This is a genomic window from Porphyrobacter sp. TH134 (assembly GCF_002855495.1).
Taxonomy (GTDB): Bacteria; Pseudomonadota; Alphaproteobacteria; order Sphingomonadales; family Sphingomonadaceae; genus Erythrobacter.
On record NZ_PKRO01000004.1, the window covers coordinates 55,617 to 112,296 of the forward strand.

Consider the following 56,680-nt stretch of genomic DNA (forward strand, 5'->3'; position numbering starts at 1 on the left):
CATGAACGCGGCGCGCGTCGTCGCGGCCACCGGCGGATCGACCAACGCGGCGCTCCACCTGCCCGCCATGGCCAGCGAGGCGGGGATTGCCTTCGATCTGTTCGATGTCGCTGAAATCTTCAAATCAACGCCTTACATCGCAGACTTGAAGCCCGGCGGTAAGTACGTCGCCAAGGATATGCACGAAGCGGGCGGGGTCTACATGGCGATGAAGACCCTGCTCGACGGCGGGTTCATCGACCCCAACCCGATCACCGTCACCGGCAAGACCATCGGCGAGAATCTCGAAGAGATCACCTGGAACCCTGACCAGAAGGTGTTCTACGATGTGAAGACTCCGATCACGCCGACCGGCGGGGTCGTCGGCCTCAAGGGCAGCCTTGCCCCCGATGGCGCGATCGTGAAGGTCGCCGGGATGGCGCGCCTGCAATTCTCCGGCCCCGCCCGCGTCTTCGATTGCGAGGAAGATGCCTTTGCCGCCGTCGAGAAGCGCGACATTGCCGAAGGCTGCGTGATCGTGATCCGCTACGAAGGGCCCAAGGGCGGCCCCGGCATGCGTGAGATGCTCTCCACCACCGCTGCGCTCTACGGGCAGGGCATGGGCGAGAAGGTCGCGCTGATTACAGACGGGCGCTTTTCGGGCGCGACGCGCGGCTTCTGTATCGGCCATGTTTGCCCGGAGGCGGCCGATGGCGGGCCGATCGCGCTGGTGGAAGATGGCGACATCATCAGCATCGACGCGGAAACCGGGACCATCGAACTGGATGTCGCGGCCGATGTGCTGGCCGCGCGCCGTGCCGCCTGGCAACCGCGCACCAATGATTACCAGTCGGGCGCCTTGTGGCGTTACCAACAGGTCGTCGGGCTCGCCCGCTACGGCGCCATCACTCACCCCGGCGCCAAGGCTGAAACCCATGTCTTTGCGGATATCTAGTCTCTCCGCGCTGGCTTTGCTGGCGGGGTGCAGCGGTGCGGGCGATAGCGGCGACATCCCGCCGCCGCCGCCCGGACGGGAGGTCGATTGCGCCATTGGCGCAGGCGCGGCGCTGTCGCCGGTCTGTTCGCTGGAGCAGGCTGGCAATGATGTGATCATCCACCACCCCGATGGCGGTTTCCGCCGTTTGGCGCGTGATCCTGCCACCGGCACGCTCACCCCGCGCGACGGGGCTGACCCGCTGGTGAGCGAGGGAGGCGGCGAGGGTGCCGTGGCCTTTGCCATCGGTGCCGATCGCTACAGCATTCCCCTCCGGTTGCTGGCGCCCGCACCGAAGTGACGTCCGGGCAGGTTCTCACCGCTGCGCAGATGCGGGCCGCTGAACAGGCACTGTTCGATGCAGGGGTGAGCGTGACCGAGCTGATGGAGGTTGCCGCAGGCGGCGCGGCAGACTGGGTGCGCCGCGTGGCCGCAGGCCGGCCGGTCACGGTGCTGTGCGGGCCCGGGAACAATGGCGGTGATGGCTATGTTATCGCTCGGCTTTTGCGCGCTGCGGGAAACGCGGTGAAGGTGATTGCGCCGTTCGAACCGGTAACCGATGCGGCTCAGGCAGCGCGGCGCCGGTGGGACGGGCCCGTCAGCACCGCTGGAACGGCCGAGGGCGAGGTGTTTGTCGATTGCCTGTTCGGCTCTGGCCTTACCCGTCCGCTGGTGGCCGAACATGTCCTGCTGCTGCGCGGGCTGGCGGCGCAGCACCGTTACAAGGTGGCCGTCGATCTGCCATCCGGCACGGCGAGCGATAGCGGCGCGGTGCTCAATGACCGGCTGCCCTCCTATGATCTGACACTGGCGCTCGGCGCGTGGAAGTTTGCGCATTGGAGCCTGCCGGGCCGGGCGATGATGGGGCAGATGCGGCTCGTGAATATCGGAATTGCAGCGGTGGAGGGGGCGGCGGGGCTGGCCGGGCGTCCCCGGCTGAGCGGGCCGGCTGCCGACAGTCACAAGTATCGCCGGGGACTGCTGGGCATTGTCACGGGCGCGATGCCGGGCGCCAGTCTGCTGGCCGCCGCCGCCGCTCAGCGCAGCGGCGCGGGTTATGTGAAATTGCTCGCCGCCACCGCCGATCCCCGCACGCCGGTCGATGTCGTCACGGCCCCGCTATCTGATGCGCTGGCCGATCCGCGGATCTGCACCGTGCTGATCGGACCCGGGTTGGGGCGGGATGAGGCCGCGCGCGTCATGCTGGCCGAGGTGCTGGAGCGCGCCCCTGCACTGGTGCTCGATGCCGATGCGCTGGTGCTGCTGCGTCCCGGCATGCTGATGCGCGGCGTCCCGGTGCTGGCCACGCCGCACGATGGCGAGCTTGACACCTTGTGCCGCCAGTTCGGCGTCATCGCGGAAAACCGGCGTGAACGTGCGCTCGCCCTGGCACGGGTGAGCGGGATGGTGGTGCTGGCCAAGGGGCCTGACAGCGTCGTTGCTGCGCCTGATGGCCGGTTGGCGCTCGGGCTGCCCGCGCCAAGCTGGCTGTCGGTCGCAGGCACCGGCGATGTGCTCGCCGGTATTGCGGCAAGCCGGATGGCCGCAGGATCGGATCCCTTTGGTGCCGCGTGCGAAGCGCTGTGGCTGCACGGTGAGGCAGCGCGCCTTGCCGGGCCGGCTTTCACGCCGACGCAGCTTGCCGAACGGGTGTCCGAGGCGCTAGCGGCCTGCCTGTGAACACAGATACAGACCTTGGGGAACCCATCATCCGCCTCGCCGCCAAGGGCGACGGTGTGACCGTCTCTGGCCGCCATATCGCGGGCGGTGTGCCCGGCGATCGGGTCGATGATAGCGGCGTGATCACGCCGGGGCCGCATCACATCTCGCCAGCCTGCCGCCATTTCGGCGTATGCGGCGGATGCCTGTTGCAGCACGCCGATGACGCTGCGCTCACCGAGTTCGTCGAGGGCCGGGTCGTGAACGCCGCGCGGGGCCAAGGGCTGGAACCGGCTGAATTGCTTCCCGTCCACCTCTCTCCGCCCGCGACCCGCCGCCGCGCGGGGCTGCATGGGCTGCGCACCGGCAAGGGCGCGGTGGTGGGTTACCGCGAGGGTGGATCGCACCGTGTGGTCGATCTGGCCGAATGCCCGGTGCTCCATCCTGCGCTCGCCACCCTCATCGCGCCATTGCGGCGGTTTGTGGCGGCGCATGGGCCCAAGGCGATGGTCGGGATCGATCTGACCGTTGCGGATCAGGGCGTTGAAGCGGGCCTGACCCACTTCCCGCTCGAAGGTCTCGGCCCGACCGAGGCGGCGCTTGATTTCGCGCGTGATCAGGGGCTTGCAAGGCTTACCATAGACCAAGGCTATGGCCCTGAGACGCTTTGGGAGCCTGAACCGGCGACAGTGACCTTGTCGGGCGTGCCGGTGAGCTTGCCCCCCGGCGCGTTCCTTCAGGCGACCGCAGATGCGGAGCGCGTGATGGCCGCCGATGCTGCCGAATGGTTGGCGGGTGCAGGCGTGGTTGCGGATTTGTTTGCAGGGCTTGGCACCTTCGCTTTTGCCCTGAGGCAGGGACGAAAGGTGCTGGCCGTCGAAGCGGAGCGCGCGGCGCATCTCGCTTGCAAGGCGGCCGGGGCGATGAGTGGGGGCCGCGTACTGGCGCTCCACCGCGATCTGTTCCGTTCCCCGCTCCAGCCCGACGAGCTGAACCGTTTCGATGCCATCTTGCTCGATCCGCCGCGCGCCGGCGCCCGTGCCCAGGTCGCGGAAATTGCCGCGAGCACGGTGTCGCGGGTGGTCTATGTCAGTTGCAATCCATCCAGTTGGGCGCGCGATGCGGCGGTGCTGGCAGAGGCTGGCTTCCGCCTTGAAAAGCTGCGGCCCGTTGGCCAGTTCCGGTGGTCAACCCATGTGGAACTTGTAAGTTATTTCGCGCGTTAGGCGCGTAAGCTGGCGAGGATTTGCGCTTCCAGCCAATCGCGGTGCGCAGGGTCGACATAGGCGTGACCAGCGCCTTGGCAGCGGCAGATGCGCGGATCGCTTGCGCCCCAAGCCGCTTCAAACACCTGCGCGGTGCGATCCCTCGTCGCGATCAGAATGCGAACCGGACGGTCAAAATCGGCCAGCCCGGTGCGCATCTCCTGCGCCAGGCTTGACGGCGGCGGGGGCGGGCGGACAGCGTGGGCAAGCCCGCGCGCGAGTTTACCCAGATTGACACCTCCGCCCAGCAATCGCATGACTTCGCGCGGGTTTTTCAACTTTTCAAGATAGCGCGCGCGGATCGCCGCAGGGGGTGGCGTATCGCCTGCTGCGCTGTCGTTGTCATCGTGTTCGATGGTCCACGGATTGGACAGCACCAAACCGTCGCATCCCGCGCCGCCTGCCAGCATCAGGGCCGATGCCGCGTCGCAATTGCCGAAAGCGATTACCCGCGACAATTGGGGAACCATCGCCCGGAACGCGTCGATGGCGCTGCTGATGTCCTTGGCGGAATGACGAAAGCCGCGGTTCTCGCCCTCACTGTCGCCAATCCCGCGGCGGTCGAACCGGAACACCGGAAACCCGGCGCGGGCGATGCGGGCGGCCATATCGGCTTGCCCGCCAAAGGCACCGGAGCGGATTTCGTTGCCGCCGCTGACGATCAGCAGGCCCACGCTCCCCGGCGCAGTGTCGAGGGTTGCCACAAGGGTGCTGCCGCCGCAGGCAAAGGTATGAGAAAGGCGGGTCATCCCTCTGAAACCCCGACATCTTCGGCGATGATCGCGGCCAGACGATCGGCCTGCGCCGCGCTTTCGTCCGGTTCGGCGCGCAGCCACAAGCCCGGTCCGCCAAGCGCGCTTTGGGCAATGTCGGATTGCCCGGGGGCGAGCCCGGGTTCGGCCGTTTCCAGTTCCCCGATCATCGCTGCGCCAAGGGGCCAGCCACCAAGGACCAGCCCCTGCTCGCGGCCCTGCGCCATCAGCGCTTCGGAGGTCTCGGCCATGCCCGCCTCCCGCGCGGCAATGGTGCGGGCGCGGATCATGCCGCGCAGCAGTTTGGGCCCGGACTGCGCCGCATAGTGCCAGCCCGGCAGAGTTGCCGGCGCTATCAAAGCGCCTGCGCGGATCGCCAGCACATGGGTCGCGCCCACCGCTGCGGCCGCTGCCACCATGTCTGCGCGCCAGCCTGCAAGGGTTTGGTTTTCCAGCGGAGCAAGGCTTTCATTGCACCCTGGCAAATCAGGCAGGAAGCCATCGATCCCGGACGCATCAAGCCGCCGCATTACTTCAATTGTGAAGCGTCGCAGCCGGTTGGCTTCATCAAACCATGCCGGGCAGATCAACACCCGCACCGCGCGGCCGCGATCAAACGCGACGAGCAATTCTTCGCTCGCCAAGCGGCCGTCTGCGGCCGGAATATTCCAAGTGAAAATCACCCGAGAGCCGCGCTGGCAGGGGGCAAGACCGGCCTAGCGGGGGTCTAGTTTTGCACGGGCAAACGCCAGCAGACCGCCAAAGGTTTCCAGCATCTCGCCATCCACATCGTCATCCTCGATCACGATACCGAAGCGGTCTTCCATTTCGGTGAGCAAGCCTGCGACCGCCATCGAATCCAGTTCGGGCAGGTGCCCAAACAGCCCGCTTTCCGGACCAAAGGCCGAAGCCTGCGCCGGATCGAGCCCCAGCACATCGGCAAGCAAGGCCTTGAGTTCGGTATCGAGCGCGGCGTCACCTGCTGCGCTGTCGATGTTCGGCAATGTGGTCATGTTAGCCCAATTCCCTGTATTCAGCCGTGGCGGCGGGGCTTAGCCATGCGCGGGGCCGGGTGCAAGCGCTGCAACTGCTAAGGCCGGGCTTGGGGCCTTGCGCGGCGGATCATCCGCTTGGCGAGCGCGGGCCAGCTTTTGGGCTGTGCCGGGTCGAGACAATCGATGCAGAACCGTGAACGCACCTCCTCCATCCAATCGGCCTTGTAGCTTTGATCGCCGGTGCCGAAATCGACGAGGTCAACGCGGTCGGTGTCGATCACATGGGCGAACAGGGCAGCGGTCAGCGTGGTTCCGGCTGACAGCGGCTTATGGCTTTCAAGATGGGCGAGCTTGTGGATGTAGGCGATTGAATTTTCGACGGTCCAGCATTGGGCGGCAACCGCCACACCTTCGGCGCGTGCGATCCCGAGCCGCAGGCGGCCTGCCTTGCCCTCGGCCTCGGCAAAGGCGCGCAGCATGGCGGGCTGATCCTCGGCCGGTTTCCAGCTGGCGGCATAGATCGCCTCGTAATCGGCCCAGACGCCCGCGTCGAAATGGGTCAGCACCTCGACGTCGACCTTCTTCGCCTTGCGTTTGAGCGTGGTGCGCAATTGGCCGGGGCGGCTTTCCCAATATTCGGCAAAGCTGCGGCCTTTGACCGGCAAGATGTGATTGATATCGCAGGGTTCCACGGCGACCGTCCAGCCTGCGGCCCTAAACGCGCGCGCCAGCCGATCCGCCGATCCATCCTCGCCGGGCACGGGTTCAAGCGTCACCCTGTGGCCGCGGCTCCTTAGCTGCCGCGCGATGGCTTCGAGCAGGCGGTCTCCCGCCGCGCCTTCAGGGGCAAGCTCGCGCCAGGTGAAGCTGTACCAGTTGCGCAAGGGCGCGATTCGCCCACCCGTTTCGGTCAGGGCGAGAGCGGCGGCATTATCGGCGTCGCTGGCGATTGCGATCAGCGGGACCAGTCCCGTGGCAGCGAGCAGCGCAAACCATTCCGCGCGGTCGAAGGGCGCAGTCGAGCGGGACGCAGTCAGCGCTTGCAAGACGTTAACGCTATCGTGATACCGCGCTTCGATCACTTGAAAGAATGCTCCCGTTCATGCCGGACCACCCCGATCCCGCCCTGCGCCCGCTTGACCACCTTGCCGAATTGGCAGGGGCGGCGGGGCGCGGTGACAGACCGGCGCTGGTGCTGCGCGAGATGACGCTTAACCACAATCAGTTAAGACAGCGTGTCGCGTGGCTGGCCGGATGGCTGGCGCAGATGCTGCCGGAGCGCGGCGCGCGGGTGGCAAGCTGGGCGGCCAAGGGCGAGATCACCTGCCTGCTGCCGCTCGCTGCCGCGCGGGCAGGACTGGTGCACGTGCCGATCAACCCGCTGCTGAAACGCGCGCAGGCCGCGCATATCCTCGCCGATAGCGGCGCGCAGCTCTTGATCGGGACAGGTTCGCGGCTTGCATCGCTGGAACAGGGCGATCTGCCGCCGGGCTGCGCGGCGCTGGGGGAAGCCGAGGCATTGGCCGCGGCTGAGGCGGCCGGGCGCGAACTTGGCCCCTCCGAGGCTGACCCGGCGGAGCTTGCCGCGATCCTCTATACCTCCGGCTCGACCGGGCGGCCCAAGGGCGTGATGCTGAGCCATGCAAACATGTGGCTGGGTGCGGTCAGTGTGGCGCATTATCTCGGGCTGGCCGATGATGACGTGACGCTGGCGGTGTTGCCGCTGTCGTTTGATTACGGGCAGAACCAGCTTTTCAGCACGTGGTTTGCAGGCGGGTGCGTGGTGCCGCTTGATTTCCTGTTCCCCAAGGATGTGGTCAAGGCGTGCGCGAAGCATGGGGTGACGACGCTCGCTGCCGTTCCGCCGCTGTGGGTGCAATTGACCGAGGCTGATTGGCCCGCCGAAGCGCGCATGCCCTTGCGGCGGCTGACCAATAGCGGCGGGGCGCTGACGGTGGATCTGGTGCGCGCCTTGCGCGGCCTGTTCCCTGACGCGCGATTGTTCCCGATGTATGGCCTGACCGAAGCCTTCCGTTCAACCTTCCTAGACCCTGCGCTTACAGATTCGCATCCGACATCAATGGGTAAGGCGATCCCCTTTGCAGAGATTCTCGTTGTCAATGATGCGGGCGAGGTCGCTGCGGATGATGAGGAAGGCGAACTCGTCCATTGCGGGCCGCTGGTGGCGCAGGGCTATTGGCAGGATCCGGAACGTACGGCGGAGCGGTTCAAGCCCGCGCCTGCCGCCTCCACCTATGGCGGCACCGCCGTGTGGTCGGGCGACCGGGTGCGACGGGCGGCCGATGGCTTGCTCTATTTCGCCGGGCGCCGCGATGCGATGATCAAGAGCGCGGGCAACCGCATCAGCCCGCAGGAGATCGAGGAAGCGGCGCTCGCCAGCGGATTGGTGGCAGAAGCGGTTGCGCTCGGCGTGGCGCATCCGCGATTGGGGCAAGCGGTGCATCTGGTGGTGCGCGGCGATCCGGCGAGGGCGGAGGAACTGCCCAAGCGGCTCCAGCGCGATCTGCCCAATTTCATGCAGCCGCAAGCCATCCATTGGCGCGATGCCATGCCGCTCAATCCCAATGGCAAGATCGATCGCACGGCCTTGCAGGCCCAGCTCAATCAGGAATTTGCCCAATGAAGCCCGTCGGCCCGATCCCCGCTGGTTACGAGACCATCGCAGGCGAACTCGCCATCGGCGGCCAGCGCGCGAGCGATTTGGTGGCCGAGGCGGGGCGCACGCCGCTGTTCGTCTATTCGCGTGAGCGGCTTGATGCCCGCGCGGCGGAATTGCGCGCGGCGCTGCCGAAGCGGGTGGGGCTGAACTACGCGGTCAAGGCCAACCCGCACCCCTTGGTGATCCGCCATATGGCGCCGCTGGTGGACGGGTTCGACATTGCCTCGTCAGGCGAACTGGCGCTGTGCGTCGAGGCGGGGATCGATCCGCGCCGGATCAGTTTTGCCGGGCCGGGCAAGCGCGATGACGAGCTTGAGGCCGCGATTGCTGTGGGCGTCACGCTCAATTGCGAAAGCGAGGGCGAGGGCGACCGCGCGCTTGCCATCGGCCAGCGTCTGGGCATTGCGCCGCGCATCGCGGTGCGGGTCAACCCCAGCTTTGTGATGACCGGATCGGGAATGAAGATGGGCGGCGGGCCCAAGCAGTTCGGGGTCGATGCCGAGCGCGTGCCCGATCTTGCCCGTCACCTGATTGCGCAAGGGGCGGAATGGCAGGGCCTGCATATCTTCACCGGCAGCCAGACGTTGAGCGCCGATGCGATCATCGAGGCGCAAGGCAATGTCCTCGATCTGGCGGCGGAATTGACCGAAGCCATCGGCCACGGCTGCCCCAAGCTCAACATGGGCGGCGGGCTGGGAATACCCTATTTCCCGGGCGATACGCCCGTTGATCTGGCCCGCGTGGGCGCGGCTTTGGCGCAGCGGGTTGCAGGCCTCCCGCCAGCGCTGGCCGAGACCGAGCTGTGCATTGAACTCGGGCGCTATCTGGTGGGCGAGGCGGGGGTGTACCTCACCCGCATCATTGATCGCAAGGTCAGCCACGGCGTCACCTATCTCGTCACCGATGGCGGGTTGCATCACCAGCTGGCCGCGTCAGGCAATTTCGGCACGGTGGTCCGGCGCAATTATCCTTCTGCGATTGCAACACGCTACGGCGAGGAGGCGACAGAGGCTGTGAACATTGTCGGCTGCTTGTGCACGCCGCTTGACCGGCTTGCCGACAATGCGGCCATGCCCCGCGCCGAAGTGGGCGATCTGGTCGCGGTGTTCTGCGCCGGGGCTTACGGCGCGACGGCATCGCCGAGCGCTTTCCTTGGTCACGGCCCGGCAGCGGAATTGCTGGTCTGACGCGTCACAACAACCTGCGTTAATCCCCGCAAATCCGCTGTCCCATTGCGGGATAGGGCCGGATTTGGCGCTGTATAACTAACCAGATGTTCACCATTTCCAGCGACAAGGGCGGTTCAATCCGGGCGGTTCGTGTTGCAGGTCGCTCCTGCGCGGATACGGGTCGCCCGCTCAAGATTTGGCCAAGGATCCTCGACCCATGTTGCATCGTCTGCCTTTGAAGCACCTCGCCGCACTCGGCCTTGGCGCTGCCATGCTGGCGGCCTGCGCGGGCGGCGGCAAGGAGCTTCCCCCGGCCAGCTATGGTGATGGCAGCGTCGCCCCGTCCGAAGAATACACCATCGGCCCGCTCGACGAGATCACCATCCACGTCTGGCGCAACCCCGAACTCAGCGCCGACAAGGTGCGCGTGCGCCCCGATGGCCGGCTGACGATCCCGCTGGTGCAGGACATCCCGGCGGTCGGCAAAACCGCCACGCAGCTGCAGGATTACATCGCGGGCGAATTGGCCAAGTATATCGAACAGCCGATCGTGTCGGTCATCGTCAACACGCCCGAGGGCAATTTCACCCAGCAGGTGCGGATCATCGGTGCAACGCCGCAGCCCGCGTCGCTGCCGTTCCGCGCCAACATGACTGCGCTCGATGCGATGATCGCGGTGGGCGGGCTGAACGAATTTGCCGCTGGCAACCGGGCCAAGCTGATCCGTCTCAATCGCGAAACGGGCACGCAGGTGGAATATCGCGTCCGTCTGGCAGATTTGATCCGCAAGGGCGATTCGTCGGCGAATGTGATGCTGATGCCGGGTGATACCATCATCATCCCCGAGAGCCGGTTTTAAAGGCGGGCACGGGGGATGAGCGAGATTTTTGACGAACTGCGCGCCGCGCTGTGGTCGGTCTGGCACCGCCGCTGGCTTGCGATTGCGGTGGCGTGGGGCGTGTGCATGATGGGCTGGCTGGTCGTCAGCCTGATCCCCAACACCTACGAATCCAAGGCGCGCGTCTATGTCGATGTGCAGGACGTGCTGTCCAAGCAGCTCGGCATTGCGGGTGACGGTAAGGAAGAAATCACCCGCGTGCGCCAGACCCTGTCGAGCGCCAAGAACCTCGAAAAGGTCGTCACCTCGACCCGGCTTGGCGAAGGGATCACCGAGCGCGGGTCGCTGGACGCCGCGATTGCCGAGCTGGAAAAGAAGGTCAAGGTGACGAGCGAGCAGGACAACCTGTTCGAAATCACCGCCGAAATTAGCAGGGGCGATCTGTCCGATGCCGAAAACGCCGTGCTGGCGCGCGATGTGGTGCAGAAGCTGCTCGATATCTTGCGCGAAGAACACGTGATCGGCAGTCGCACAGGGATCAGCACCGCGATCGGCGATCTCGACCGGCAGCTTGACGAACGCAAGCTGGAACTGGAGCAGGCCGAACAGCGCCGCTTGGCCTTTGAATCGCAATATCCCGATCTGATCGGCGGGTCTGACAGCCTGTCGAACAAGGTGCAGCAGGCCCGCACCGAAGTGCGCAATGTGGATGCCGATCTGGCCGCGGCTGAAAGCGGGCTTGCCGCGATTGCCAGCCAGTTGGCCAATACCCCGCGCACCCTGGCCGGCGGTCCGCAGGCCACCGGCCCGCGCGCCGCGCTGCAACAGGCGCAGACGCAGCTGGCTGAACTGCGGTCACGCGGGCTCACCGATAGCCACCCCGATGTGGTGGCGACGACGAAGCAGGTGGCGATCCTTGCGCGGCAAGCGGCTGCGGCCGGTGATGATGCCGGCGGCACGCCCAATCCGGCCTATGCCTCGCTGATCGCGATCCGCAGCGAACGCCAGGCCACGGTCGAAGCCCTGCAAGCCCGGCGCGCCGCGCTTCAGAGCAATTCTGCCGCGCTGATGGCCAGTCAGGCCAGCGAACCGGCTGTCGCTGCCGAAGCCAACCGCATCAGCCGCGATTACGACGTGCTGCGCCAGAATTACGAAAAGCTGCTGCAAGACCGCGAGGCGCTGCGCACGCGCGGTCAGGTGGAAAACAAGGCCAGCCAGTTCCGGTTTGACATCATCCAGCAGCCCGGCGTGCCGCGCAATGCGGCAGCGCCCAATCGTCCGCTGCTGCTGCTCGGCGTGTTGATTGCCGGGATCGGCGCCGGGATCGCTTCGGCCTATGCGCTGAGCCAGCTCAAATCCAGCTTTGCCACGCCGCAAAAGCTGGAGCGCGCGTTCGATCTGCCGGTGATTGGTTCGATCTCGCTGACAATTTCGGATGCTGCCCGGACGCTGGAACGCCAGCGGCTGAAACAATTTGCCGGGGCCTGCGGAGGGCTGGTGGCGATGCTGGTGATCTTGCTGGCGATCGAGTTCGTCTCGGTCGGAACGATGGCGTGAGGACGGGAAAAGCGCGATGACCGAACAGGGCAAGATCAACCGCGAAGGCGCACGGCCCGCATCGCTGTTCGAGCGGGCGGATGTGACCTTTGGCCTCGATCCGCGCGCGCCTGCGCCCAAGCTGCCGGCGGCACCGCAGGTGCCGCAGAACCTGCGCCAACCGGCACGGCCTGCGGCGGCGCCGGCCTCAGCCGCGGCGCCGGTCGCGGTCGACCGCGCTGCCCCACAACCTGCGCCGACTTTTGCGCCCGCCCCTCAGCAAGCCCCCGCAGCACCGCAACCCGTGGTGTTTTGCGGCCCCTATGCCGCGATTGACCGCGATCATCTGCGCAGCGGCGGGTTGATCGTGCCCGAAGATCCGGTGACAGGGTTGCTGGAAGAATTCCGCATCGTGAAGCGCGAATTGCTGGCCGATGCGCGCGCAGGCGATACCCCGTTGGCCCGGCGCATTCTGGTGTGTTCGCCTCATCCGGGCGAGGGCAAGACGTATTGCGCCACCAATCTTGCGATCGCGCTGGCGGCAGAGCAAGGCCTGGAAGTGCTGCTGGTTGATGCCGACGTGGTCAAGCCGAGCGTTGCGCAGCGGTTGGGAATTGCAGCCGACCGCGGATTGATGGATGCGCTGGCCGATCCGGCTGTTCCGGCTGAAAGCCTCGTGATCCGCACCGACATCGACGGGCTGTTCGTGCTGCCTGCGGGCACCGCCAATTCGCGCGACGCCGAATATCTGGCAAGCGCTCGCACGGGCGAAGTGCTTGACCGGCTGACACAGGGCGCGCCCGACCGGATCGTGATTTTCGATACGCCGCCCGCGCTGGCCGCATCGCCCGCTGCCGAACTGGCCCAGCATGTTGGCCAAGCATTGCTGGTGGTGCGGGCTGACGAAACCAGCCGCGCCGCGCTGGAGGATGCGCAGCAGCTGCTGTCGGCCTGCGGCGATATCAAACTGCTTCTCAATGCCGCGCGCTACAGCCCTTCGGGCAGGCGCTTTGGCAGTTACGGCACGAAGGGGAAATGACGATGCGTGCCCGCTCATTCGGATCACTCTTGCTGGCCGCCGGGCTGATCGCCGCTGCAGCCGCGCCTGCCCATGCGCAGGTTCAGAGCCAGAGCCAAGGCCAAGGCCAAGGTGGCAATGTGCAGGGCCAGCGCGCCAACCGCGTGGTGCAGCCCTATATCGAGGTCGGGCAGGTCGTCTCGGCCGAGCTGAGCCCGGGTGATGATGTGCTCACCTTCACGCAGATTGCCGCCGGGGTCGATCTCAACGTGCAGGGCCGCAACAGCGGGGCGGCTGTTTCGCTGCGCTATGAACGCAATATCGGCTACGGTGACGACACCGTCGATGCCAACACCGTCAGCGGCATCGCGCGCGGCACGCTGGCGCTGGTGCCGAACACGCTGAGCCTTGAGGCTGGCGGTCTGGCATCACGCACCCGAATCGATGCGGGCGGCGGCACCACCGCCAACCCCCTGGTGCGCGAGAATGCCGAAAGCCGCATCTACAGCGCCTATGCCGGGCCCAGCCTCAACACCCGCGTCGGCGTTGTCGATGTCCAGGGCGTGACGCGCGTTGGGTATAACCGGTTCGAGGCTGACGATGCGCTGGTGACCCAGCAGGGCGCGCTGGTCGATGTGTTCGATGACAGCGTGACCTATCTGGGCCAGCTGCGCGCAGGCGTGCGGCCGGGCGAATTGCTGCCCGTGGGCCTCGCGGTGACCGCAGGCGGCTTTCAGGAAGATATCGGCAACCTCGATCAGCGGGTGCGCGACCTGTATGTGCGCGGCGATGTGACAGTGCCGCTGACCCGCAGTCTCGCGCTGGTTGGCGGGGCGGGGTACGAGGATGTCGAGATTTCCAGCCGCGATGCGGTGCGCGATGCCAATGGCGTGCCGGTGCGCGGGCCGGATGGCCGGTTTGTTACCGATGCGTCTGCGCCGCGCCAGATCGCCTTTGATGTCGATGGATTGCTGTGGGATGTCGGGGTGCTGTGGCGGCCCAGTTCGCGCACCAATTTGCAGGCAGCGGTCGGGCGGCGATACGATTCGACCACGTACTACGGCAACTTCACGTACGTCCCCAGCCAGCGCAGCGCCTTTGCGGTGTCGGCCTATGACGGGGTGAGCGGGTTTGGCGGGGCGCTGGGCAATTCGCTCGCCGCCCTGTCGAGCGATTTCGAGGCGATCCGCAATCCGGTGACCGGCGATTTCGGCGGGCTGGTGAGCGGCACCGAAGGCCAGGCGCTGATCGGCGGCTTGGGCTCGGCCCGCTCGGCTGCGTTCCGCGGGCGCGGGGTGCGCGCTTCCTATCAGCGCACGATGGGCCGCACGGTGGCCGCGATTGGCGCAGGCTATGACCGCCGCACCTTTATCGCCGCAACAGGCACGGTGCTGGCGCCGCTCAACGGTGTGACGGACGAAAGCTATTACGTCACCGGCGGGCTGACGCGCGAGATTGGCCGCAGCGCCAACATCACCACCAATGCCTACGTCAACTGGTTCGATGCGGCGGGCGATACCAACACCGTGACCGCGGTGGGCGCGTCGGCGGCCTATAACCAGTCGATCACCCAGCGTCTGGTCGGCCGGGCGGCGATTGCGGTTGATTATTTCGACAGCGAATTCACCGCGCAGGATTTCGCTTTCGCCACCGCGCTGGTCGGCCTGCGCTACAATTTCTGAGGGGAGTGCAAGACCTCATGTACGAACAGTTCTACGGTTTCAGCGGGCGCCCCTTTCAGCTGACCCCCGATCCGCAATTCTACTTTGAAAGCACCGGCCACAAGAAGGCGATGAGCTATCTGGGCTATGGCCTCAGCCAAGGCGAAGGCTTCATCGTCATCACCGGCGAGGTCGGCGCGGGCAAATCGACGCTGGTGGCGCATTTGATGGAGCGCATTGATCCGTCGGCGCTCACGGCTGCGCAGGTGGTGACCACCGCGCTCGACAGCGATCAGGTCGTCCATGTTGTCGCGCAGGCGTTCGGACTGGCGGTTGAGGGGCATGACAAGGCCGGCGCGCTGGGCGCGCTCGAACGCTTTTTCCAGGACGAGGCCCGCGCGGGCCGGCGCTGCCTGCTGGTGGTGGACGAATGCCAGAACCTTGGCCTTGATGCGCTGGAAGAACTGCGCATGCTGTCGAACTTCCAGCTTGGCTCGCACCCCTTGCTGCAAAGCCTGCTGCTGGGTCAGCCCGAATTCCGCCGCACCGTCGCGCACCATCCGGGGCTGGAGCAATTGCGCCAGCGGATCATCGCGTCCCATCACCTTGATGCGCTGGATGCCGAAGAGGTCGAACATTATGTCCGCCACCGGCTTGGCCATGTCGGGTGGGACGGTCAGCCTGGCTTTGAACCCGGGCTGATCGATGCCCTGTATCGCCAGACAGGCGGGATCCCGCGGCGGGTCAATCAGGTGATGAACCGCCTGTTGCTGCTGGGGGCGATTGAGGAGCGCGACCTGCTTTCGCTGGCCATGCTGGGTGATGTCATCAGCGAAATGGCGGCCGATCAGACCCGCGGTGCGCGCGGCAGCGATCTGCATTCCGCGCCCGCCGGGCCCACCGCCCCTGCGCCCGCAGCCCCCGGCACTCTGCCTGCCACCGAAGTTGCCGCCCTGCTGGCCGAACGTGATGCGCGCACCGCCGAACTGGAAGCGGCGATCACCGCCTTGCAAGGCGCTCGCCTTGGCCGCGAAGGGGCCGATGGCGAGGCGCTCTCGCCTGAGGATGCCCGCATCAACGAAGCCCGCCTGGCCGCTGAACTCGAACGGCTCGAAGCGCGGCTTGAAGAGCAGGAACAATCCTTCCGCCACGTGCTGACGATGCTGATCGAATGGCTTGAGGATGACCGGTCGCGCGAGGCGGCCTAGGATCATGAACGCGCCTTTTTCCGCGTCGCCGGTGCCCGGCATCGTCAACGGCCTTTCGGTTGATGTCGAAGACTGGTTTCAGGTTGGCGCCTTTGAAAACGTCATCGCCCGCGGCGAATGGGACAGCATCAAGACCCGCGTGGAGGACAACGTCTACCGCGTGATCGACCTGTTCGCCGAGGCCGATGTGAAGGCGACGTTCTTCACGCTGGGCTGGGTGGCCGAGCGGCACCCGGAGATGATCCGCCGGATCGTCGATGCGGGGCACGAAATCGCCAGCCACGGCTATGATCATGCGCGGGTGTTCACCTTCACACGCGCCGAGTTTGCCGAGGATATCCGCAAGGCGCGCGCGATTTTGGAAGATGCGAGCGGGGTGAAGGTCACCGGCTACCGCGCGCCAAGCTTTTCGATCGATCAGCGCACCCCTTGGGCTTTTGCCGAGCTGGCCGAACAAGGCTATGCCTATTCCAGCAGCGTCGCGCCGGTGGTGCACGACCATTATGGCTGGCCCGAAGCGCCGCGCTTTGCCTTCAGGCCGTTGCCGTGGTCCTCGATGATCGAACTGCCGGTGACCACCGCGATCCTTGGCGGGCGGCGTGTGGCAGCGGGCGGGGGCGGGTTTTTCCGCGTGCTGCCTTATGGCTTTTCGCGCTGGGCGATCCGGCAGGTGAACCGCACTGATGGGCGCCCGGCAGTGTTCTATTTCCACCCGTGGGAGGTCGATCCCGATCAACCGCGCGTGGGCCATGCGCCGCTGCGTTCGCGGTTTCGGCATTACACGGGCCTTGCAAAGATGGCGGACAAGCTGCGCGGGCTGGTCCATGATTTCCGCTGGGGGCGGATGGACATGGTCGCTCACCGCGAAGCGGCGCGGGCAGGCGATCTGGTGCTGGCCGGCCCGGCTGAAGGCCTTGCCGCATGAACGCGCCGGTGAAAGCCGGCGAAGTGGTGCGCGTCGTTGATCTGCGTGACGGGCACGAATTGCGCCGGATCGAAGGCTTTGTGGCAGAAAGCGGCGCAAGCCTGTTTCACCGCCCGGCATGGTTGCTGGCGGTAGAAGCCGGCACCGGCCAACGCGCCGCCGGGATTGTGGCCGAACGGCTTGGCACGGTGACAGGCTGGTTGCCGATGACGCAGGTGCGATCGGCGCTGTTTGGCAAGGCACTGGTGTCGAGCGGGTTTGGCGTCGGCGGCGGGATCATCGCGGGCATGCCTGCAACTGCCGACGCGCTGGCCGATGCGGCCCAGGCAATGGCCATACAAGGCGGCTTTGCCGGGATCGAATTGCGCGGCGGCAAGGTGCCCGAAGGCTGGGAGTGCTGGTCAGACAAGCATTGCGGCTTTGAACGCGCGCTTGCCGCTGACGACGAAGCGGAATTGCTCGCGATCCCGCGCAAGGCCCGTGCCGAAGTGCGCAAAGGCCTTGGTTTTGGGCACCGCATGACCATCGGGCGGAGCGCGCAAGATCTGGCGGCCCATTACGCCTGCTATAGCGAGAGTGTGCGCAATCTTGGCACGCCGGTGTTCCCAAAGCGGTTGTTTGCCGCGATGCTGGACGCCTTTGCCGAGGCCAGCGACATCCTCACCGTCTGGCAGGGCGATACCCCGCTGGCGAGCGTGCTCAGCTTCTATCACGGCGGCGCGGTGCTGCCCTTCTGGGGCGGCGGCGTGTTTGCCGCGCGGGCCGCTCGCGCCAACGAAGTGATGTATTACGAGCTGATGCTCCATGCCCGCCGGCAGGGCATCGCCCGCTTCGATTTCGGGCGCTCCAAAACCGGTAGCGGGCCGTTCGCCTTCAAGAAGAACTGGGGCTTTGATCCGGTGCCACTAACCTATGGCGCATGGACTGCGCCCGGCCAGCCGCCGCGCAACATTGATCCGACCGATGCCAGCTACAGCCGCAAGATCGCGCTGTGGAAGAAGCTGCCGCTGCCGGTCGCCAACACGCTGGGGCCGTGGATCGCGCGCGGGCTGGCTTAGGGGGGGCGTGATGGGCGCAATTTTGTTCCTCGCGCACCGGGTGCCCTTCCCGCCGGACCGGGGTGATCGCATCCGGTCGCACAATCTGCTGAAAGCGTTGGCACGGCTCGCGCCGGTGCATGTCGGTTGCTTTGGCGAAGGGCAGGGCACGGGCGCGGGCGAGGCCGCCCTGGACGACATAGCGGCGTCCTGCTGCATTGCGCCGCGCACCAAGCCGCTGCCGCTCGCCGGGGTTGAGGCGGTGCTGACAGGCAAGCCGGTCAGCCTCACCGCGTTCCGTTCCCGCAAGCTAGCCGCTTGGGTGCGCGAGACCATTGCCCGCCATGATATTGCCGCCATCGTCGTGTTTTCGGGCCAGATGGGGCAATATGTTCCGGCTGATTTCACGGGCCGCGTGGTGATAGACCTGTGCGATGTCGATAGCGCGAAGTTCGCCAGCTACGCCGAAAATGGCGAGCGCGTGTGGCTCAACACCCGCGAGGCGCGGTTGCTGGCGGTGGAGGAAGAACGGCTTGGTGCTCGCGCCGATGCGACGATCCTGATTTCGCAAGCGGAGGCCGCGCTTTATCGCAGCCGCTTGACCGCGCCCGGGCGGATCAAAGTCGAGGTCATCGGCAACGGGATCGATGCGGGTTTCTTCGATCCTGCCGCCACTATCCCGCATCCGGCGCTGGCCAGCGTTCCAGGGCCGCATTTCACGTTCACCGGCCAGATGGATTACCGGCCCAACGAACAGGCCGCCTTGTGGGTGATCGAGGCGTTGATGCCCAAACTGCGCGCCCGTTATCCGCAAGCGGTGTTCCATGTCGTCGGCCGCAACCCGACGGGCAAGCTGATGGCCTATCATGGCACCCCCGGCGTGCAGGTGTGGGGCGAGGTTCCCGATGTGCGCCCCTTCATCGCCGCTGCCGACGCCGTGCTCGCCCCGCTGCTGATCGCCCGCGGGGTGCAGAACAAGGTGCTGGAGGCGATGGCGATGGCCAAGCCGGTGGTGCTGACGCCCGACGCCGCGACCGGAATTGCCGCGCGCGATGGCACCGATTGGCTGGTCTGCCCGCCCGATCCCGCCGCCATGTGCACCGCGATTGAAGCCCTGCTTTCAAATCCTGACGCACCCGCCCGGATCGGCGCAGCGGCAAGGGCTTTCGTGATCGGTCATCACGGTTGGGAGGCGATGATGGCCCCGCTTGCAGGGCTGGTCGGCATCGCCGCGGAGGGCCAGCGCCATGCCGCCTGAAAGCACGGCTTTGCCAGCACCTCCCGTTTCGGCCAGCCTACCCGCGCCATGGCGCACACCGCTCGCATCATTGGGGGCGGCGGTGTTTGTGCTGATAGCGGTCACAGCCCATAGCTGGGGCGCGATGCTGCACCAGTGGTGGAATATCGACACCTATAACCACCTGCTGTTTGTCCCCTTCATCGCGGCCTGGCTCGCGGCGCTGAAAGAGGAGGAACTGGCCGCGCTGACCCCGCAAGCCTTCTGGCCCGGCCTGTTGCTGGTGGCAGCGGCACTCGGCCTGTGGGGCGCGGGCGAGGCTTCGGGGATCAACCTGCTGGCTCAGGCAGGCGCGGTGGCCGCGGTGCAAGCGGCGGTCCTGACGGTGCTGGGGGTGCGGGTCAGCTTGCTGCTGGCGCTGCCGCTCGCCTTTGCCAGCTTTATGGTGCCCTTCGGCGACGAGATCATCGCGCCGCTGCAAACCATCACCGCCGAAATCGCCATCGCGCTCACGCATCTCAGCGGCGTTCCGGCGCGGATCGAGGGCATTCATATCTACACCCCCGCCGGCCTGTTCATCGTCGCCGAGGCCTGTTCGGGCGTAAAGTTCCTGATTGCGATGGTGACGCTTGCCGTGCTGGTCTGCTTTACCCGCTTCACCCACTGGCGCCGCCGCACGGTATTCCTGGCCGCCTGCATCATCGTGCCGATCCTTGCCAACGGCGTGCGCGCATGGGCGACGATCTATGTCGCGCAATTTATCGGGGCCGAGCGGGCGAGCGGGTTCGATCACATCGTCTATGGCTGGATTTTCTTTGCGATCGTGGTCGTTGCCATGCTGGGCGGGGCATGGCGGTTTTTCGACCGCGAGCCGGAAGATTATGGCTGGCGGGCCGAGACCATCGCCAGCTGGCCCAGCGTCGTCCGCGCCGAGGCGCTGCGCTTTGCGCCCACCAGCGCCGCGCTCGCGATCATCGTCCTTGCGGGCGTTGCCGCGCTGGCCGCGCTGCTTTAGGCGGCAAGACCATGTGCGGGATTGCCGGGATCTTTCATGCCGAAACGCCCAAGCCGGTCGACCCGTTGCGGGTTGAGCGGATGTGCGATGCGCTCGCCCACCGCGGGCCGGACGGCGCAGGGGTGTGGACGGGCCAAGGTATCGGCCTTGGCCATCGCCGGTTGTCGATCATCGACCTCGCGGGGTCCCCGCAGCCGATGCACACGCCCGATGGCAGGGCGGTGATCGTCTTCAACGGCGAGATCTACAATTTCCGCGAATTGCGCTGTGAGCTCGAACAGGCTGGTTTCACCTTCCGCACCTCGGGCGATACCGAGGTGATCCTTGCCGCGTGGCAGCGCTGGGGGCCGGATTGCCTCAAGCGGTTCGACGGGATGTTCGCCTTTGCGCTGTATGACCGCGACAAGCGCCAGCTGTTCCTGGCCCGCGACCGCTTTGGGGTGAAGCCGCTGTTCTATGCGCCGCTGTCGGACGGCAGCATTGCCTTTGCCTCGGAGCTGAAAGGCCTGCTGGCGCATCCGCTGCTGCGCCGCCGGGTGAGCCCGCAGGCGATCGAGGCTTACATGACCTGGGGCTATGTCCCCGATACGCACTCGATCCTTGCAGGCGTGGAGAAGCTGCCGGCCGGCCATTTCTGGCTGCTGGAGCAGGGCCGCGCGCCGGGCCGCCCGCAGCGCTGGTGGGACATCGACTTCACCCAGCGCGAGCGGGGAAGCGAGGCCGATCTGTCGGCGCAGCTGGTGCATTTGCTGCGCGAAGGCGTGCGATCACGGATGGTGGCGGACGTGCCGCTGGGCGCGTTTCTGTCGGGCGGGGTGGACAGTTCGGGCGTGGTCGCGCTGATGAGCGAGGCCAGCAGCCAGCCGGTGCAGACGTGTTCCATCGGTTTCGATGTCGCCGCCTATGACGAGACGTCTTACGCGCGTCAGGTTGCCGCGAAGTTTGGCGCAGACCATGCCGAACGGATCGTTGCGACCGATGATTTTGGCGCCATCGATCAGCTGGCCGCGATGTTCGACGAGCCCTTCGCCGATGCCTCGGCCTTGCCGACATGGCGCGTGTGCCAATTGGCGCGCGAGCGGGTGACCGTGGCCCTGTCGGGTGATGGGGCCGACGAGGCTTTCGGCGGATACCGGCGGCAGGTGTTCCATCATCATGAAGAACGCGCCCGTTCCGTCCTGCCCGCGGGCCTTCGCGCCCCGTTGTTCGGCGCGCTGGGCCGCGCATGGCCCAAGGCCGACTGGGCACCGCGCCCCTTGCGCGCCAAGGCGACCTTGCTGGCGCTGGCTGAAAGCGGGGAGGAAGGCTATGCGCGCGGGCTATCCGTGACACTGCCTGATGCACGCCGTGCGCTCTATTCCGATGCCTTTGCCGCCAGCCTTGATGGCTTCCGGGGCGAGGATGAACTCATCGCCCTGATGCGCGCCGCGCCGGGCCGCTCGGGCCTCGACCGGGCGCAATATGCCGACCTTGCGTTCTGGATGCCCGGCGACATTCTCACCAAGGTCGACCGGACGAGCATGGCGGTGAGCCTTGAAGCGCGCGAGCCGCTGCTGGATCATCGTCTGGTCGAATTCGCCGCGCGCCTGCCCGAAGGCATGCGGGTGCGCGGCAGCACCGGCAAATATCTGCTGAAGAAATCGCTCGAACGCTATCTGCCGCATGACATCCTCTACCGCCCCAAACAGGGCTTCGTCACGCCGATTGCCGAATGGCTGCGCGGGCCGCTTGCCAGCGCGGCGCGCGGGATCGGGGCCAGCGGCGGGCTGGCGCAGACCGGGTTTTTCGATGCCAAGTCAATCAGCGCGATGGCCGAGGCGCATATCGGGGGCCGCGCGGACCATTCGCGCACGCTGTGGCAATTGCTGATGCTGGAAAAGTCGCTGACCCAGTTGGGGGTGAGCGGTTAAACCACTCTCCCTCCCGTTCGCCCTGAGCTTGTCGAAGGGCGGTTCTTCCGCTTCAGCCTCGGCCTGAAGAAAGTGCGGCCCCTCGACAAGCTCAGGACGAACGCAGGCAGGACCTAGTCCTCGGCCCCATGCCCGAGCGCCATGTAATCGGCGCTCTGCATTTCGTTGAGGCGGCTCACCGTCCGCTCGAATTCAAACGCCCCGTCGCCTGCCTGATACAGCGCTTCGGGCGCGGCGGCGGCGGTCACAAACAGCTTTACGCGGTGTTCGTAGAGCGCATCGATCAGCTTGGTAAAGCGGATCGCCTCGTTGCGGTTCTCCGGCCCCATGCGCGGAATGCCGACGAGGATGACTGTGTGAAAGCTGCGCGCAATGGCGAGATAGTCCGCCGCACCGCGGTTAGCGCCGCACAGCTTCTTGAAGCTGAACACGCCCACCCCCTTGAGGCTTTTGGGCACATCGAGCGTGCGCCCGCCGCCCAGATCAAGCGTGCCGCTGGGCACATGGGCAGCGTCTTCGGGTTCGAAGTCGGTGAGACGAAAGAACGCCTCACGCACCTGCGCAGTTGCTGCGTCACCCAGCGGTGCATGCCACATCGCCATCCCGCCGATGCGGTCGAGCCGGTAGTCGGTCTGGCCATTGAGCGACAGCACATCCATCCGGCGGATCACCAGATCAATGAATGGCAGGAACAGCGAGCGGTTCAGCCCGTCCTTGTAGAGGTCTTGCGGCGGGCGATTGCTGGTGGTGACGATCACAGTCCCCATTTCCATCAGCGCCGTGAAAAACCGCCCCATGATTGCAGCATCGGCGGTGTTGTTGACCACCATCTCGTCAAACGCGAGGCAGCGCAGATCGCGCGCCATGTCCTGTGCAACGGCGATCAGCGGGTCGCGGCGTTCCGCCTTGCGGGCATCGGCGATGCGGCGGTCGACCTCCAGCATGAAGGCGTGGAAGTGGACCCGACGCTTGGCAGACAGGCCGAGCGTTTCGACGAACAGGTCCATCAGCATCGACTTGCCGCGCCCGACACCGCCCCACAGGTAGACCCCGCGCGGGTCGGGCGTGGCTTCGCGGGTGCCGGTCAGGCGGGCGAACAGGCTCTTTTTGGGCGGGGGTGCCTCAAGCTCGTCCTGCAACCGCGCCAGCCGCTCGGCCGCTGCGCGCTGATCGGGGTCTGCGCGCAATTCGCCGCTGGCAATCAGCGCATCATAACGGGCCAGCAGTCCGGGCATGCCTGGTCAGGCTTGGCTGCGCATCTTGCGCACAATGCCTGAATAGCTGGCGATGATGTCTTCGCCGCCATCAGCGCGAGGCTGCGTGGCAAAGCCGCGCAGGAACAGCATCCGCCCGGTTTCGCGCACAATCTCGCTCACCGCATCGAGCGGCCGAGAAGGATCGCCCGCGCCCACAAACTGGGTGGACAATTCAACCGTCACCGATGGCCCCGCCTCGCCGCTGCCGTTGATGTGCATCGCGGCGAACAGGGCAATATCGATCAACCCCAGCGTCACCGCGCCGTGGATGTTGTCACCCAGATTGGTGTGGCGGCGTTCGGGTAACATCCGCAGGCGGCATTTGTCGCCTTCCTTGCGCACCCGCATGTCGCCCAGAACAGCGGTATTGAACCGCGTGCGATCCACCAGATTCCAGCTGTGCCAGCCTGCCTCGCCGCCGCATTCTTCGGGCGCGAGCGCATGGTGATCGAACGGCGCGCCCAAGGGTTTGCTGCTCGCCATATCTTCGCGCCTGTCAGGTCGGTCTGCGAAAATCAGATCGCGCGTTCGGCCATCATCTTCTTGGTTTCAGCGATCGCCTTAGCGGGGCTGAGGCCCTTGGGGCACACATTCGCGCAGTTCATGATCGTGTGGCAGCGATAGAGGCGGAACGGGTCTTCCAGATCGTCCAGACGCTCACCCGTCATCTCGTCGCGGCTATCCGCCAGCCAGCGATAGGCCTGAAGCAAGATCGCCGGGCCGAGGAACTTGTCGCTGTTCCACCAATAAGATGGGCAGCTGGTCGAGCAGCAGGCGCACAGGATGCACTCGTAAAGGCCATCAAGCTGTTCGCGCTGTTCGGGCGATTGCAGCCGCTCCTTGCCGCTCGGCGTGGGGGTGACGGTTTGCAGCCACGGGCGGATCGAGGCATATTGCGCGTAGAAGTGCGTGAAATCAGGCACCAGATCCTTGATCACGTCCATGTGCGGCAGCGGGGTAATGCGAATCTCGCCCTTGAGGTCTTCGATCGCGGTGGTGCAGGCCAGGCCGTTCTTGCCGTTGATGTTCATCGAACACGACCCGCAGATGCCTTCGCGGCACGACCGGCGGAAGGTCAGGGTGGGATCGACCTCGTTCTTGATCTTGAACAGCGCGTCCAGCACCATCGGCCCGCATTCGTCGAGGTTGATTTCGAACTTGTCATACCGCGGGTTCTGGCCGGAATCGGGATCGTAGCGATAGACCTTGAACGCCTTCACGCGCCCGCCGGATGCCTTGTGCACCTTGCCAGCGTTATTGATCTTGGAATTCTTGGGGAGAGTGAAGGTCGCCATGAACTGATCCCGTTTCGAGTTGGCACCTATCTAACGCGATTGTGTGCCGGTGCAAGCGGGCGCTGTTGCGTGCTTTTGCACAAGAGTTGAATGCACCACACCAGCCGGAACCATGCGCACGGCCATGCGCTTGGCCCAATGATGACACGTGCACCCCAATTTTCGCAAGACAGCCCGCGCTGGCCCCGCGTCGCTGCCGTTTTTGGCGCCAGTGGCGGGATCGGCCGCGCCTTGTGCGAGGGCCTGGCGGCGGGCGGAACCGCGGTGATCCATGCCGGGTCGCGCGCCGGGCTTGGCCCAGATGGGGCGGGCATCCGGCCCTTTGCCTTCGATCTGAAGGACGAGGCCAGCATTGCTGCTGCGGCAGACGCAATGCGGGATGATCCGCCCGAGTTGGTAATCGCGGCAACCGGCGTGCTGACCTTGCCTGACGGCACCGGGCCGGAGCGGACGTACAAACGCCTCGATCCGGCCACGATGGCCGAAGTGCTGGCCCTCAACACTATCGGCCCGGCGCTGATCGCCAAGCATATGCTGGGCATTATGCCGCGCGGGTCTGCCTTCACCTTTGCCGCGCTGTCAGCGCGGGTCGGATCGATTTCGGACAATCGGCTTGGCGGGTGGCATTCTTACCGGGCGAGCAAGGCGGCGCTCAATATGCTGCTGCGCAACTTTGCGCTGGAAATGGCGCGCACGCATCCCGAAAGCGTGATCGTGGGCCTGCATCCCGGCACGGTTGATAGCGCCCTGTCCCAGCCGTTCCAGTCGGGCCTTGCAGAAGGTCAGCTGACCCGGCCAGCCGATGCTGCGGCCAATTTGCTGGCCGTGCTTTCCGGTCTGACACCGGAACAGTCCGGCAAGGTCTTCGATTTTCGCGGCGCAGAAGTCCCGGCCTGAGCACAAAGCACAGCTGTTCTCGTCCCATCTTCGCGCTACAGCCGAGCGGGAAGGGGAAGGCGATGGGGATTTCCAGCTGGTACGAGGCGAATATCATGCCGCGCCTCATCACTTGCGCCTGTAGCCAGGGGCAGGTGATGAAACGCCGCGCGGCCGTGGTGCCCATGGCGCGCGGTGATGTGTTTGAACTGGGCTGCGGCGGCGGGATCAATCACGCCTTTTATGATGCCGCTGCGATCACGTCCTATGCCGGGATTGATCCGCATGAAGGCTTGCTCGGCGCCGCGCGCGAGGCTGCACAGGCCAAGGGTTGGGCCGCTGATCTCAGGCAAGGGCGGGGCGAGGCCATACCCTTTGCTGACGCCAGTTTCGACTGCGTGGTGTGCACCTTCACCTTGTGTTCGGTGAGCGATCCCGGACAGGTGATGCACGAGCTGCATCGCATCCTGCGCCCCGGCGGGCAGGCGCTGTTCCTCGAACATGGCCGTGCGCCCGATCGCGATGTGCGCCGCTGGCAGGAACGGATCGAACCGGTCTGGAAGCGCCTTGCAGGGGGATGTCATCTGACCCGGCCCATCGGCGAAGCGCTGACAAGCGCGGGCTTTGCGGTCGAGACGCTGGGCCAGGGCTATACCCCCAACGCCCCGCGGTTTGCCGGGTGGATGGAGTGGGGCATCGCCCGCAAATCCCGATAACAAAGGGGCGGGAGAGGTTGCCCGCTCCCGCCCCGAAATGCTTGGCCTGATCGGCGTGCGATTATTCGCCGAATGTGCGTTGCCACCAGCCGCGCCGCGGCTTTGCCTCGCCTTCGGGTGCAGCATCGCTTTTGGGCGCGGGAACCGCGTCTGCCGCTTCCGCTGCCTCGGCCACAACCGGAGCGGCTACCGCCGCCGGCTCGGTGGCTTCCGCGGTTTCGGCAGGCTCTGCCTCAACCACCTTGGCCTTGCGCGGCGCGCGCTTGCGCTTGGGCTTTTCCGCTGGGGCCGCTTCGACAATGTCGGCGGTGGCCTCTGCTTCCGGAGCGCTGTCGGCTTCGGCGGCAGCTTCCGCTTCAGCGGCGAGCATCGCCTTGGTCTTGCGCGGCGCACGCTTGCGCTTGGGCTTTTCGGCCGGCGCCGCTTCTGCTGCTTCCGCACTGATTTCCGGCTCCGCTACGGGCGTGCTGGCTTCCGGAACCTCGGCGTCGGCAGGGGCAGCGTCCTCGATGGCTGCCGCATCGGCGTCATCGCCCGCTTCACCGGCGTCGCCTTCGTAGGTTCCATCGCGGCGCTTGCGACCCCGGCCACCGCGCCGGCGACGCTTCTTGGGGCGGCCTTCGCTGTCCGTCGCGCCTTCGGCAAAGGCCTCATCGCTGCCGGCTTCGTTAGGCGCATTGCCGTTATCGTCGCCGTCTTCGCCGGTTTCGGCGTTGTCCCCGGTGCTTTCGCCCCCAGTGCTTTCGCCCTCGGCGCCTTCGCCATCTTCACCGCGATTACGGTTGCGCCCGCCACGGCGGCGGCGACGCTTCTTCTTGTTTCGCCCTGCCTCATCCTCGGCATCGGCGCGTTCGCGGCGGGGTTGGCGCGGTTCACGCTGTTCGGCGTCTGCCTCGGCCTCTTCTTCGGCGAAGTCTTCCTCGTCCTCGGGCAGATCATCATCGTCATCGTCGATGATCGGCTCGAACTTGGGGGCGAAGGCCGGGCGCGGGCCGGAGCTGGAAACGCTCATCTTCGCGCCTTCGTCTTCACCCTCAGGGATGACAGCGACATTCACGCCGTAACGCTGTTCGATCTCGACCAGATCGCTGCGCTTTTCATTGAGCAGGTAAATCGCAGCCTCGGTGCTGGCGGACAGGCGAATTTGCGTGCCCTTGCCGCGCGCCGCTTCGTCTTCGATGAGACGCAGCGCCGACAGGCCTGCCGATGAAGCGGTGCGAACGAGGCCCGTGCCATCGCAGTGCGGGCAGGGGCGGGTGGTTGCTTCCAGCACGCCGGTACGCAGGCGTTGGCGGCTCATTTCCATCAGCCCGAACGAGCTGATCCGGCCCACCTGAATGCGCGCACGGTCGTTCTTCAGCGCGTCCTTCATGGCCTTTTCGACCTTACGGACGTTGTTCGAATACTCCATGTCGATGAAGTCGATCACGACCAGGCCCGCCATGTCGCGCAGGCGCAGCTGGCGGGCGATTTCGCGCGCGGCTTCAAGGTTGGTATGGAGCGCGGTCGCCTCGATCCCGTGTTCCTTGGTCGAACGCCCGGAGTTGATGTCGATCGACACCAGCGCTTCGGTCGGATTGATGATGAGATAGCCACCGCTTTTCAGCTGCACCATCGGATCATACATCGCGCGCAGCTGGTCTTCGGCGCCATAGCGCTGGAACAGCGGCACGGGGTCCGAATAAGCCTTCACCCGGCGCGCATGGCTGGGCATCAGCATCTTCATGAAGGCCTTGGCGGACTTGTAGCCCTCCTCACCTTCGACGACGACTTCCTCGATTTCCTTGTTGTAGATGTCGCGGATCGCGCGCTTGATCAGGTCGCTGTCCGAATGGATCAGCGCCGGCGCCACCGATGCCAGCGTGTTTTCGCGGATGTCGTCCCACACGCGGGCGAGGTAATCGAAGTCACGCTTGATCTCGGGCTTGGTGCGGCTCATGCCGGCGGTGCGCACGATCAGGCCCATGGTCTTGGGCAGCTTCAAGTCGGACACCATGTCCTTCAGGCGCTTGCGATCGCTGGTCGAGCTGATCTTGCGGCTGATCCCGCCCCCGCTGGAGCTGTTGGGCATCAGCACGGTATAGCGCCCGGCAAGGCTGAGATAGGTGGTCAGCGCCGCACCCTTGTTGCCGCGTTCTTCCTTGACGACCTGCACCAGCAGCACCTGGCGGCGCTGGATCACGTCCTGGATTTTGTAGCGGCGACGCAGCGCCATGCGCTTGGCGCGAACTTCATCGACCTGCTTGGCGCGGCTGCGGGCGCCCTTGCTGTTGGCGGGATTGTCGCCGCCCTTGCTGCCCTGACGGCGGCGTCCGCGGCGGCCTCGGCCACGGTCCTGATCTGACCCTTCGGCCGATTCTTCGCCGTTCTGGTCGTCATGATCGTCGCTGTGATTGTCATCGGCGCCGTCGTCATCCGATGCGCCGCCTTCGAATGTGGCGACGTCGTCCTTGTCGGAAGTGTCGACCTCTTCCACGCCATTTTCGGCAAAGTCTTCAGCGAGCGATTCGCCGCTGTTGTCTTCAGCGTCGTATTCTTCGCCGGGAGAGATGCCTTCATCCTCTTCCTCGGCGCGCAGACGCTCTTCTTCTTCGGCGGCCTCAGCCTCTTCGGCCAGCAGCGCATCGCGATCCGCCTTGGGGATCTGGTAATAATCGGGGTGGATTTCGCTGAAGGCGAGGAACCCGTGACGGTTGCCGCCAAAGTCGACGAAGGCCGCCTGCAACGAGGGTTCAACCCGGGTTACCTTGGCGAGATAGATATTGCCTTTGATCTGCTTGTGTTCGGCAGATTCAAAGTCGAACTCCTCAATCCGGTTGCCTTGCAGTACCGCCACCCGGGTTTCTTCCGGGTGGCGCGCATCGATAAGCATGCGCGTTGACATTCAATAGTCTCCATGCGCCCGGCCTTGCCCGCAACGGGGCATGAAGGGGGCGCGAATTGTGTGGTGAACCGGCGTGCCTTAAGGGTGCGCCGGAAGGGATAATCGCGCAAGGACCGCCAGCGGCGTCCTGCGCGAAGCTTGTGTCTGCAATCACGCACGTGCGGCCAACCGCCGCGTCTTGACCCGGCACAGCAACCATGCGCGCTGGGCGCATTGTGCTCGTTACCGGGGAAAAGCGCTCTGTCACTGCATCAACCTGTTTTGGGCCAAGTACCGAATAAAACGGAGTGGGGCCCGCCGCGAGAGACAGGCATCAGGACACGTAGTGTGTCTCTGTCCTACCTCTCTGGAAATCCTGCTAGCACTGTGGGGCAAACCCCGCAACTCTATTGCGTTTCGCGCCGCCAAGAACGTAAGCCGCAGGGGTGATGAGCTATCGCACTGTGCTGATGATTGTCGTGTTGGTGCCAGCGCTGCTGCTGGGGGCTGCGGCGTTGAGCGGGATCACCGTTCCGGTGCCGCAGTGGGGGCGCGATTATGTGCTGCGCTTTATCCTTGTCGATGAGCAGGGACCGCTCGATCTGCCGCCGGTCGCCGGACCGAATGATCCATCCCGCCCGCTGGTGGTTATCGATGCCGGGCACGGCGGCCGCGATCCCGGCGCAATCGGGACGGATCCTGAGGGACGCAAGATCAATGAAAAGGACATCACCCTTGCCATCGCTCTCGCCCTGCGCGACGAATTGCTGCGCCAGGGCGGCATCAGGGTTGCGCTGACCCGCGCGGATGACCGCATTCTCGCGCTGCCACACCGGCCCGAAATTGCCCGGCAGCTGGAGGCCGATCTGTTCATTTCGATCCATGCCGATTCCGCTGGCGAACGCGGCGATGTCAGCGGGGCCAGCATCTACACCTTGTCAGACGAAGCATCGAGCGAGGCCGCGGCGCGGTTTGCCGCGCGCGAAAATGACGCCGACCGGCTGAACGGCATTACGATCGAAGGACAAAGCGCGGCTGTCAGCACGATCCTGGTCGAGCTGTCGCAGCAACGCACCCAGGAAGATGCGCTCGCCTTTGCTGGTCTGGTGGTGCGCGAAGGGGCAGGCAAGCTGGCGTTCGTTCCAAAGCCCCAGCGTGCCGCCGGGCTTGCCGTGTTGCGGGCCCCCGATGTGCCATCGGTTCTGTTTGAAAGCGGGTTTGTAACCAACCTCACCGATCGCGCGCGGCTGACCACCCCCGAGGGACGGGCACAATATGCCGATGTGCTGGCGCGCGCCATCCGCGTCTATTTTGCGCGGCGCAGCGATGCGGCGGCGGGCGGCGAATAAGGTGGGAAATCGGCTAGCCTTGGCCAATCCTCGCGTGCTAGTCGCGCCGGGCGCATGACTGAACCCGACGCCTCCTTTGATGCCGAGCCCGGCAGGCCCTCCACCTGGGCCTACCTGCGTTACCGCGCGCGCCGCGATCTGGGCGGCGCGCTGGCGTGGTTTCGCGCGCGATGGCAGCAAAGCCTGCTGTTCAGGCTGGTCGCCGGCGCCCTGGGCGTGTTCCTGGCGCTTTGGATCGCGGTGTTCGTATGGCTGGCAAGCGACCTGCCCGAGGCCGAGGCGCTGCTTACTTATGAAACGCCGCTGCCAACGGTGGTACGCGGGTATGATGGCGACATCGTCCACACCTATGCCCGCGAACGCCGCGTGCAGCTGCAATATGCTGATTTTCCCGATCAATTGATCGCTGCTTATCTGTCGGCAGAAGACAAGACGTTCTTCAGCCACGGCGGGGTCGATTTTCTGGGCACGGCCAATGCGGTGTTTGATTATGCCCGCAAAATGGGATCGGGCGAACGGGCTGTGGGCGGTTCGACCATTACCCAGCAGGTCGCGAAAAACCTGCTTTTGGGTGACGAATATTCCGTCAGCCGCAAGCTCAAGGAAATGATCCTCGCCGGCCGTATCGAAGGGGTGCTGACCAAGGAGGAAATCCTCGAACTCTATCTCAACGAAATTCCGCTGGGGCGGCGCAGTTTCGGGGTGCAGGCCGCATCGCGGGCCTATTTCGACAAGGACGTTGACGATCTGGCGCTGCACGAAATGGCGTTCCTGGCGATCCTGCCCAAAGCGCCCGAGCGGTATGGGCGGCAGGGCCAAGAGCAGGCGGCACTGGAACGACGCAATTTCGTGCTGAACCAGATGGAAGCCAATGGCTTCATCACCGGCTCGCAGCGCCGAGCGGCCGCTGCGCAGCCGCTCGGGCTTGTGACCCAGCGCACCGAGCGCAGCGTGGATGCCGGGTATTTCCTCGAAGAAGTCCGGCGCGATCTCATCAACCGGTTTGGCGAAACCGCCGAGGATGGGCCGAACTCGGTCTATGCTGGCGGGCTTTGGGTCCGCACCAGCCTCGATCCGCAAATGCAGCTGGCCGCGCGCGATGCGCTGCGCGAAGGCCTGCTGCGCTATCACGGCGGACGGGCCTGGGCTGGGCCGATTGCGACGATCGACGTTGGGGACGGCAATTGGGCAAGCCAGTTGCAGAGCTCGCCGTTGGGGATCAGTTATAAGGACTGGCGCGTGGGCGTTGTCACGAGCCGGAGCGGCGCATCGGCGCGGATCGGCTTTTCCGACGGCCGGGAAGCACCGCTGACCGGCTTGCCCAGCCAGCTCAAAGCAGGCGATGTGATCGCGGCCAGCCCGTCCGGCAATGGCTGGCAGGTACGCACTATCCCCGAAGCGCAAGGCGCGCTGGTGGTTGAAAGTGCGCAGACGGGGCGGATTTTGGCGATGCAGGGCGGGTTCGATCACCGCCTGTCGGATTTCAACCGGGCGACGCAGGCCAATCGGCAGCCGGGATCGACCATCAAACCCTTCGTTTATGCCGCCGGGCTCGACAGCGGCATGACCCCCTCAACCCAGGTCGATAACAACCGTTTCTGCTATTATCAGGGCGCAGGTCTGGGCGAAAAATGCATCCGCGGCTCGGGCAGCGGCGGGCAGTATCCGATGCGCTACGGGCTGGAACAGTCGCAGAATATCATGACCGTGCAGATCGGCATGACCGCGGGCATGGGCAATGTCGTCAAGGGGATCGAGAAGCTGGGGATCGGCAAGTTCCCGGCCTATCCATCGACCGCGCTGGGTGCGGGTGAGACGACGCTGGTCAAGATGGTGGCGGCCTACAGCGCGCTGGCCAACCATGGGCGGCTCAATCCGCCGACAGTGATCGACTATGTACAAGACCGGCGCGGCAAGGTGCTGTGGCGCGCGGACAACCGCGATTGCCGTGCCTGCAATATGCCCAAGTGGGATGGCAAGCCCATGCCGCGCTTCGGCGTCAGCGGCGCGCAGGCGATGGATGCGCGCACCGCGTTTCAGGTGATGCACATGCTGCGCGGCGCGGTCAGCCGCGGCACGGCGACCGTGCTCAATCCGCTGGGCCTGCCGCTGTTCGGCAAAACCGGCACCACCACCGGGCCCAAGGACGTGTGGTTTATTGGCGGCACGCAGCAATTGATTGCCGGCGCTTATGTGGGCTTTGACCAGCCGCGCAATATGGGCGGCTACGCCTTTGGCGGCACGATTGCCGCACCGATCATCAAGAGCCTGATCGAAAAGACGAAGACCAAGTGGTCCGACATTCCTGCCGTTGCGCCAGCTGGCGTGCGGATGGTGCGGGTTGACCGCCGTTCGGGCAAGCGCGTGTTCGATGGCTGGCCGGCCGACGATCCCAAATCGGCGGTCATCTGGGAAGCCTTCAAGCCCGATACCGAGCCAGAGCGCTACACGCGGCAGGACGCCATCGCCTCGAAACGCAACGAAATCCTCGCTCTGATCCGCGCGGGCCGGCAAAATGCCGAAAGTGCGGTGGTTGATTTGCCGGAAGAACCAGCCGCCGAGATTGCGGGCGAAGGCGGGATTGACTGACAGGCGCTGGAACCGCTGGCAGGGCTGGCGGGTTGGATGGACATGAACCGCAAAACCACCGCTTCGCTTGGCGCGCTGACCCTGTTGGGCATGGCCGCTTTGACTGTCACCAGTGCCTCGGCTGAATTGCCCAAGGGAGCCAAAGCGCCGAGCTTTGCGACGGCGGCGGCGCTTGCCGGTAAGGAGTTCGGCTTCAACCTCTCTGCCGCGCTCGCCAAAGGTCCGGTGGTTTTGTATTTCTATCCCAAGGCCTTCACCAGCGGATGCACGCTGGAAGCCAACGCCTTTGCTGCGGCCATGCCGGAATTCAAGAAGGCCGGGGCCAGCGTGATCGGCATGTCGAACGACGATATTGCCACGCTCAAACGGTTCAGCCGCGAAGAATGCCGCGATGCGTTCCCGGTCGGGGTGGCCAATCCCAAAATCATCGGAGCCTATGATGTGGCGATGGGCACGTCCGGTCTGACAACGCGAACGTCCTATGTCATTGCGCGCGATGGCCGGATTGTTGCCGTGCACTCCAACGCTGACTATCGCGGCCATGTCGACAAGACGCTCGCGGCCGTGCGCGCGCTCAAGAAGTAGGGCCGGCGGGGCAGCGGTCAGGCCGCTTTACAATCGCGCGCGCGGCGCTAAGCGGTGCCGACTTTTTGCGTATCACTGAAGGATAGACCATGCGGGCCGAGGGCCAGGCATATATCAACCGGATCGAAGCGGCGCTGGCGCTGGTGCGCCTCTCGCTCGACTGGGACCGCGCGCTGCGCCGCCTTGATGAACTGAATGCGCGGGTGCAGGACCCGAACCTGTGGGACAATCCCAAGCAGGCGCAGGCCATAAGCCGCGAGCAGAAATCGCTTGAGACGGCGGTGAACACGGTCAACGAAATCGCCGCCGAAATGGCCGACGCAATCGAATTCATCGAAATGGGCGAGGCCGAGGGCGAAGACAGCATCGTGGACGATGGTCTGCGCACGCTCGAACGCCTCGCTGACCGGGCTGATGCTGATAAGGTGCAGGCACTGCTGTCGGGCGAGGCTGACGGCAATGACACCTATCTCGAAATCCACGCCGGTGCGGGCGGAACCGAGAGCCAGGATTGGGCCGAAATGCTGTTCCGCATGTATGGCCGCTGGGCCGAACGGCGCGGCTTCAAGGTCGAGACGGTCGAATATCAGGCGGGCGAGCAGGCCGGGATCAAGTCAGCGACGCTGCATATCAAGGGTGAGGGCGCCTATGGCTATGCCAAGACCGAAAGCGGCGTCCACCGCCTCGTCCGCATCAGCCCCTATGACAGCAGCGCCCGGCGCCACACCAGTTTTTCAAGCGTGTGGGTCTATCCCGTTATCGACGACAGCTTTGAAATCGACATCAACCCGGCCGATCTGAAAATCGATACCTACCGCGCATCAGGCGCTGGCGGTCAGCACGTCAATACGACGGACTCCGCGGTGCGGATCACGCACCAGCCATCGGGCATTATCGTCGCCAGCCAGCAGGACCGCAGCCAGCACAAGAACCGCGAAATCGCGATGAATATGCTGAAAGCGCGGCTTTACGAGGCGGAGATGCGCGCGCGCGAAGAAGCGGCGAGCGCTGAACATTCCGCCAAGAGCGATATTGGTTGGGGTCACCAGATCCGGTCTTACGTGTTGCAGCCCTATCAGATGGTCAAGGATCTGCGGACAGGCGTGGTCTCGACCGCGCCCGATGCGGTGCTGGACGGAGCCATTGATCCCTTCATCTCGGCCGCCCTTGCGCAGCGGGTGACCGGCGAGAAGGTTGAAATCGAGGACACGGAGTAAGCGCGATGCGGGTTTGGCGTGCGCTTCTGGCCAGTGCAGCAGCGTGCGGCGCAGCGCTGCTTGGCGGGTGCGACGGACTGGCGCCGACGGGCGCCGACAGGCCTGAAAGTGCAACCGCCTTCCCCGCGCCTGACCGTCCGGTGGCCAGCGTGGTTTCGACCCAGTTCTCCACGGAAGACGACCGTGACGAGCGCAATGAAGCGCAGGTGGTCATGGACCTTGCCGATATTCGCCCCGGTATGACTGTCGCCGATATTGGTGCAGGCGAGGGCTATTACACCGTGCGCCTAGCGGAACGGGTGGGCGCCGATGGGCGCGTGCTGGCGCAGGATATCAGTCGCGAGGCGCTGGACCGGCTCGGCCGCCGGGTTGAACGCGAGCGGCTTGAAAACATCTCGATCAAGTTCGGTGATACCGACAATCCGCAGCTTCCGCCCGACAGTTTCGACCGGATTTTCATGGTGCACATGTACCACGAAGTGACTGAGCCTTATGCCTTCTTGTGGAATATGTGGCCAGCGCTCGGGTCAGGGGGCCAGATCATCGTGGTGGAAAGCGATAGCCCGGTGGGGCGTCACGGCCTGCCCCATACGGTGCTGTTCTGCGAGTTTGAGGCGGTGGGTTATGTGCTCGCCGAATACATCGAGCGACCCGACATCAAGGGCTATTTTGCGCGTTTCCAGCGCGGGCCTGCCCGCACTGCGCCCGATGCAATCAAGGTGTGCGACGCAGGCTAGCGCGCGTGCCGTCTCAATCGTTGCGGGCTGCGTATCTCGTGACTATGTGACCAACACAGAATGCGCGCCATGGGACGGCGCGAAAGGGAGTTTTCATTGTTCAAGGGATTGAGCCCGATCGTCTATGGCGGGCGCGAAGTCTGGCCGCTGGTGGAAGGTGGCAAGGGTGTGTCGGCGACCAACCATTCAAGCTCCGGCGCATGGGCGGCGGCCGGCGGGATTGGCACTGTCAGCGCGGTGAATGCCGACAGCTACGATGCCGATGGAAACCCGATCCCGCAGATCTACCACGGCCGTACCCGCGAAGAACGCCATCAGGAACTGATCCGTTACGCGATCGACGGCGCGACCACGCAGGTCAAGAAGGCCTACGAAATCGCGAACGGCAAGGGCGCGATCAACATCAACGTGCTGTGGGAAATGGGCGGGGCGCAAGCCGTGCTCGAAGGCGTGCTGGAAAACACCCGCGGCATGGTGACCGGCGTTACCTGCGGCGCGGGGATGCCTTACAAGCTGGCGGAAATCGCGGCGCGGTTCAACGTGTGCTATCTGCCCATCGTCAGCTCCGGCCGCGCCTTCCGCGCGCTGTGGAAGCGGTCCTATCACAAGGTTCCCGATCTGATGGCGGCGGTTGTCTATGAAGACCCGTGGCTGGCAGGCGGGCACAATGGCCTCTCCAACGCCGAAGACCCGACCAAGCCCGAAGACCCGTACCCGCGCGTGAAGACCTTGCGCGACATGATGCGCGCCGAGGGTGTGGCCGACACGGTGCCGATCGTGATGGCGGGCGGGGTGTGGTACCTGCGCGAATGGAACGACTGGATCGACAATCCCGAGCTTGGCACAATCGCCTTCCAGTTCGGCACGCGCCCGCTGGTCACACAAGAAAGCCCGATCCCGCAGATCTGGAAGGACCTGCTGCGCACCGTCGAGCCGGGCGATGTGCTGCTCCACAAGTTCTCGCCCACGGGCTTTTATTCGAGCGCGGTCAAAACCCCGTTCCTGTATGATCTGATGCACCGGTCGGAGCGCCAGATTCCGTTCTTCAAGCGCGGCGAGGAAGAAGGCACGGTCCAGCTTGGCGATGACGGCAAGGCGCGCAGTTTCTGGGTGCGGCCGGAGGACAAAACCAAGGCCGAAATGTGGATGCGCGCCGGGCATACCGAGCCGCTCAAGACCCCGGATGAATCGATCGTCTTTGTCACGCCGCAAGCGCGCGATACGATCCGCAAGGATCAACAGGACTGCATGGGCTGCTTGTCGCACTGCGCCTTTTCGAGCTGGAAAGACCACGACGACTACACCACGGGGCGTCTGGCCGATCCGCGCAGCTTCTGCATCCAGAAGACATTGCAGGACATCGCCCACGGCGATGATCCCGACAACAATCTGGCCTTCGCAGGCCACGCGGCCTACCGTTTCAAGACCGACCCGTTTTTCTCCAACGGCTACACGCCGAGCGTGGGCGAATTGGTCGAGCGGATTTTGACGGGGGATTGACGCTGCGGCGCGGGTGCGGCGGCGTTCAGCCCCGCACCAGCGCCGTCAGCACCTGATCGGGCGGGCGGTGGCCGTCTGCCCACATGCGGATATTGGCGATGACCTTGTGGCCCGAATCTTCGCGGCCTTCGGCGGTGGCGCTGCCGATATGGGGCAGGGTCATCACATTGGGGTGCGCAATCAGGCGCGCATCGACGTGGGGTTCGTCCGGGTATACATCGAGCCCGGCGCCGGCCAGATGCCCGGATTCCAGCGCGGCAATCAGCGCTTCCTGATCGATAAGTTCGCCGCGCGCGGTGTTGATGATGCTGCTGCCCGGCTTCATCAGCGCAATCCGGCGTGCATCGACAAGGTAACGGGTGTCGTCTGTCAGCGGGCAGTGCAGGGTGAGGATGTCGGCCTCGGCCATCAGGGCGTCGATATCGGCGACGTAGCGCGCGCCCAGCATTCGTTCGGCCGCTTCCGGCAATGGCTTGCGGCCCCAATAGGCGATCTCCAGCCCAAAGGCGCGCGCGCGGTGAGCGACCGCCTGACCGATCCGGCCCATCCCGACAATCCCCAGCACCTTGCCTGCCAGCTTGCGCCCAAGCAGGCCCGAGGGCGCCCAGCCGGTCCACTTGCCGCTGCGGATCAGGCCGGTGCCCTCGCGGATGCGGCGCGGCACGCCGATGATCCCGGCCATCGCAAGGTCGGCGGTATCGTCGGTGAACACGCCCGGCGTGTTGGTGACAATGATCCGCCGCGCTGCTGCGGCGGCAAGGTCAATATGTTCAGTACCAGCACCAAAGCTGGCGATCAGGCCAAGCCGTTCGCCCGCGCCCGCAATGAGATCGGCATCGATCCGGTCGGTGACGGTGGGCACCAGCACATCGCAATCCTGCATGGCCTGCGCCAACTGGTCGCGGGTGAGCGGCACATCGCTTTCGTTGAGGACCACATCAAACAATTCGCGCATTCGCGCCTCGACTGTGGGCATCAGATGACGGGTGACAATCACGCGCGGGGGACTGGCGAGCGGACGGGGAGGGCGCTGGGTCATGGGAGGTGGGCTAATGCCACAGGGGCTGCGCGGTCAAGGCGCGGATGCGCAACGCATCGCTTGAATCTGCATCGCACAAGGCGCTATCGCCAAATCATGCAGGGATTTCGTTTTTTATTGATGCTCGGCCTCGCGCTGATGCTGGCAGCCACGGCCGCGCTTGCACCGCTGCGGGCGCAGGACCGGACGCTGCCCTATTGGGCCAGCCTGCGGTATGACAAGGTCAACATGCGGGTCGGCCCCAGCGCGGAATACCCGGTGACATGGGTCTATCTGCGCAAGGGCCTGCCGGTCAAAGTGGTGCGCATCCGCGAAGGCTGGCGATTGGTCGAAGATCATGAAGGCACGCAGGGCTGGGTCGCGGCAAGCCAGCTTGATCCGGCACGCGGCGCATTGGTGACCGGCGCCGGATTGGCCGACATCATGGCCGGACCGAACGCCGCCTCAGGCGTGAAATGGCGCGCGCAGCCCGGCGTGGTGGCGGCCATCAAACCGTGCAAGTCTGGCTGGTGCGAGGTCGATATTGCCGGGCGCAAAGGCTGGATGAGCGCTGCGCGCCTGTGGGGTTCTGAACCGCTGCCGGGCGACGAATAACGCGCGCCGCCCGGCTGCTGCCGGATCAGATCAGTTCCACGGCAATCGCTGTGGCTTCACCGCCGCCAATGCACAGGCTGGCAACGCCGCGGGTCTTGCCCTGCTGTTTGAGCGCGTTGAGCAAAGTCACGATGATCCGCGTGCCCGATGCGCCGATGGGGTGGCCAAGCGCCGTACCGCCGCCATTGACGTTGATCTTGTCGTGCGGAATGCCGAGATCGCGCATCGCAAACATCGCGACGCAGGCGAAGGCTTCGTTCACCTCGAACAGGTCGACATCGTCGATGGTCCAGCCAGCCAGACCCAGCACCTTCTGGATCGCGGGAACCGGCGCGGTTGTGAACTGCGCAGGTGCCTGCGCGTGGGCAGCAGTGGCAACCACGCGGGCGAGCGGGGTCAGGCCCTTGGCTGCGGCCACGCTCGCGCGGGTCAGTACGACGGCTGCGGCGCCGTCAGAAATCGAGCTTGAGGTGGCCGCCGTGATCGTGCCGTCCTTGGCAAAGGCAGGCTTCAGCTGCGGGATCTTGTCCGGGCGGCCCTTGCCGGGCGCTTCGTCATGTTCGACCACGACATCGCCCGCGCGGGTCGAGACCGTCACCGGCACGACCTCGTCGGCAAAGGCACCGCTGGCGATGGCGCGATTGGCGCGGGCGAGCGATTCGATGGAATAGGCGTCCATATCCTCGCGGGTGAGCTGATAGGCGTTGGCGGTGTCCTGTGCGAAAGTGCCCATGGCGCGGCCCGGTTCGTAGGCGTCCTCCAGTCCGTCGAGGAACATGTGGTCATAGGCGGTATCATGGCCCAGCCGCGCGCCTGAACGGTGCTTCTTGAGCAGATAGGGCGCATTGGTCATGCTCTCCATGCCGCCGGCCACCACCACACTGGCAGTGCCGCTGGCCAGCGCTTCGGCGCCCATGATGACGGTCTGCATGCCGCTGCCGCACACTTTGTTGACGGTGGTCGCCTGCACCGAAAGCGGCAGCCCCGCCTTGATCGCCGCCTGACGCGCAGGCGCCTGGCCGAGGCCGGCGGGCAGCACGCAGCCGATATAGGCGCGGTCGATATCCTCGCCCGAAACACCCGCGCGCTCGACCGCGGCCTTCACCGCGATGGCGCCGAGATCGGTCGCGGCCACCTCGGCCAGCGCGCCCTGCATCGCGCCCATCGGGGTGCGGGCGTAGGAGAGAATGACGACGGGATCGGCGGGGGAGAGCTGGGTCATGGCAATGTCCTTGCGTGACAGGATGAATATCTGGCGCGCGATGTAATGCTGCGATGCGTCAAAGGCAATCACAGGCAGGGGTGGACATGGGCAAGGGCTGGTAGCCCGGTGAAGCGCCTTGCCACGGGAACGCCTTTGCGCAACAACGCGTCTCAAATAACAACGCATATGTCCGAACGGGAGAACGACATGGCCGATGACCGCCGCGAAGAACTCGAAAGCCTGCTGGCGCGCCAGCGCGCCGCCTTCACCGCCTCGCGCCCCGAGCCGCTGAGCCAGCGCAAGGACCGCATCAAGCGGGCCATCGCGCTGGTCAAGGATCATGGCGACGAATTTGCCAAGGCGATGAGTGCGGATTTCGGCAGCCGGTCGGTGCAGCAGTCGATGCTGACCGATATTGCCGCAACCGTGGGCGCGGGCAATCATGCGCTGAAGCATATCGACCAATGGGCCAAACCGGAAAAGCGCAAGGTCCAGTTTCCGCTCGGGCTGCTCGGCGCGCGGGCCGAGGTGCGTTATGAACCCAAGGGCGTGATCGGCATTTTGTCGCCGTGGAATTTCCCGGTGCAGCTCGCCTTCGGGCCGCTGATGCAAGTTCTCGCCGCCGGTAACCGCGCGATGATCAAGCCCAGCGAGTTCACCGAGCGCACCAGCGAGTTGATGGCGCAACTGACGGCGGAATATTTCGCGCCCGAAGAAGTGGCGGTTGTGACCGGCAGCCCCGAAGTGGCCGCCGCGTTCTCATCGCTGCCGTTCGATCACTTGGTCTTCACCGGATCGACCGCCACGGGGCGGCGCGTGATGCAGGCGGCGGCGGCCAATCTTGTGCCGGTGACGCTGGAGCTGGGCGGCAAATCACCCGTCATCATGGGCCGCAGCGCCGATTTTGCCAAAGCGGGCGAGCGGATCGCCATCGGCAAGATGCTCAATGCCGGGCAAATCTGCCTCGCGCCCGATTACCTTATGGTGCCCGAAGACAAGGCTGACGAAGCGGTCGCAGGGGTCACCAATGCGGCGTCCGCGATGTATCCGCGCCTGCTCGACAATGACGACTATGCCTCCATCGTCTCCGACCGTCATTTCGAGCGCTTGCAGGGGCTGGTCGCCGATGCCCGCGACAAGGGCGCAGAGGTGATCGAGGTCAACCCTGCGGGCGAGGATTTCGCCAATGCCAACCAGCGCAAGATGCCGCTGACGGTGCTCCGCGGCGTGACCGACGACATGACCGTGATGCAGGAGGAAATCTTCGGCCCGGTGCTGCCGGTCATGACCTACAAGGCGGTCGATCAGGCGGTGGATTACATCAACGAACATGACCGCCCGCTTGGCCTCTACTATTTCGGCGAGGACAAGGGCGAGCAGGAGCGTGTGCTGACCCGCACCATCTCGGGCGGGGTGACCACCAATGACGTGGTGTTCCATGTGTCGATGGAAGACCTGCCCTTCGGCGGGGTCGGCCCGTCGGGGATGGGGAGCTATCACGCGATCGAAGGCTTCCGCGAATTCAGCCATGCGCGCGCGGTTTATCACCAGCCCAAGATCGATATTGCCAAGCTGGGCGGGCTGAAGCCGCCCTATGGCAAGACCACCCAGCAGGCGACCGCGCGGATGATGAAATAGCGTGCGGGGGCACAAGCTCCCGCAACTTATGTTCGATTTCCTGCAACACACCTGAGGGCTTTTCCGCGAGTCGCAGGCTTGCGCGCTGCGTGCGACAGGCTTAGGGCGACGACGGGATTAATAGCTTGGACATCGCCGTGATCGACCTCAGTCAGTATCTGCCGATACTGTTATTCGTGTTCGTTGCTTTCGGAATTTCGATCCTCTTCGTGGTCGCACCGATGGCGGTGTCGCGCCTTACCGGCACGCATAATCCCGATGCTGAAAAGCTGTCTGAATATGAATGCGGCTTTCCTGCCTTCGAGGACGCGCGCAGCCAGTTCGATGTGCGCTTCTACCTTGTGGCCATCAGCTTCATCGTGTTCGATCTTGAAGCTGCATTTTTGTTTCCCTGGGCCGTCAGCCTTGATGTGACAGGCTGGACCGGGTGGGCCGGGATGATGGTGTTCCTGTTCATCCTTGCAGTCGGCCTCGCTTATGAATGGAAGAAAGGGGCGTTGGACTGGGAATGAATACCATCGTTACTCCTCCCCAGGGTTCTTTGGCCCAAGGATTGCCCGATATTTCTGCGCTGACCACCGCTGCTGGCGGCGAAGTGCGCACCCCTGATGCGAGCTATTTCACGGCGCTTCAGACCGAGGTGAATGACAAGGGCTTCCTCGTCACCTCGACTGAGGACCTGTTCCAGTGGGCGCGCACTGGCAGCTTGTGGTGGATGACCTTCGGCCTTGCCTGCTGCGCGGTCGAGATGATCCACGTGAACATGCCGCGCTACGATATGGAGCGTTTCGGCGCCGCGCCGCGCGCCTCTCCGCGCCAGTCGGACGTGATGATTGTGGCGGGCACCTTGTGCAACAAGATGGCCCCAGCGCTGCGCAAGGTCTACGACCAGATGTCGGACCCGAAATACGTCATCTCGATGGGCAGCTGCGCCAATGGCGGCGGCTATTATCACTACAGCTACTCGGTGGTGCGCGGCTGTGACCGGATCGTGCCGGTCGACATCTACGTCCCGGGCTGCCCGCCGACGGCCGAGGCGCTTCTTTATGGCGTCATGCAATTGCAGCGGAAAATCCGCCGCGTCGGCACGATCGAGAGGTAAGGGCGCATGGCCGTTCTGCATTCCGCACCGCGCTTCGCCTCGAACGAAGGCGTGATCGACGCCATCAGCGAAACCATTTCGGTCTGGCTGATCGAGGCGCACGAGGCGCATGGCGAGGTGATTTTCCGGATCCAGCGCGATGCGGTGGAAAAGGTGCTGCGCATCCTGCGCGATGACCACGCTTACCAGCAACTCATGGAAATCGCCGGGGCTGACTATCCGAGCCGGCATGAGCGGTTCGAGGTCGTCTACATGCTCCAGAGCCTGACCAAGAACCACCGCGTAATGGTCAAATGCTCCGCTTCCGAGGACACCCCGGTGCCCACCGTTACCACCCTTTGGCCCAATGCTGGGTGGTTGGAACGCGAAGTATTCGACATGTACGGTGTGACATTCGCCGGGAATGCGGATTTGCGCCGTATCCTCACCGATTACGGTTTTGAAGGCCACCCGTTCCGCAAGGACTTCCCCCTGACCGGCTACACCGAATTGCGCTATTCCGAAGAGGAAAAGCGCGTGGTGTACGAGCCTGTGGAGCTGGCGCAGGAAATGCGCAGCTTTGACTTCCTCTCCCCCTGGGAGGGCGCGGATTACGAGCTGCCCGGCGATGAAAAGTCGCGCGGTGCGCCCACCGTGAACGCCGTCAAGACCACCGAAAGTGCCAGCCAGACCGGCGCGGGCGTCGCTGCCAACGCCTATGCCGCCAAGGCCACCACATCCGCGCAGAAGGCCAGCGACGCGCCTGCCCCGGGCGCGCCCAATGCTACCTCGAAGGAGGGCGGTGCATGAGCATGCAACGCGAAGAATCGCTCACCACCACGGGCGAGGTTATTTCCAACTACACGATCAACTTCGGCCCCCAGCACCCCGCCGCGCACGGTGTGTTGCGGATGGTGATGGAGCTTGACGGCGAAGTGATCGAGCGGATCGACCCGCATGTCGGCCTGCTCCACCGCGGCACCGAAAAGCTGATCGAGCACAAGACCTATCTTCAAGCGCTGCCTTACTTTGATCGCCTCGACTACTGCTCGCCGCTGGCGATGGAGCACAGCTACGTCCTCGCCATCGAAAAGCTGCTGAACCTCGAAGTGCCGATCCGGGCACAATATCTGCGCGTTTTGTTCGCGGAATTGACCCGCATCTGCAACCACATGCTCAACATGGGCGCGCACATCCTCGATGTCGGCGCGTTCACGCCGAACCTGTGGATCATGGACCTGCGCGAAGATTGCCTCAACTTCTTCGAGCGCGCGAGCGGCGCGCGGATGCACAGCGCCTATTTCCGTCCCGGCGGCGTCCATCAGGATGTGCCGGAAAAGCTGCTGGTGGATATCGGCGACTGGCTAGACAACCGCTTCTTCCAGCTGTTTGAAGACGCGATGAGCCTCGTGATCGACAACCGCATCTTCAAGCAGCGCAATGTCGATATCGCCGTGGTCAGCCGCGAGGATGCGATTGCCTGGGGTTTTTCGGGTCCGATGATCCGCGCGGCAGGCATTCCGTGGGATCTGCGCAAGAGCCAGCCCTACGACGTCTATGACCGCATGGAGTTCGACATCCCCGTCGGCACCAATTCGGACTGCTACGACCGCTTCATGGTGCGCGTGAAGGAAGTCTACGAAAGCGCCAAGATCATCCGGCAGTGTTTGCGCGATATGCCGCAGGGGCCGATTGCCTCGACTGACGGCAAGGTCTCGCCCCCCAAGCGCGGCGAAATGAAGCAGTCGATGGAAAGCCTGATCCACCACTTCAAGCTCTACACCGAGGGCTTCCACGTGCCTGCGGGCGAAGTTTATGTGGCGACCGAAAGCCCCAAGGGCGAATTCGGCGTCTATCTCGTCAGCGACGGCACCAACAAGCCCTACCGCTGCAAGATCCGCCCCACCGCGTTCTCGCACCTTCAGGCGATGGACTTCATGTCCAAGGGCCACATGCTCCCTGACGCGACCGCCATTCTGGGCGCGATCGACGTGGTGTTCGGGGAGTGTGACCGGTGAGCAATCTCGACACCGCCCGGGCCATGATCGACGCCTACAATGCGCAGGACGTCGATGCCTATGTCGCCTTCATGACCGACGACGCTTGCGAAGCGAATTATCGCGGCGATGTGGTGCGGGAAGGCAAGGAAGGCACCCGCTCCGGCCTCGCCGCTGCGTTCGCGCGTTGGCCGCAGAACCAGGCTGAAATCGTGGAGGCGCAGGCCATCGGCAATTACGTGCTGATGCGCGAACACGTGACGCGCGGTCCCGCGACCGATGGTTCGCCGCTGGTCGAGCCCTTCGATGTGATCGCTGTCTATTCCTTCGAGGGCGACAAGTGCTCTCGCGTGGAGTTCATCCGCTAATGGCTGACCGTACCCCCGCTCCCGATACCCCCGAACTGCGCGCCCGCTGGGGCGGCTTCGCGTGGACGCCGGAGAACAAGACAACCGCCGACTGGCACATCGCCAAGTATCCTGAAGGCCGCCAGCGCTCGGCGGTGATGCCGCTGCTCGATCTTGCCCAGAGGCAGGTCGGCGCTGAGACTGATACGCAGGGCTGGCTCCCGCTGCCGGTGATCGAATATGTCGCCAAGTACCTGGGCATGCCGGTGATCCGCGTGCTTGAGGTGGCCAGCTTCTATTTCATGTATAATCTGAAGCCCGTGGGCAAATTCCACGTGCAGGTGTGCGGCACCACGCCCTGCATGCTGCGCGGCTCGGACGACATCATGGCCGCCTGCAAGAAGCGCGGGATGGTGAAGGGCGGGGTTTCGGCCGATGGGCTGTGGACCCTCACCGAAGTCGAATGCATGGGCAATTGCGCCACCGCGCCGATGGTCCAGATCAACGACGACAATTACGAAGACCTGACGCCGGAGCGCTTGGGCGCGGTGCTCGATGCGTTAGAGCGCGGCGAAACGCCCAAGGCGGGCACGCAGGAGCCGGGCCGTCATACCTCCGAGCCAGCGGGCGGGCCGACCACCTTGAAGGATATGGTCAGCGCCAATCACGATTATCGGGGCGAATGGTAACGTGACCGCTGCCGCCTCCTTCCTCGGCGCGTTGCTGTTGGCGTTCATCGCCTACAAGCTGCTGATGGGCGTGATCCGCGTCGGCGTGATCCTGCTCATCATCGCCGTGCTGGCAGGGCTGTGGCAGTCGGGAGCAATGGGATGAACCCGGTAACGCTCGCCTTCGCCATCCTCGGCCTCAGCGGCTTTGCGCTTGGCGCGGTGCTGAGCGCGATCGGGCCTTACGAAATGGGCGTGATCCTGATGGGTCTGGGTCTGGTGTTTCAGGTAATTTCGCTGGTGCGTATCAAGCGCGCCAAGAACAAGGGAATGCAGTGATGCTCGCGGATAAGGACCGCATCTTCACCAACGTCTATGGCTTTCAGGACTGGGGCCTGAAAGCGGCACAGGCGCGCGGCGATTGGGATGATACCAAGGCGATTCTGGCCCGCGGGCAGGATGCGATCATCGACGAAATGAAAGCGTCGGGTCTGCGCGGCCGGGGCGGGGCGGGTTTTCCGACGGGGCTCAAGTGGTCCTTCATGCCCAAGGAATCGCGCGATGGCCGTCCGAGCTTCCTCGTTATCAACGCTGACGAGAGCGAGCCCGGCTCCTGCAAGGACCGCGAAATCCTGCGCCACGATCCGCACAAGCTGATCGAAGGTGCGCTGGTCGCCGGCTTCGCGATGCGCGCCCGGGCGGCCTATATCTACATCCGCGGCGAATATATCCGCGAGGCCGAAGTGCTGCAGGCCGCGATCCACCAGGCTTACGAAGCCGGATTCATCGGCAAGAACGCCTGCGGTTCAGGCTACGATTTCGACGTCTTCATGCACCGCGGTGCGGGCGCTTACATCTGCGGCGAAGAGACCGCGATGATCGAGAGCCTCGAGGGCAAGAAGGGCCAGCCGCGCCTCAAGCCCCCGTTCCCGGCGGGCGCGGGCCTCTATGGCTGCCCGACCACGGTCAACAATGTCGAAAGCATCGCGGTTGCCCCCACGATCCTGCGGCGCGGCGCGACGTGGTTCTCCTCCTTCGGGCGTGAGAACAACAAGGGCACGAAGCTGTTCCAGATTAGCGGCCACGTGGAGAAGCCCTGCGTCGTCGAAGAAGCGATGAGCATCAGCTTTGAAGAGCTGATCGAAAAGCACTGCGGCGGCATTCGCGGCGGGTGGGACAATCTGCTGGCGGTGATTCCCGGCGGTTCCTCGGTGCCGCTGGTGCCGGCAGCGCAGATCCGCAATGCGCCGATGGACTTCGACGGGCTGAAGGAACTGGGCTCGGGCCTCGGCACCGCGGCGGTCATCGTCATGGACAAGTCGACCGACATCGTCCGCGCGATCAGCCGCCTCTCCTATTTCTACAAGCACGAAAGCTGCGGCCAGTGCACCCCCTGCCGCGAAGGCACGGGCTGGATGTGGCGCATGATGGAGCGCCTGCGCACCGGCGATGCGGCGATCGAGGAAATCGACATGCTGCAGGAAGTTACCAAGCAAGTCGAAGGCCACACCATCTGCGCCTTGGGCGATGCCGCCGCGTGGCCGATCCAGGGGCTGATCCGCCATTTCCGCCCCGAGCTTGAGCGGCGGATCAACGAGCATAACGCGCAATTCCAAGAGGCAGCCGAGTAATGCCTAAAGTCACCGTAGACGGTCAGGAAATCGAGGTCCCGGCGGGCGCGACTGTGCTTCAGGCGTGCGAGCTGGCGGGCAAGGAAATCCCGCGCTTCTGCTATCACGAGCGCCTCTCCATCGCTGGCAATTGCCGCATGTGCCTCGTCGAGGTGAAGCCCGGGCCGCCCAAGCCGCAGGCCTCCTGCGCGCTGCCCGCTGCCGAAGGGCAGGAAATCCGCACCGACAGCCCGATGGTCAAGAAGGCCCGCGAGGGGGTGATGGAGTTCCTGCTCATCAACCACCCGCTCGATTGCCCGATCTGCGATCAGGGCGGCGAGTGCGATTTGCAGGATCAGGCGGTCGCCTATGGCCGCGGCGGCTCGCGCTATCACGAGAACAAGCGCGCGGTGACCGAGAAGTACATGGGCCCGCTGATCAAGACGATCATGACCCGCTGCATCCACTGCACCCGCTGCGTGCGCTTCTCGGAAGAGATCGCGGGCGTGGACGAGATCGGCGCGCTCTATCGCGGCGAGGATATGCAGATCACCACCTACCTCGAACAGGCGGCGGCGCATGAATTGAGCGCCAATGTCATTGACCTGTGCCCGGTCGGCGCGCTGACCTCGCGGCCCTATGCCTTCGAGGCGCGGCCGTGGGAGCTTAAGAAGACGCTCAGCATCGATGTCTCGGACGCGGTGGGGGCCAACATCACGCTCCACTCCAAGGGCCGCGAAGTCATGCGCGCGCTGCCGCGCGTCAACGACGACGTCAACGAGGAGTGGCTGTCGGACAAGGGCCGTTATCAGGTCGACGGCCTGACCAAGCGCCGCCTCGACCGCGTTTGGGTGCGCCGTGAGGGCAAGCTCCAGCCTGCCGAGTGGACCGAGGCTTTCGGGATGATCGCCTCTGCGCTGGAAGGCGACAAATCGAGCATTGCGGCGGTCGCGGGCGATTTGCTCGATGCCGAGACGATGTTTGCCGCCAAGGCCCTCGTCAATGCCTGCGGCTCGCGGCTCACCGAGGCGCGCCAGACCGGCATGACATATGACGTGTCGAACCTCGCGGCGGTGAACTTCAACAGCACCTTCGCCGGTATCGAGACGGCTGATGCAATCCTGATCGTCGGCAGCAATGTCCGCTGGGAGGCGGCGCTGCTCAACGTCCGTCTGCGCAAGGCGGTCAAGGCGGGGGCCAAGGTCTACATCATCGGCCCCGAATGGGATCCAACCTATCCCGCGACCTTCCTCGGCTCCGACCTCAAGCTGCTCAACCGCATCCCCAAGGAATTGGGTGATGTCATGAAGTCGGCCCAGCGCCCGGCGGTGATCGTCGGCGCGGCGGCGCTCGCCAAGGGCGCGCTGCCGGCGGCGCTCAAGCTGGTCGACAAGTTCGGCCTCGTGAAGGACGATTGGAACGGCTTCAACGTGCTGCACATCTCCGCGGCGCGCATGGCCTCGCTGATGCTGGGCTTCACGCTGCCGGGCGGGATGGGCGACATTGCGGCGGCTGCGCCCAAGGTGCTGCTCAGCCTCGGTGCTGACGAGATGGACTACGCGCCCTACGCGGGGAGCCTCAAGGTCTATATCGGCCACCACGGCGATAAGGGCGCGCATCACGCTGACATCATCCTGCCCGGCGCATCCTATGCCGAGAAAGACGGGACTTACGTCAACGCCGAGGGCCGGGTGCAGTTCGCCGAGAAGGCCGTGTTCGCCCCCGGTGACGCGCGCGAGGACTGGACGATTTTGCGTGCGCTCGCCGATGCACTGGGCGTCACCGTCGGCTTCGACAGCTTCAGCGAGCTTCAGGCGAAGATGATCGCCGCCGTCCCTGCGCTGGGCGAAGAAGGCCTCGCCGATTACGGCGCGCTGCCCAAGGCCGACAGCGGCGCCAAGTTCGAGGGCGAGCTTGCGGGCTACCCAGTCAAGGATTTCTACCTCACAAACCCCATCGCCCGCGCGAGTGAGGTGATGCAGCGCTGCTCGGACGAACTGCTCCACGGGGCGGATGTGAAGGAGGCTGCGGAATGACCGCCTTCTTCCAATCCCTTGGCCTTTCCTACGACTGGGCCTGGACCGCCGCGACCTTGACCGGGATCATCGTGATCTCGCTGCTCGTCATGTTCTCTGTCGCCATGGTGATCTACGTCGACCGCAAGGTGCTGGGCGCGATCATGATGCGTCGGGGCCCCAATGTGGTCGGGCCCTTCGGGCTGCTGCAATCCTTCGCGGATGGCCTCAAGGTCTTCCTGCAAGAAACGATCATCCCGTCAGCGGCGAACAAAGGCATTTTCCTGCTCGCGCCGATCATTACCTTCACCGTCGCGCTGGCGGCGTGGGCGGTGATTCCGTTCTGGGACGGCGGGGTTCTGGCCGACATCAACGTGGGCCTGCTCTACATCCTCGCGATCTCCTCGATGGGGGTTTACGGCGTGGTGATGAGCGGGTGGGCGTCGAACTCCAAATACCCGTTCTTCTCGGCGATGCGCGCGTCCGCGCAGATGATTTCCTACGAGGTCTCGATCGGCTTCGTGCTGGTCTGCGTGGTGCTGTTTGCGGGAACCTTCAACCTCTCGGGCATCGTGAACGCGCAACAGGGCTTCGGGCTGGGGCTGATCAACGCCTATGCAGTGCATCCCCTGCTGTTCCCGATGTGGGTGGTGTTCTTCATCTCGGCCCTCGCGGAGACCGCGCGCGCGCCCTTCGACCTCACCGAGGCCGAGAGCGAGCTCGTCGCGGGCTACCAGACCGAATATTCCTCGATGAGCTTCGCGCTGTTCTGGCTCGGCGAGTATGCCAACATTCTGCTAATGTGCTCGCTGAACACGCTGCTGTTCTGGGGCGGGTGGCTGCCGCCGCTCGATATTCCTGTGCTCTACGCGGTGCCGGGGATCATCTGGTTCCTGCTCAAGACCTTCGTGTTCTTCTTCATGTTCAGCTGGATCTGGGCGACCGTGCCGCGCTACCGCTATGACCAGCTGATGCGCCTCGGGTGGAAGGTGTTTCTGCCGATGAGCCTGTTCTTTGTCGCAGCGACGAGCGGCTACCTGATGGCGACGGGGCATTTCGGATGATCGAAGTGCTTGCCCTTCTCTTTCAGCCGACATTGGAACCATTGCCACCGCAGAGCGCGAGCGGCTTTGTCGCGTCGGTTCGCTACGACTGCGCGGTAGTCGATGAAACTGGGCGACAAATGGCGCTCAAGCTTCTCAAATCCGGTCAAATGACGATGATAGGCGAGTATGGAGAACGGCAAAGGAAAGGGACTGATTTGCCGTTTATAGAGCCGGAGTATCGGGTTCTTGAAGGAAGCGATCCAAGGTTCGCTTCGATGATTCAATTTGCGCCGCCGCGCCGTCGGATAGGATGGCACGAGTTTGTTCGTTCGACAGATGGTAGTGGCGAATTTTCAGGCATGTTTGAATTGCTTCGGCATGAGCTGAGCACCGGAATCGATCCGGTGACCGGACAGTTAAGTGGATCGGCGATCATTATGTACATGCCTCGGCCTAGCGCCCCGGAGCAGACCGAAACCCTAGGCGGAGTGTGTGTCGCGACGAGACTTGAGGATCAATTGAAATGACCACCGTCTCCCACCTCATCAAATCGTTCACTCTCTGGGAATTCCTCAAGGCGCATGCCTTGACGCTGAAGTATTTCTTTAAGCCCAAGGTGACGATCAACTACCCCTTTGAAAAGGCCCCGCTCTCGCCCCGCTTCCGCGGCGAGCATGCGCTGCGGCGCTATCCGAACGGGGAGGAACGCTGCATCGCGTGCAAGCTGTGCGAGGCCGTGTGCCCCGCGCAGGCGATCACCATCGAGAGCGAACCGCGGGAGGACGGCAGCCGCCGCACCACCCGTTACGACATCGACATGACCAAGTGCATCTTCTGCGGCTTTTGCCAGGAAGCCTGCCCGGTTGATGCCATCGTCGAGGGGCCGAACTTCGAATACGCCACCGAAACCCGCGAAGAGCTGCTGTATGACAAGGCCAAGCTGCTTTCGAATGGTGACAAGTGGGAACGGGCCATCGCGGCCAACCTTGAAGCCGACGCCCCCTATCGCTAGGGCGCGCCGGACAAAGGAAACGGGGTCAGATTTTTCGTTGTTCCGGCGCTGAGGGATCAAGGCGGCGGAACAGCACTTGGACTAGGGATCAATTGCCGCTTTCTGGGCTCTGGCATCGGCCGGGGTGGTGGATCGGCGGAGTACCATCATGATACAGGCCATCGCCTTCTATTTCTTTGCGACCATCGTTGTCGCCGCCGCCGTGATGACGATCATGGCGCGCAATCCGGTGCACTCGGTGCTGTGGCTCATCATGGCGTTTTTCAACGCTGCGGGCCTGATGGTGCTGGTCGGCGCGGAGTTCATCGCCATGCTGCTGGTGATCGTTTACGTGGGCGCAGTCGCGGTGCTGTTCCTGTTCGTGGTGATGATGCTCGACATCGATTTCGCCGCGATGCGCGCGGGGCTGAGCCGCAATGCGCCGCTCGGGCTGCTGATTGCTGCGGTCCTGCTGGCCGAATTGCTGCTGGCTGTGGGCGCTTATGGTGCGGGCGGGATCCAATTGGGCACGCCTGATGGCAGCGCGGCACAGGCGGCAGGCGCCAGCAACATCGCCGCCTTGGGCGCGCTGCTTTATGGCCGCTACATCGTGCTGTTCGAGATTGCGGGGATCATCCTGCTGGTCGCCATGATCGGCGCGATCGTGCTGACCTTCCAGCCATCAAAGCCCGGTGCGCGTGCGCGGCAGGATGTGGGCAAGCAAATCCGCCGCCGCCCGGAAGATGCAACTGTCATGAAAAACCCGGAAATCGGGCAAGGGGTCGAGCTGTGATTGGGATCGAACATTACCTCACCGTCAGCGCGATCCTGTTCGTGCTGGGCGTGCTGGGGATTTTCCTCAACCGCAAGAACGTGATCGTCATCCTGATGGCGGTCGAACTGATCCTGCTTAGCGTGAACCTCAACCTCGTGGCCTTCAGCGCGTTCATGCAGGATCTGGTGGGTCAGGTTTTCGCGATGCTGGTGCTGACCGTAGCCGCGGCTGAAGCGGCGATCGGCCTTGCGATCCTGGTGATCTATTTCCGTACCCGCGGGTCTATCGCGGTTGACGATATCAACCGGATGAAGGGGTAAGACGCCCATGCATCCGATCCTTATCATCGTATTCGGGCCGCTGCTGGCTGCGCTGGTCGCCGGGCTGGGCAACCGGATGATCGGCAATGTTGCCGCCAAGTCTGTGACGACCGGCGCGTTGTTTCTTTCGGCGGGCCTGAGCTGGCCGATTTTCCTCGGCTATCTTGGCGGCACGCAGACCGCTGAGGTGGTGCAGGTCTTGAAGTGGGTCGAAAGCGGCACGCTGAGCTTCGATTGGGCGCTGCGCGTCGACACGTTGACCGCAATCATGCTGGTGGTGATCAATTCGGTCTCGGCGCTCGTCCACCTCTATTCCTGGGGGTACATGGAGGAAGACCCGGATCAGCCGCGCTTCTTTGCCTACCTGTCGCTGTTCACCTTCGCGATGCTGATGCTGGTGACGGCCGATAATCTCGTGCAGATGTTCTTCGGTTGGGAAGGCGTGGGCCTGGCCTCTTATCTGCTGATCGGTTTCTGGTTCAGGAAGCCCAGCGCTGGCGCGGCCGCGATCAAGGCCTTTGTGGTCAACCGCGTGGGCGATTTGGGCTTCATGCTCGGCATCTTCGGCACCTATCTGGTGTTCCAGACGACCTCGATCCCCGAGATTCTCGCGGCGGCCCCGGCGATGAGCGGATCGACGATCACCTTCGTCGGGATGCGTCTCTACACCATGGATATCCTGTGCATCCTGCTGTTCATCGGCGCGATGGGGAAGAGCGCGCAGCTGGGCCTGCATACGTGGCTGCCCGACGCGATGGAGGGGCCGACGCCGGTCTCCGCGCTGATCCACGCCGCGACCATGGTGACAGCGGGCGTGTTTATGCTGTGCCGTCTGTCGCCGATGTTCGAGACGGCACCGACCGCGCTGACCATCGTCACCATCGTCGGCGCTGCCACCTGCTTCTTTGCCGCCACGATCGGCACGACGCAGTGGGACATCAAGCGGGTGATCGCCTATTCGACCTGTTCGCAGCTGGGCTACATGTTCTTTGCCGCGGGCGTGGGCGCTTACGGCGCGGCGATGTTCCACCTCTTCACGCACGCCTTCTTCAAGGCCCTGCTGTTCCTCGGTGCGGGCTCGGTGATCCATGCGATGCATCACGAGCAGGACATGCGCTATTACGGCGGCCTGCGTAAGCACATTCCCTTCACCTTCTACGCCATGCTGGCGGGCACTCTGGCGATCACGGGTCTGGGGGTGTATCACCTTGGCGCTGGCTTTGCGGGCTTCTGGTCGAAGGACGCGATCCTCGAAGTCGCGTTTGCGCGCGGCAATGGCGCCGGGCAAGCCGCCTTCTGGGCTGGGGCGGGTGCGGCCCTGCTGACGAGCTTCTATTCGTGGCGCCTGATGTTCCTGACGTTCTGGGGCAAGCCGCGCTGGGAGCAGTCGGAGCATATCCAGCACGCGGTTCATGGCGATCATGGGCATGACGATCATGCCCACGCCGATCATGGGCATGATAATCACGCCCATGATCATGCCTCGCATGACGGCACGGCGGGCTATCACCCGCATGAAAGCCCGGTTTCGATGCTGATGCCATTGGGCGTCCTGACGCTCGGGGCGGTAGGGGCAGGGCAGGTGTTTGCGCCCGCCTTCCTTGATACGGCGGCGTTCTGGAACGGCTCGATCTTCTACAACGAAGCGCTGATCCACGCGATGCATGCGGTGCCGTATTGGGTGAAGTACACCGCGCTTGTGGTCATGATCCTCGGCTTTGTCGGCGCCTATGTCGCCTATATCGCCAAGCCCGACATTCCGGCAAAGTTCGTCGCGACCTTCGGCGCGCTCCATAACTTCGTCTACCGCAAGTGGTACTTCGACGAACTATATGATGCGATCTTTGTGAAGCCCGCCTTCGCGCTGGGCCGCGCCTTCTGGAAGTTTGGCGATATCGGCACGATCGACCGTTTCGGTCCCAACGGCATCGCCTGGGTGGTCGAGCGTTCGTCGGTCGCGGCCAAGCAAATCCAGTCGGGCTACGTCTACACCTACGCGTTGATCATGCTGCTCGGGCTGGTCGCCGCTGTCACCTTTGTTCTGCTTTAGGAGCGCGCTTCGTAATGGAAGGCCTTCCCATCCTGTCGTTGATGATGTGCGTGCCGCTGGCGGGCGCGGCGTTGTGCCTGTTTTCGGGCGCGGCTGCTGCCCGCTGGATCGCGCTCGGGGCGACGCTTGTCACCTTTGTGCTCGGCGTGTTGCTGTGGTCGAATTACCAGATCGGCGGCCCGCAGTGGCAGTTCACCGAACGCGCTGAACTGTTCGCAGGCTTTAGCTATGCGCTGGGGATCGACGGGATCGCGCTGATGCTGATCATGCTCAGCGTGTTCCTGATGCCGGTGTGCATTTTGGCCAGCTGGGAATCGGTGACCAAGCGCGTCGGTGAATACATGGCAGCCTTCCTGTTCATGGAAGTGCTGATGATCGGCACCTTCGCGGCGCAGGATCTGTTCCTGTTCTACGTCTTCTTCGAAGCCGGCCTCATTCCGATGTATCTGATCATCGGCGTGTGGGGCGGGGACAATCGCATTTACGCCAGCTACAAGTTCTTCCTCTATACCCTGCTGGGATCGGTGCTGATGCTGATCGCGATGTTCTGGATGGTGGCCGAAGCCGGCACCTCCGACATCCCGACGCTGATGCAATACAGTTTCCCGCCCGAGGCGCAGACGTGGCTGTGGCTCGCCTTCTTCGCGAGCTTTGCGGTGAAGGTGCCGATGTGGCCGCTGCACACCTGGCTGCCTGACGCGCACGTGCAGGCGCCCACCGCAGGGTCTGTGATCCTGGCAGGCGTGCTGCTGAAGCTCGGCGGATACGGTTTCATCCGCTTCAGCCTGCCGATGTTCCCCGAAGCGTCCGCGCAGTTCGCATGGCTGGTCTTCATGCTGTCGATGATCGCGGTGGTCTATACCTCGCTGGTCGCCCTAGTGCAGAACGACATGAAGAAGCTGATCGCCTATTCCTCCGTTGCGCACATGGCGATTGTCACGGTTGGTCTGTTCGCCTTCAACGTGCAGGGTCTCGAAGGCGCGATGATCGTGATGCTGTCGCACGGCCTTGTATCGGGCGCGCTGTTCCTGTGCGTCGGCGTCATCTACGACCGTCTGCACACCCGCGAGATCGCCCGTTACGGCGGCCTTGCCATCAACATGCCCTATTATGCGCTGTTCTTCCTGCTGTTCACGATGGCGAGCATCGGCCTGCCAGGCACCAGCGGCTTCGTCGGCGAGTTCCTGTCGCTGGCGGGGATTTACCAGACGTCGAGCCTGGTCGCGCTGATCTGCACCACCGGGATCATTCTGGGCGCGGCCTATATGCTCTACCTCTACCGCCGCGTGGCGTTTGGCGGGCAAGTCAACGAAGACGCCGCCGCGATGCGCGATATTTCCGCGCGCGAGTGGGTGATGATGGCGCCGATCGCTGCGGCCGTGCTGTGGATGGGCGTTTACCCTGAAAGCTTCCTCGCGCCGATGCGCAAGGATATCGCCACACTCGATGCGCGGCTTGTTGCTGCGGCCCCAGCGTCGGACGCGCGGCTTGCACCCGGTGCTCCCCGCGCCGCGGCGGCCAATGCGCTGCCGCATCATGAGGGGCAAGATCATGCCGGCGCCAAGGAGGGCGCGCACTGATGGAATTCGCTGCTTCTTTCGCGCTTGTGATCCCGGAATTGGTGCTGATTGCAGCCGGCCTCGTCCTGCTGCTGGTGGCAGCATGGAGCGGAGACAAGGCCGCGCGTGTCATCGCCATCATTGCGGCTTCCGCGTTGTTTGCAGCCGGGTTGCTGCTGGTGCCAGGCCTGCATTTCGGCACAGACGGTCCGGCGACGTTTGCCTTTGGCGGGCTGATCAAGGTCGATAGCTTTGCCCTGTTTGCCAAAGCGCTGATCTATCTTTCGGCCATAGCGGCGCTGATGGTCGCGCCTGCCTTCTTCAACAGCGCGGCTGCCGGGATCGAGCGCGGAATGCGTGCCGAATATCCGGTGCTGATCCTGTTCGCCGCGGTCGGCATGAGCATCATGGTCTCGGCCAATGACTTCATGAGCTTGTATCTCGGGCTCGAGTTGAACAGCCTGTCAGCTTATGTGCTGGCGGCAATCCTGCGGCGTGATAGCCGCTCGGGTGAGGCGGGGCTGAAGTATTTCGTCCTCGGCGCGCTGGCCTCGGGCATCCTGCTGTATGGGATGAGCCTGCTTTACGGCTTTACCGGCGGCACCTCCTTCGCAGCTGTCCGTGCGGGGCTGACAGGTGAGATGGGGATCGGTGCCCTGTTCGGCGTGATCTTCGTGCTCTCCGGCCTTGCGTTCAAGATCTCCGCCGTTCCGTTTCACATGTGGACGCCCGATGTTTACGAAGGCGCGCCAACGCCGGTCACCGCCTTCTTCGCCACTGCACCCAAGGTCGCTGCCGTGGCGCTGACGGCGCGCGTGGTGTTCGAGGTGTTCGGCGGACAGGTCGCCGCATGGCAGCAGATCGTGATGTTCACCGCGCTCGCTT

Annotated in this window: 54 protein-coding genes (2 of these 54 only partly in view); 44 read left to right on the top strand and 10 right to left on the bottom strand. The window is 64.5% G+C overall.

What is annotated here, in order from left to right; genetic code table 11:
* The 4 genes in view from ilvD to C0V72_RS03105 are tightly spaced (each overlapping or abutting the next) and all read left to right on the top strand, a layout consistent with a single transcriptional unit that may run on beyond the window.
* Positions 1-934: the 3' portion of a dihydroxy-acid dehydratase gene (ilvD, locus tag C0V72_RS03090; protein ID WP_101791757.1), read on the top strand. 788 nt of this gene lie to the left of the window's left edge; only the last 934 of its 1,722 coding nucleotides appear in the window; its start codon lies beyond the left edge, outside the window; its stop codon occupies positions 932-934.
* Positions 915-1,274: a hypothetical protein gene (locus C0V72_RS03095; RefSeq protein ID WP_143704515.1), complete on the top strand. Its 360-nt coding sequence runs from the start codon at positions 915-917 to the stop codon at positions 1,272-1,274. Before ilvD ends, C0V72_RS03095 begins: the two co-directional genes overlap by 20 nt.
* Positions 1,271-2,653 (top strand): NAD(P)H-hydrate epimerase, encoded by a 1,383-nt coding sequence (locus C0V72_RS03100; protein ID WP_101791759.1) that lies wholly within the window; start codon positions 1,271-1,273, stop codon positions 2,651-2,653. The genes C0V72_RS03095 and C0V72_RS03100 overlap by 4 nt, the downstream gene beginning before the upstream one ends.
* Entirely contained in the window at positions 2,650-3,858 is a 1,209-nt protein-coding gene (locus C0V72_RS03105; RefSeq protein ID WP_172438888.1) for a class I SAM-dependent RNA methyltransferase, read from the top strand. Before C0V72_RS03100 ends, C0V72_RS03105 begins: the two co-directional genes overlap by 4 nt.
* Here the strand turns inward: C0V72_RS03105 and C0V72_RS03110 are convergent.
* The 4 genes from C0V72_RS03110 to C0V72_RS03125 form a co-directional block, all read right to left on the bottom strand.
* Positions 3,855-4,646 (bottom strand): hydrolase 1, exosortase A system-associated, encoded by a 792-nt coding sequence (locus tag C0V72_RS03110; RefSeq protein ID WP_101791760.1) that lies wholly within the window; start codon positions 4,644-4,646, stop codon positions 3,855-3,857. The two genes, C0V72_RS03105 and C0V72_RS03110, sit on opposite strands and share 4 nt — an antisense overlap.
* The gene (locus tag C0V72_RS03115; protein ID WP_101791761.1) at positions 4,643-5,332 is read right to left on the bottom strand and encodes a hypothetical protein; all 690 of its coding nucleotides are present in this window, start codon (positions 5,330-5,332) and stop codon (positions 4,643-4,645) included. Before C0V72_RS03115 ends, C0V72_RS03110 begins: the two co-directional genes overlap by 4 nt.
* Positions 5,333-5,365: 33 nt before the next feature.
* Entirely contained in the window at positions 5,366-5,662 is a 297-nt protein-coding gene (locus C0V72_RS03120; protein ID WP_101791762.1) for an acyl carrier protein, read from the bottom strand.
* 77 nt (positions 5,663-5,739) lie between these two features.
* On the bottom strand, positions 5,740-6,726 hold the full coding sequence (locus C0V72_RS03125) for a GNAT family N-acetyltransferase (protein WP_233999751.1): 987 nt from the start codon (positions 6,724-6,726) through the stop codon (positions 5,740-5,742).
* A gap of 20 nt (positions 6,727-6,746) precedes the next feature.
* Here C0V72_RS03125 and C0V72_RS03130 point away from each other — a divergent pair, with 20 nt between their 5' ends.
* The 12 genes from C0V72_RS03130 to C0V72_RS03185 all read left to right on the top strand — a co-directional run bounded on the left by C0V72_RS03130 (position 6,747) and on the right by C0V72_RS03185 (position 21,878).
* Positions 6,747-8,288 carry an acyl-CoA ligase (AMP-forming), exosortase A system-associated gene (locus C0V72_RS03130; RefSeq protein WP_101791836.1) on the top strand — a complete coding sequence of 514 codons (1,542 nt, stop codon included), beginning with the start codon at positions 6,747-6,749 and terminating at the stop codon, positions 8,286-8,288.
* Positions 8,285-9,511, top strand: coding sequence for a pyridoxal-dependent decarboxylase, exosortase A system-associated (locus C0V72_RS03135; RefSeq protein ID WP_101791763.1), 1,227 nt, complete (start codon positions 8,285-8,287; stop codon positions 9,509-9,511). The genes C0V72_RS03130 and C0V72_RS03135 overlap by 4 nt, the downstream gene beginning before the upstream one ends.
* A 199-nt stretch (positions 9,512-9,710) precedes the next feature.
* The gene (locus C0V72_RS03140; protein WP_101791764.1) at positions 9,711-10,352 is read left to right on the top strand and encodes an XrtA/PEP-CTERM system exopolysaccharide export protein; all 642 of its coding nucleotides are present in this window, start codon (positions 9,711-9,713) and stop codon (positions 10,350-10,352) included.
* A 15-nt stretch (positions 10,353-10,367) separates the two neighbouring features.
* The gene (locus tag C0V72_RS03145; RefSeq protein ID WP_101791765.1) at positions 10,368-11,888 is read left to right on the top strand and encodes an XrtA system polysaccharide chain length determinant; all 1,521 of its coding nucleotides are present in this window, start codon (positions 10,368-10,370) and stop codon (positions 11,886-11,888) included.
* 16 nt (positions 11,889-11,904) lie between these two features.
* Entirely contained in the window at positions 11,905-12,906 is a 1,002-nt protein-coding gene (locus C0V72_RS03150; RefSeq protein WP_101791766.1) for an AAA family ATPase, read from the top strand.
* 2 nt (positions 12,907-12,908) lie between these two features.
* A complete protein-coding gene (locus C0V72_RS03155) occupies positions 12,909-14,567 on the top strand; it encodes a preprotein translocase subunit YajC (protein WP_233999752.1) in 1,659 nt (552 codons plus the stop codon).
* Between the two features lie 17 nt (positions 14,568-14,584).
* Positions 14,585-15,754, top strand: a complete 1,170-nt coding sequence (locus C0V72_RS03160; protein ID WP_101791768.1) for an XrtA/PEP-CTERM system-associated ATPase — start codon at positions 14,585-14,587, stop codon at positions 15,752-15,754.
* 4 nt (positions 15,755-15,758) lie between these two features.
* The gene (locus C0V72_RS03165) at positions 15,759-16,679 is read left to right on the top strand and encodes an XrtA system polysaccharide deacetylase (protein WP_172438889.1); all 921 of its coding nucleotides are present in this window, start codon (positions 15,759-15,761) and stop codon (positions 16,677-16,679) included.
* On the top strand, positions 16,676-17,737 hold the full coding sequence (locus C0V72_RS03170) for a FemAB family XrtA/PEP-CTERM system-associated protein (protein WP_101791769.1): 1,062 nt from the start codon (positions 16,676-16,678) through the stop codon (positions 17,735-17,737). Before C0V72_RS03165 ends, C0V72_RS03170 begins: the two co-directional genes overlap by 4 nt.
* 10 nt (positions 17,738-17,747) lie before the next feature.
* A complete protein-coding gene (locus tag C0V72_RS03175; RefSeq protein ID WP_101791770.1) occupies positions 17,748-18,974 on the top strand; it encodes a TIGR03087 family PEP-CTERM/XrtA system glycosyltransferase in 1,227 nt (408 codons plus the stop codon).
* A complete protein-coding gene (gene xrtA / locus C0V72_RS03180; RefSeq protein ID WP_101791771.1) occupies positions 18,964-19,968 on the top strand; it encodes an exosortase A in 1,005 nt (334 codons plus the stop codon). The genes C0V72_RS03175 and xrtA overlap by 11 nt, the downstream gene beginning before the upstream one ends.
* Before the next feature lie 11 nt (positions 19,969-19,979).
* Positions 19,980-21,878 (top strand): XrtA/PEP-CTERM system amidotransferase, encoded by a 1,899-nt coding sequence (locus C0V72_RS03185; RefSeq protein WP_101791772.1) that lies wholly within the window; start codon positions 19,980-19,982, stop codon positions 21,876-21,878.
* 113 nt (positions 21,879-21,991) lie between these two features.
* On the opposite strand, the gene zapE is transcribed toward C0V72_RS03185, so the two are convergent.
* The 3 genes from zapE to C0V72_RS03200 are packed head-to-tail and all read right to left on the bottom strand — an operon-like array spanning position 21,992 to position 24,429.
* Positions 21,992-23,113 carry a cell division protein ZapE gene (zapE, locus tag C0V72_RS03190; protein WP_101791773.1) on the bottom strand — a complete coding sequence of 374 codons (1,122 nt, stop codon included), beginning with the start codon at positions 23,111-23,113 and terminating at the stop codon, positions 21,992-21,994.
* A gap of 6 nt (positions 23,114-23,119) precedes the next feature.
* On the bottom strand, positions 23,120-23,617 hold the full coding sequence (locus C0V72_RS03195) for a PaaI family thioesterase (RefSeq protein WP_143704516.1): 498 nt from the start codon (positions 23,615-23,617) through the stop codon (positions 23,120-23,122).
* A 32-nt stretch (positions 23,618-23,649) separates the two neighbouring features.
* Positions 23,650-24,429, bottom strand: coding sequence for a succinate dehydrogenase iron-sulfur subunit (locus C0V72_RS03200; RefSeq protein WP_101791774.1), 780 nt, complete (start codon positions 24,427-24,429; stop codon positions 23,650-23,652).
* 141 nt (positions 24,430-24,570) lie between these two features.
* Here C0V72_RS03200 and C0V72_RS03205 point away from each other — a divergent pair, with 141 nt between their 5' ends.
* Entirely contained in the window at positions 24,571-25,326 is a 756-nt protein-coding gene (locus tag C0V72_RS03205) for an SDR family NAD(P)-dependent oxidoreductase (protein ID WP_101791839.1), read from the top strand.
* A gap of 62 nt (positions 25,327-25,388) precedes the next feature.
* Positions 25,389-26,021, top strand: a complete 633-nt coding sequence (locus C0V72_RS03210; RefSeq protein ID WP_101791775.1) for a class I SAM-dependent methyltransferase — start codon at positions 25,389-25,391, stop codon at positions 26,019-26,021.
* Between the two features lie 61 nt (positions 26,022-26,082).
* On the opposite strand, the gene C0V72_RS03215 is transcribed toward C0V72_RS03210, so the two are convergent.
* The gene (locus C0V72_RS03215; protein ID WP_101791776.1) at positions 26,083-28,905 is read right to left on the bottom strand and encodes an Rne/Rng family ribonuclease; all 2,823 of its coding nucleotides are present in this window, start codon (positions 28,903-28,905) and stop codon (positions 26,083-26,085) included.
* A 428-nt stretch (positions 28,906-29,333) separates the two neighbouring features.
* Between C0V72_RS03215 and C0V72_RS03220 the strand changes: the two genes are divergently transcribed.
* The 6 genes from C0V72_RS03220 to C0V72_RS03245 all read left to right on the top strand — a co-directional run bounded on the left by C0V72_RS03220 (position 29,334) and on the right by C0V72_RS03245 (position 36,861).
* On the top strand, positions 29,334-30,233 hold the full coding sequence (locus C0V72_RS03220) for an N-acetylmuramoyl-L-alanine amidase family protein (RefSeq protein WP_101791777.1): 900 nt from the start codon (positions 29,334-29,336) through the stop codon (positions 30,231-30,233).
* Positions 30,234-30,287: 54 nt separating this feature from the next.
* Positions 30,288-32,822: a penicillin-binding protein 1A gene (locus C0V72_RS03225; protein ID WP_172438890.1), complete on the top strand. Its 2,535-nt coding sequence runs from the start codon at positions 30,288-30,290 to the stop codon at positions 32,820-32,822.
* Between the two features lie 42 nt (positions 32,823-32,864).
* Positions 32,865-33,407, top strand: a complete 543-nt coding sequence (locus C0V72_RS03230) for a peroxiredoxin (RefSeq protein WP_101791841.1) — start codon at positions 32,865-32,867, stop codon at positions 33,405-33,407.
* 89 nt (positions 33,408-33,496) lie between these two features.
* Positions 33,497-34,624 carry a peptide chain release factor 2 gene (prfB, locus tag C0V72_RS03235; protein WP_101791778.1) on the top strand — a complete coding sequence of 376 codons (1,128 nt, stop codon included), beginning with the start codon at positions 33,497-33,499 and terminating at the stop codon, positions 34,622-34,624.
* Positions 34,625-34,629: 5 nt separating this feature from the next.
* Complete coding sequence (locus tag C0V72_RS03240; RefSeq protein ID WP_101791779.1) at positions 34,630-35,361, top strand: class I SAM-dependent methyltransferase; 732 nt, start codon at positions 34,630-34,632, stop codon at positions 35,359-35,361.
* Positions 35,362-35,430: 69 nt separating this feature from the next.
* Positions 35,431-36,861, top strand: a complete 1,431-nt coding sequence (locus C0V72_RS03245; protein ID WP_101791780.1) for an NAD(P)H-dependent flavin oxidoreductase — start codon at positions 35,431-35,433, stop codon at positions 36,859-36,861.
* A 25-nt stretch (positions 36,862-36,886) separates the two neighbouring features.
* Here C0V72_RS03245 and C0V72_RS03250 read toward each other — a convergent pair whose 3' ends face one another.
* A complete protein-coding gene (locus tag C0V72_RS03250; RefSeq protein WP_101791781.1) occupies positions 36,887-37,900 on the bottom strand; it encodes a 2-hydroxyacid dehydrogenase in 1,014 nt (337 codons plus the stop codon).
* Positions 37,901-37,996: 96 nt separating this feature from the next.
* Between C0V72_RS03250 and C0V72_RS03255 the strand changes: the two genes are divergently transcribed.
* Positions 37,997-38,494 (top strand): SH3 domain-containing protein, encoded by a 498-nt coding sequence (locus C0V72_RS03255; protein WP_101791782.1) that lies wholly within the window; start codon positions 37,997-37,999, stop codon positions 38,492-38,494.
* 25 nt (positions 38,495-38,519) lie between these two features.
* On the opposite strand, the gene C0V72_RS03260 is transcribed toward C0V72_RS03255, so the two are convergent.
* A complete protein-coding gene (locus C0V72_RS03260; RefSeq protein ID WP_101791842.1) occupies positions 38,520-39,716 on the bottom strand; it encodes a thiolase family protein in 1,197 nt (398 codons plus the stop codon).
* A 168-nt stretch (positions 39,717-39,884) separates the two neighbouring features.
* Here C0V72_RS03260 and C0V72_RS03265 point away from each other — a divergent pair, with 168 nt between their 5' ends.
* The 19 genes from C0V72_RS03265 to nuoN all read left to right on the top strand — a co-directional run.
* A complete protein-coding gene (locus C0V72_RS03265; protein ID WP_101791783.1) occupies positions 39,885-41,336 on the top strand; it encodes a coniferyl aldehyde dehydrogenase in 1,452 nt (483 codons plus the stop codon).
* A 137-nt stretch (positions 41,337-41,473) separates the two neighbouring features.
* Complete coding sequence (ndhC, locus tag C0V72_RS03270; RefSeq protein WP_101791843.1) at positions 41,474-41,848, top strand: NADH-quinone oxidoreductase subunit A; 375 nt, start codon at positions 41,474-41,476, stop codon at positions 41,846-41,848.
* Positions 41,845-42,438, top strand: coding sequence for a NuoB/complex I 20 kDa subunit family protein (locus C0V72_RS03275; RefSeq protein ID WP_233999753.1), 594 nt, complete (start codon positions 41,845-41,847; stop codon positions 42,436-42,438). Before ndhC ends, C0V72_RS03275 begins: the two co-directional genes overlap by 4 nt.
* Before the next feature lie 6 nt (positions 42,439-42,444).
* Positions 42,445-43,227: an NADH-quinone oxidoreductase subunit C gene (locus C0V72_RS03280; protein WP_101791785.1), complete on the top strand. Its 783-nt coding sequence runs from the start codon at positions 42,445-42,447 to the stop codon at positions 43,225-43,227.
* Entirely contained in the window at positions 43,224-44,435 is a 1,212-nt protein-coding gene (locus C0V72_RS03285; protein WP_101791786.1) for an NADH-quinone oxidoreductase subunit D, read from the top strand. Before C0V72_RS03280 ends, C0V72_RS03285 begins: the two co-directional genes overlap by 4 nt.
* Positions 44,432-44,782, top strand: a complete 351-nt coding sequence (locus tag C0V72_RS03290) for a nuclear transport factor 2 family protein (protein ID WP_101791787.1) — start codon at positions 44,432-44,434, stop codon at positions 44,780-44,782. Before C0V72_RS03285 ends, C0V72_RS03290 begins: the two co-directional genes overlap by 4 nt.
* Positions 44,782-45,450 carry an NADH-quinone oxidoreductase subunit NuoE gene (gene nuoE, locus C0V72_RS03295; RefSeq protein WP_101791788.1) on the top strand — a complete coding sequence of 223 codons (669 nt, stop codon included), beginning with the start codon at positions 44,782-44,784 and terminating at the stop codon, positions 45,448-45,450. Before C0V72_RS03290 ends, nuoE begins: the two co-directional genes overlap by 1 nt.
* Before the next feature lies 1 nt (position 45,451).
* Entirely contained in the window at positions 45,452-45,595 is a 144-nt protein-coding gene (locus C0V72_RS16320; protein ID WP_172438891.1) for a hypothetical protein, read from the top strand.
* Positions 45,592-45,768, top strand: a complete 177-nt coding sequence (locus tag C0V72_RS16325) for a hypothetical protein (protein WP_172438892.1) — start codon at positions 45,592-45,594, stop codon at positions 45,766-45,768. Before C0V72_RS16320 ends, C0V72_RS16325 begins: the two co-directional genes overlap by 4 nt.
* A complete protein-coding gene (gene nuoF / locus C0V72_RS03300) occupies positions 45,768-47,060 on the top strand; it encodes an NADH-quinone oxidoreductase subunit NuoF (RefSeq protein WP_101791789.1) in 1,293 nt (430 codons plus the stop codon). The genes C0V72_RS16325 and nuoF overlap by 1 nt, the downstream gene beginning before the upstream one ends.
* Positions 47,060-49,075 (top strand): NADH-quinone oxidoreductase subunit NuoG, encoded by a 2,016-nt coding sequence (gene nuoG, locus C0V72_RS03305; protein ID WP_101791790.1) that lies wholly within the window; start codon positions 47,060-47,062, stop codon positions 49,073-49,075. Before nuoF ends, nuoG begins: the two co-directional genes overlap by 1 nt.
* On the top strand, positions 49,072-50,118 hold the full coding sequence (gene nuoH, locus C0V72_RS03310; RefSeq protein WP_101791791.1) for an NADH-quinone oxidoreductase subunit NuoH: 1,047 nt from the start codon (positions 49,072-49,074) through the stop codon (positions 50,116-50,118). The genes nuoG and nuoH overlap by 4 nt, the downstream gene beginning before the upstream one ends.
* Positions 50,115-50,627 carry a hypothetical protein gene (locus tag C0V72_RS03315; RefSeq protein WP_101791792.1) on the top strand — a complete coding sequence of 171 codons (513 nt, stop codon included), beginning with the start codon at positions 50,115-50,117 and terminating at the stop codon, positions 50,625-50,627. Before nuoH ends, C0V72_RS03315 begins: the two co-directional genes overlap by 4 nt.
* Positions 50,624-51,112, top strand: a complete 489-nt coding sequence (gene nuoI, locus C0V72_RS03320) for an NADH-quinone oxidoreductase subunit NuoI (protein WP_101791793.1) — start codon at positions 50,624-50,626, stop codon at positions 51,110-51,112. The genes C0V72_RS03315 and nuoI overlap by 4 nt, the downstream gene beginning before the upstream one ends.
* A 148-nt stretch (positions 51,113-51,260) precedes the next feature.
* A complete protein-coding gene (locus C0V72_RS03325; RefSeq protein ID WP_101791844.1) occupies positions 51,261-51,884 on the top strand; it encodes an NADH-quinone oxidoreductase subunit J in 624 nt (207 codons plus the stop codon).
* Positions 51,881-52,186 carry an NADH-quinone oxidoreductase subunit NuoK gene (gene nuoK / locus C0V72_RS03330; protein WP_101791794.1) on the top strand — a complete coding sequence of 102 codons (306 nt, stop codon included), beginning with the start codon at positions 51,881-51,883 and terminating at the stop codon, positions 52,184-52,186. Before C0V72_RS03325 ends, nuoK begins: the two co-directional genes overlap by 4 nt.
* A gap of 7 nt (positions 52,187-52,193) precedes the next feature.
* A complete protein-coding gene (gene nuoL, locus C0V72_RS03335) occupies positions 52,194-54,236 on the top strand; it encodes an NADH-quinone oxidoreductase subunit L (protein ID WP_101791795.1) in 2,043 nt (680 codons plus the stop codon).
* A 14-nt stretch (positions 54,237-54,250) separates the two neighbouring features.
* Entirely contained in the window at positions 54,251-55,816 is a 1,566-nt protein-coding gene (locus C0V72_RS03340; RefSeq protein ID WP_101791796.1) for an NADH-quinone oxidoreductase subunit M, read from the top strand.
* Positions 55,816-56,680, top strand: the 5' portion of a protein-coding gene (nuoN, locus tag C0V72_RS03345) for an NADH-quinone oxidoreductase subunit NuoN (RefSeq protein WP_101791797.1). Its footprint extends 614 nt past the window's final position; only the first 865 of its 1,479 coding nucleotides appear in the window; its start codon is at positions 55,816-55,818; its stop codon lies off the right edge, out of view. Before C0V72_RS03340 ends, nuoN begins: the two co-directional genes overlap by 1 nt.

Coding starts and splice junctions, on each gene's coding strand:
- C0V72_RS03095 (WP_143704515.1), top strand. CDS start 915: ATGTCTTTGCGGATATCTAGTCTCTCCGCGCTGGCTTTGCTGGCGGGG.
- C0V72_RS03110 (WP_101791760.1), bottom strand. CDS start 4,646: ATGACCCGCCTTTCTCATACCTTTGCCTGCGGCGGCAGCACCCTTGTG.
- C0V72_RS03120 (WP_101791762.1), bottom strand. CDS start 5,662: ATGACCACATTGCCGAACATCGACAGCGCAGCAGGTGACGCCGCGCTC.
- C0V72_RS03130 (WP_101791836.1), top strand. CDS start 6,747: ATGCCGGACCACCCCGATCCCGCCCTGCGCCCGCTTGACCACCTTGCC.
- C0V72_RS03135 (WP_101791763.1), top strand. CDS start 8,285: ATGAAGCCCGTCGGCCCGATCCCCGCTGGTTACGAGACCATCGCAGGC.
- C0V72_RS03140 (WP_101791764.1), top strand. CDS start 9,711: ATGTTGCATCGTCTGCCTTTGAAGCACCTCGCCGCACTCGGCCTTGGC.
- C0V72_RS03145 (WP_101791765.1), top strand. CDS start 10,368: ATGAGCGAGATTTTTGACGAACTGCGCGCCGCGCTGTGGTCGGTCTGG.
- C0V72_RS03150 (WP_101791766.1), top strand. CDS start 11,905: ATGACCGAACAGGGCAAGATCAACCGCGAAGGCGCACGGCCCGCATCG.
- C0V72_RS03155 (WP_233999752.1), top strand. CDS start 12,909: ATGCGTGCCCGCTCATTCGGATCACTCTTGCTGGCCGCCGGGCTGATC.
- C0V72_RS03160 (WP_101791768.1), top strand. CDS start 14,585: ATGTACGAACAGTTCTACGGTTTCAGCGGGCGCCCCTTTCAGCTGACC.
- C0V72_RS03165 (WP_172438889.1), top strand. CDS start 15,759: ATGAACGCGCCTTTTTCCGCGTCGCCGGTGCCCGGCATCGTCAACGGC.
- C0V72_RS03170 (WP_101791769.1), top strand. CDS start 16,676: ATGAACGCGCCGGTGAAAGCCGGCGAAGTGGTGCGCGTCGTTGATCTG.
- C0V72_RS03175 (WP_101791770.1), top strand. CDS start 17,748: ATGGGCGCAATTTTGTTCCTCGCGCACCGGGTGCCCTTCCCGCCGGAC.
- xrtA (WP_101791771.1), top strand. CDS start 18,964: ATGCCGCCTGAAAGCACGGCTTTGCCAGCACCTCCCGTTTCGGCCAGC.
- C0V72_RS03185 (WP_101791772.1), top strand. CDS start 19,980: ATGTGCGGGATTGCCGGGATCTTTCATGCCGAAACGCCCAAGCCGGTC.
- zapE (WP_101791773.1), bottom strand. CDS start 23,113: ATGCCCGGACTGCTGGCCCGTTATGATGCGCTGATTGCCAGCGGCGAA.
- C0V72_RS03195 (WP_143704516.1), bottom strand. CDS start 23,617: ATGGCGAGCAGCAAACCCTTGGGCGCGCCGTTCGATCACCATGCGCTC.
- C0V72_RS03200 (WP_101791774.1), bottom strand. CDS start 24,429: ATGGCGACCTTCACTCTCCCCAAGAATTCCAAGATCAATAACGCTGGC.
- C0V72_RS03205 (WP_101791839.1), top strand. CDS start 24,571: ATGACACGTGCACCCCAATTTTCGCAAGACAGCCCGCGCTGGCCCCGC.
- C0V72_RS03210 (WP_101791775.1), top strand. CDS start 25,389: ATGGGGATTTCCAGCTGGTACGAGGCGAATATCATGCCGCGCCTCATC.
- C0V72_RS03215 (WP_101791776.1), bottom strand. CDS start 28,905: ATGTCAACGCGCATGCTTATCGATGCGCGCCACCCGGAAGAAACCCGG.
- C0V72_RS03220 (WP_101791777.1), top strand. CDS start 29,334: ATGAGCTATCGCACTGTGCTGATGATTGTCGTGTTGGTGCCAGCGCTG.
- C0V72_RS03225 (WP_172438890.1), top strand. CDS start 30,288: ATGACTGAACCCGACGCCTCCTTTGATGCCGAGCCCGGCAGGCCCTCC.
- C0V72_RS03230 (WP_101791841.1), top strand. CDS start 32,865: ATGAACCGCAAAACCACCGCTTCGCTTGGCGCGCTGACCCTGTTGGGC.
- prfB (WP_101791778.1), top strand. CDS start 33,497: ATGCGGGCCGAGGGCCAGGCATATATCAACCGGATCGAAGCGGCGCTG.
- C0V72_RS03240 (WP_101791779.1), top strand. CDS start 34,630: ATGCGGGTTTGGCGTGCGCTTCTGGCCAGTGCAGCAGCGTGCGGCGCA.
- C0V72_RS03245 (WP_101791780.1), top strand. CDS start 35,431: ATGGGACGGCGCGAAAGGGAGTTTTCATTGTTCAAGGGATTGAGCCCG.
- C0V72_RS03250 (WP_101791781.1), bottom strand. CDS start 37,900: ATGACCCAGCGCCCTCCCCGTCCGCTCGCCAGTCCCCCGCGCGTGATT.
- C0V72_RS03255 (WP_101791782.1), top strand. CDS start 37,997: ATGCAGGGATTTCGTTTTTTATTGATGCTCGGCCTCGCGCTGATGCTG.
- C0V72_RS03260 (WP_101791842.1), bottom strand. CDS start 39,716: ATGACCCAGCTCTCCCCCGCCGATCCCGTCGTCATTCTCTCCTACGCC.
- C0V72_RS03265 (WP_101791783.1), top strand. CDS start 39,885: ATGTCCGAACGGGAGAACGACATGGCCGATGACCGCCGCGAAGAACTC.
- C0V72_RS03275 (WP_233999753.1), top strand. CDS start 41,845: ATGAATACCATCGTTACTCCTCCCCAGGGTTCTTTGGCCCAAGGATTG.
- C0V72_RS03280 (WP_101791785.1), top strand. CDS start 42,445: ATGGCCGTTCTGCATTCCGCACCGCGCTTCGCCTCGAACGAAGGCGTG.
- C0V72_RS03285 (WP_101791786.1), top strand. CDS start 43,224: ATGAGCATGCAACGCGAAGAATCGCTCACCACCACGGGCGAGGTTATT.
- nuoE (WP_101791788.1), top strand. CDS start 44,782: ATGGCTGACCGTACCCCCGCTCCCGATACCCCCGAACTGCGCGCCCGC.
- C0V72_RS16325 (WP_172438892.1), top strand. CDS start 45,592: ATGAACCCGGTAACGCTCGCCTTCGCCATCCTCGGCCTCAGCGGCTTT.
- nuoF (WP_101791789.1), top strand. CDS start 45,768: ATGCTCGCGGATAAGGACCGCATCTTCACCAACGTCTATGGCTTTCAG.
- nuoG (WP_101791790.1), top strand. CDS start 47,060: ATGCCTAAAGTCACCGTAGACGGTCAGGAAATCGAGGTCCCGGCGGGC.
- nuoH (WP_101791791.1), top strand. CDS start 49,072: ATGACCGCCTTCTTCCAATCCCTTGGCCTTTCCTACGACTGGGCCTGG.
- C0V72_RS03315 (WP_101791792.1), top strand. CDS start 50,115: ATGATCGAAGTGCTTGCCCTTCTCTTTCAGCCGACATTGGAACCATTG.
- nuoI (WP_101791793.1), top strand. CDS start 50,624: ATGACCACCGTCTCCCACCTCATCAAATCGTTCACTCTCTGGGAATTC.
- C0V72_RS03325 (WP_101791844.1), top strand. CDS start 51,261: ATGATACAGGCCATCGCCTTCTATTTCTTTGCGACCATCGTTGTCGCC.
- nuoL (WP_101791795.1), top strand. CDS start 52,194: ATGCATCCGATCCTTATCATCGTATTCGGGCCGCTGCTGGCTGCGCTG.
- C0V72_RS03340 (WP_101791796.1), top strand. CDS start 54,251: ATGGAAGGCCTTCCCATCCTGTCGTTGATGATGTGCGTGCCGCTGGCG.